The 57,671-nt window shown below is 36.5% G+C and carries 62 protein-coding genes, 1 tRNA gene and 1 pseudogene (2 of these 64 cut by a window edge); 15 read left to right on the top strand and 49 right to left on the bottom strand.

Features of this window, described 5'->3' with window-relative positions; translation table 11 throughout:
- The 15 genes from infB to rpsB all read right to left on the bottom strand — a co-directional run.
- Window positions 1-55: the 5' portion of a translation initiation factor IF-2 gene (gene infB, locus AC6UD4_RS02645; protein ID WP_500693839.1), read on the bottom strand. The gene continues 2,459 nt to the left of window position 1, outside the view; the window shows 55 of its 2,514 coding nt (coding positions 1-55); the start codon lies at window positions 53-55; the stop codon falls past the left edge of the window.
- Window positions 56-78: 23 nt separating this feature from the next.
- Window positions 79-378, bottom strand: coding sequence for a L7Ae/L30e/S12e/Gadd45 family ribosomal protein (locus tag AC6UD4_RS02640; protein ID WP_500693840.1), 300 nt, complete (start codon window positions 376-378; stop codon window positions 79-81).
- Window positions 365-667, bottom strand: coding sequence for an RNase P modulator RnpM (rnpM, locus tag AC6UD4_RS02635; RefSeq protein WP_500693841.1), 303 nt, complete (start codon window positions 665-667; stop codon window positions 365-367). The genes AC6UD4_RS02640 and rnpM overlap by 14 nt, the downstream gene beginning before the upstream one ends.
- A gap of 19 nt (window positions 668-686) precedes the next feature.
- Window positions 687-1,799 (bottom strand): transcription termination factor NusA, encoded by a 1,113-nt coding sequence (gene nusA, locus AC6UD4_RS02630; protein ID WP_500693842.1) that lies wholly within the window; start codon window positions 1,797-1,799, stop codon window positions 687-689.
- A 13-nt stretch (window positions 1,800-1,812) separates the two neighbouring features.
- Window positions 1,813-2,286, bottom strand: coding sequence for a ribosome maturation factor RimP (gene rimP, locus AC6UD4_RS02625; protein WP_500693843.1), 474 nt, complete (start codon window positions 2,284-2,286; stop codon window positions 1,813-1,815).
- 117 nt (window positions 2,287-2,403) lie between these two features.
- Entirely contained in the window at window positions 2,404-6,714 is a 4,311-nt protein-coding gene (locus AC6UD4_RS02620; RefSeq protein ID WP_500693844.1) for a PolC-type DNA polymerase III, read from the bottom strand.
- A 55-nt stretch (window positions 6,715-6,769) separates the two neighbouring features.
- A complete protein-coding gene (locus tag AC6UD4_RS02615; RefSeq protein ID WP_500693845.1) occupies window positions 6,770-8,476 on the bottom strand; it encodes a proline--tRNA ligase in 1,707 nt (568 codons plus the stop codon).
- 18 nt (window positions 8,477-8,494) lie between these two features.
- On the bottom strand, window positions 8,495-9,766 hold the full coding sequence (rseP, locus tag AC6UD4_RS02610) for an RIP metalloprotease RseP (RefSeq protein ID WP_500693846.1): 1,272 nt from the start codon (window positions 9,764-9,766) through the stop codon (window positions 8,495-8,497).
- A gap of 24 nt (window positions 9,767-9,790) precedes the next feature.
- Window positions 9,791-10,579 (bottom strand): phosphatidate cytidylyltransferase, encoded by a 789-nt coding sequence (locus AC6UD4_RS02605; RefSeq protein WP_500693847.1) that lies wholly within the window; start codon window positions 10,577-10,579, stop codon window positions 9,791-9,793.
- A gap of 10 nt (window positions 10,580-10,589) precedes the next feature.
- The gene (gene uppS / locus AC6UD4_RS02600) at window positions 10,590-11,327 is read right to left on the bottom strand and encodes an undecaprenyl pyrophosphate synthase (protein WP_500693848.1); all 738 of its coding nucleotides are present in this window, start codon (window positions 11,325-11,327) and stop codon (window positions 10,590-10,592) included.
- Window positions 11,328-11,380: 53 nt separating this feature from the next.
- Window positions 11,381-11,794 carry a hypothetical protein gene (locus tag AC6UD4_RS02595; protein ID WP_500693849.1) on the bottom strand — a complete coding sequence of 138 codons (414 nt, stop codon included), beginning with the start codon at window positions 11,792-11,794 and terminating at the stop codon, window positions 11,381-11,383.
- 20 nt (window positions 11,795-11,814) lie between these two features.
- Window positions 11,815-12,378 (bottom strand): ribosome recycling factor, encoded by a 564-nt coding sequence (gene frr, locus AC6UD4_RS02590; RefSeq protein ID WP_500693850.1) that lies wholly within the window; start codon window positions 12,376-12,378, stop codon window positions 11,815-11,817.
- Between the two features lies 1 nt (window position 12,379).
- Window positions 12,380-13,102, bottom strand: coding sequence for a UMP kinase (gene pyrH, locus AC6UD4_RS02585; protein WP_500693851.1), 723 nt, complete (start codon window positions 13,100-13,102; stop codon window positions 12,380-12,382).
- Between the two features lie 127 nt (window positions 13,103-13,229).
- Entirely contained in the window at window positions 13,230-14,111 is an 882-nt protein-coding gene (gene tsf, locus AC6UD4_RS02580; protein ID WP_500693962.1) for a translation elongation factor Ts, read from the bottom strand.
- Window positions 14,112-14,191: 80 nt separating this feature from the next.
- Entirely contained in the window at window positions 14,192-14,947 is a 756-nt protein-coding gene (gene rpsB, locus AC6UD4_RS02575; protein WP_500693852.1) for a 30S ribosomal protein S2, read from the bottom strand.
- Window positions 14,948-15,167: 220 nt separating this feature from the next.
- Between rpsB and AC6UD4_RS02570 the strand changes: the two genes are divergently transcribed.
- Window positions 15,168-15,866 carry an HAD family hydrolase gene (locus tag AC6UD4_RS02570; RefSeq protein WP_500693853.1) on the top strand — a complete coding sequence of 233 codons (699 nt, stop codon included), beginning with the start codon at window positions 15,168-15,170 and terminating at the stop codon, window positions 15,864-15,866.
- Between the two features lie 41 nt (window positions 15,867-15,907).
- On the opposite strand, the gene AC6UD4_RS02565 is transcribed toward AC6UD4_RS02570, so the two are convergent.
- From AC6UD4_RS02565 to AC6UD4_RS02555, 3 genes are read right to left on the bottom strand one after another with little or no spacing between them, the layout of a single operon-like run.
- On the bottom strand, window positions 15,908-16,909 hold the full coding sequence (locus tag AC6UD4_RS02565; protein WP_500693854.1) for a D-2-hydroxyacid dehydrogenase: 1,002 nt from the start codon (window positions 16,907-16,909) through the stop codon (window positions 15,908-15,910).
- Between the two features lie 46 nt (window positions 16,910-16,955).
- Window positions 16,956-17,237, bottom strand: coding sequence for a GIY-YIG nuclease family protein (locus tag AC6UD4_RS02560; protein WP_500693855.1), 282 nt, complete (start codon window positions 17,235-17,237; stop codon window positions 16,956-16,958).
- A complete protein-coding gene (locus AC6UD4_RS02555; RefSeq protein ID WP_500693856.1) occupies window positions 17,227-17,967 on the bottom strand; it encodes a tRNA1(Val) (adenine(37)-N6)-methyltransferase in 741 nt (246 codons plus the stop codon). The genes AC6UD4_RS02560 and AC6UD4_RS02555 overlap by 11 nt, the downstream gene beginning before the upstream one ends.
- Before the next feature lie 96 nt (window positions 17,968-18,063).
- Here AC6UD4_RS02555 and AC6UD4_RS02550 point away from each other — a divergent pair, with 96 nt between their 5' ends.
- Complete coding sequence (locus AC6UD4_RS02550; RefSeq protein ID WP_500693857.1) at window positions 18,064-18,708, top strand: lysophospholipid acyltransferase family protein; 645 nt, start codon at window positions 18,064-18,066, stop codon at window positions 18,706-18,708.
- 12 nt (window positions 18,709-18,720) lie between these two features.
- On the opposite strand, the gene AC6UD4_RS02545 is transcribed toward AC6UD4_RS02550, so the two are convergent.
- Both AC6UD4_RS02545 and AC6UD4_RS02540 read right to left on the bottom strand, forming a co-directional pair.
- Window positions 18,721-18,939: a YneF family protein gene (locus AC6UD4_RS02545; RefSeq protein WP_500693858.1), complete on the bottom strand. Its 219-nt coding sequence runs from the start codon at window positions 18,937-18,939 to the stop codon at window positions 18,721-18,723.
- Between the two features lie 69 nt (window positions 18,940-19,008).
- Window positions 19,009-19,260 carry a DUF896 domain-containing protein gene (locus AC6UD4_RS02540; RefSeq protein WP_500693859.1) on the bottom strand — a complete coding sequence of 84 codons (252 nt, stop codon included), beginning with the start codon at window positions 19,258-19,260 and terminating at the stop codon, window positions 19,009-19,011.
- A 147-nt stretch (window positions 19,261-19,407) separates the two neighbouring features.
- Here AC6UD4_RS02540 and lexA point away from each other — a divergent pair, with 147 nt between their 5' ends.
- On the top strand, window positions 19,408-20,043 hold the full coding sequence (gene lexA / locus AC6UD4_RS02535) for a transcriptional repressor LexA (RefSeq protein WP_500693860.1): 636 nt from the start codon (window positions 19,408-19,410) through the stop codon (window positions 20,041-20,043).
- A 12-nt stretch (window positions 20,044-20,055) separates the two neighbouring features.
- Here lexA and AC6UD4_RS02530 read toward each other — a convergent pair whose 3' ends face one another.
- The 10 genes from AC6UD4_RS02530 to AC6UD4_RS02485 all read right to left on the bottom strand — a co-directional run bounded on the left by AC6UD4_RS02530 (window position 20,056) and on the right by AC6UD4_RS02485 (window position 29,692).
- Complete coding sequence (locus AC6UD4_RS02530; RefSeq protein WP_500693861.1) at window positions 20,056-21,240, bottom strand: hydroxymethylglutaryl-CoA synthase; 1,185 nt, start codon at window positions 21,238-21,240, stop codon at window positions 20,056-20,058.
- Window positions 21,241-21,286: 46 nt separating this feature from the next.
- Window positions 21,287-22,174, bottom strand: coding sequence for a triphosphoribosyl-dephospho-CoA synthase CitG (citG, locus tag AC6UD4_RS02525; RefSeq protein WP_500693862.1), 888 nt, complete (start codon window positions 22,172-22,174; stop codon window positions 21,287-21,289).
- A complete protein-coding gene (gene citX, locus AC6UD4_RS02520) occupies window positions 22,167-22,709 on the bottom strand; it encodes a citrate lyase holo-[acyl-carrier protein] synthase (RefSeq protein ID WP_500693863.1) in 543 nt (180 codons plus the stop codon). The genes citG and citX overlap by 8 nt, the downstream gene beginning before the upstream one ends.
- A gap of 60 nt (window positions 22,710-22,769) precedes the next feature.
- Window positions 22,770-24,269 carry a citrate lyase subunit alpha gene (gene citF, locus AC6UD4_RS02515; RefSeq protein ID WP_500693963.1) on the bottom strand — a complete coding sequence of 500 codons (1,500 nt, stop codon included), beginning with the start codon at window positions 24,267-24,269 and terminating at the stop codon, window positions 22,770-22,772.
- Window positions 24,270-24,297: 28 nt separating this feature from the next.
- Entirely contained in the window at window positions 24,298-25,212 is a 915-nt protein-coding gene (gene citE, locus AC6UD4_RS02510) for a citrate (pro-3S)-lyase subunit beta (protein ID WP_500693864.1), read from the bottom strand.
- Complete coding sequence (citD, locus tag AC6UD4_RS02505) at window positions 25,212-25,505, bottom strand: citrate lyase acyl carrier protein (protein ID WP_500693865.1); 294 nt, start codon at window positions 25,503-25,505, stop codon at window positions 25,212-25,214. The genes citE and citD overlap by 1 nt, the downstream gene beginning before the upstream one ends.
- Entirely contained in the window at window positions 25,495-26,547 is a 1,053-nt protein-coding gene (gene citC / locus AC6UD4_RS02500; RefSeq protein ID WP_500693866.1) for a [citrate (pro-3S)-lyase] ligase, read from the bottom strand. The genes citD and citC overlap by 11 nt, the downstream gene beginning before the upstream one ends.
- Window positions 26,548-26,571: 24 nt before the next feature.
- Window positions 26,572-27,540 carry an AEC family transporter gene (locus AC6UD4_RS02495; protein ID WP_500693867.1) on the bottom strand — a complete coding sequence of 323 codons (969 nt, stop codon included), beginning with the start codon at window positions 27,538-27,540 and terminating at the stop codon, window positions 26,572-26,574.
- An 11-nt stretch (window positions 27,541-27,551) separates the two neighbouring features.
- On the bottom strand, window positions 27,552-28,742 hold the full coding sequence (locus AC6UD4_RS02490) for an NAD(P)-dependent malic enzyme (RefSeq protein ID WP_500693868.1): 1,191 nt from the start codon (window positions 28,740-28,742) through the stop codon (window positions 27,552-27,554).
- Between the two features lie 161 nt (window positions 28,743-28,903).
- A complete protein-coding gene (locus AC6UD4_RS02485; RefSeq protein ID WP_500693869.1) occupies window positions 28,904-29,692 on the bottom strand; it encodes an alpha/beta fold hydrolase in 789 nt (262 codons plus the stop codon).
- Between the two features lie 118 nt (window positions 29,693-29,810).
- On the opposite strand from AC6UD4_RS02485, the gene AC6UD4_RS02480 reads away from it, so the two are divergent.
- Complete coding sequence (locus AC6UD4_RS02480; RefSeq protein WP_500693870.1) at window positions 29,811-30,068, top strand: hypothetical protein; 258 nt, start codon at window positions 29,811-29,813, stop codon at window positions 30,066-30,068.
- 40 nt (window positions 30,069-30,108) lie between these two features.
- Here the strand turns inward: AC6UD4_RS02480 and AC6UD4_RS02475 are convergent, their stop codons facing one another.
- Entirely contained in the window at window positions 30,109-31,476 is a 1,368-nt protein-coding gene (locus AC6UD4_RS02475; protein WP_500693871.1) for an FAD-dependent oxidoreductase, read from the bottom strand.
- A 235-nt stretch (window positions 31,477-31,711) separates the two neighbouring features.
- Between AC6UD4_RS02475 and arsC the strand changes: the two are divergent.
- Window positions 31,712-32,140, top strand: a pseudogene (gene arsC / locus AC6UD4_RS02470) (arsenate reductase (thioredoxin)).
- A gap of 148 nt (window positions 32,141-32,288) precedes the next feature.
- Here arsC and AC6UD4_RS02465 read toward each other — a convergent pair.
- Window positions 32,289-32,501, bottom strand: a complete 213-nt coding sequence (locus AC6UD4_RS02465) for a helix-turn-helix domain-containing protein (protein ID WP_500693872.1) — start codon at window positions 32,499-32,501, stop codon at window positions 32,289-32,291.
- Window positions 32,502-32,777: 276 nt separating this feature from the next.
- Between AC6UD4_RS02465 and AC6UD4_RS02460 the strand changes: the two genes are divergently transcribed.
- From AC6UD4_RS02460 to AC6UD4_RS02430, 7 genes are all read left to right on the top strand, one after another.
- Window positions 32,778-33,404 carry a helix-turn-helix domain-containing protein gene (locus tag AC6UD4_RS02460; RefSeq protein ID WP_500693873.1) on the top strand — a complete coding sequence of 209 codons (627 nt, stop codon included), beginning with the start codon at window positions 32,778-32,780 and terminating at the stop codon, window positions 33,402-33,404.
- Between the two features lie 167 nt (window positions 33,405-33,571).
- Window positions 33,572-33,778 (top strand): hypothetical protein, encoded by a 207-nt coding sequence (locus AC6UD4_RS02455; RefSeq protein WP_500693874.1) that lies wholly within the window; start codon window positions 33,572-33,574, stop codon window positions 33,776-33,778.
- Window positions 33,779-33,960: 182 nt separating this feature from the next.
- The gene (locus tag AC6UD4_RS02450; RefSeq protein ID WP_500693875.1) at window positions 33,961-34,281 is read left to right on the top strand and encodes a hypothetical protein; all 321 of its coding nucleotides are present in this window, start codon (window positions 33,961-33,963) and stop codon (window positions 34,279-34,281) included.
- Window positions 34,282-34,410: 129 nt separating this feature from the next.
- Window positions 34,411-35,223 (top strand): PH domain-containing protein, encoded by an 813-nt coding sequence (locus AC6UD4_RS02445; RefSeq protein WP_500693876.1) that lies wholly within the window; start codon window positions 34,411-34,413, stop codon window positions 35,221-35,223.
- A 166-nt stretch (window positions 35,224-35,389) separates the two neighbouring features.
- Window positions 35,390-36,148 (top strand): hypothetical protein, encoded by a 759-nt coding sequence (locus AC6UD4_RS02440; RefSeq protein ID WP_500693877.1) that lies wholly within the window; start codon window positions 35,390-35,392, stop codon window positions 36,146-36,148.
- A 68-nt stretch (window positions 36,149-36,216) separates the two neighbouring features.
- Window positions 36,217-36,927 (top strand): Arm DNA-binding domain-containing protein, encoded by a 711-nt coding sequence (locus tag AC6UD4_RS02435; protein WP_500693878.1) that lies wholly within the window; start codon window positions 36,217-36,219, stop codon window positions 36,925-36,927.
- A 146-nt stretch (window positions 36,928-37,073) separates the two neighbouring features.
- Window positions 37,074-37,316: a tyrosine-type recombinase/integrase gene (locus tag AC6UD4_RS02430; RefSeq protein ID WP_500693879.1), complete on the top strand. Its 243-nt coding sequence runs from the start codon at window positions 37,074-37,076 to the stop codon at window positions 37,314-37,316.
- A 250-nt stretch (window positions 37,317-37,566) separates the two neighbouring features.
- Here AC6UD4_RS02430 and AC6UD4_RS02425 read toward each other — a convergent pair.
- The 5 genes from AC6UD4_RS02425 to rnz form a co-directional block, all read right to left on the bottom strand.
- Window positions 37,567-37,655, bottom strand: a tRNA-Ser gene (locus AC6UD4_RS02425).
- Between the two features lie 72 nt (window positions 37,656-37,727).
- Window positions 37,728-38,249, bottom strand: a complete 522-nt coding sequence (locus AC6UD4_RS02420) for an adenine phosphoribosyltransferase (RefSeq protein ID WP_500693880.1) — start codon at window positions 38,247-38,249, stop codon at window positions 37,728-37,730.
- 23 nt (window positions 38,250-38,272) lie between these two features.
- Window positions 38,273-40,588 (bottom strand): single-stranded-DNA-specific exonuclease RecJ, encoded by a 2,316-nt coding sequence (gene recJ / locus AC6UD4_RS02415; protein ID WP_500693881.1) that lies wholly within the window; start codon window positions 40,586-40,588, stop codon window positions 38,273-38,275.
- Window positions 40,589-40,606: 18 nt separating this feature from the next.
- Window positions 40,607-41,005: a LapA family protein gene (locus tag AC6UD4_RS02410; RefSeq protein ID WP_500693882.1), complete on the bottom strand. Its 399-nt coding sequence runs from the start codon at window positions 41,003-41,005 to the stop codon at window positions 40,607-40,609.
- A complete protein-coding gene (gene rnz, locus AC6UD4_RS02405) occupies window positions 41,002-41,949 on the bottom strand; it encodes a ribonuclease Z (protein WP_500693883.1) in 948 nt (315 codons plus the stop codon). The genes AC6UD4_RS02410 and rnz overlap by 4 nt, the downstream gene beginning before the upstream one ends.
- A 106-nt stretch (window positions 41,950-42,055) precedes the next feature.
- Here rnz and AC6UD4_RS02400 point away from each other — a divergent pair, with 106 nt between their 5' ends.
- Window positions 42,056-42,334, top strand: coding sequence for a hypothetical protein (locus tag AC6UD4_RS02400; protein ID WP_500693884.1), 279 nt, complete (start codon window positions 42,056-42,058; stop codon window positions 42,332-42,334).
- 33 nt (window positions 42,335-42,367) lie between these two features.
- On the opposite strand, the gene obgE is transcribed toward AC6UD4_RS02400, so the two are convergent.
- Window positions 42,368-43,672 carry a GTPase ObgE gene (obgE, locus tag AC6UD4_RS02395; RefSeq protein ID WP_500693885.1) on the bottom strand — a complete coding sequence of 435 codons (1,305 nt, stop codon included), beginning with the start codon at window positions 43,670-43,672 and terminating at the stop codon, window positions 42,368-42,370.
- A gap of 18 nt (window positions 43,673-43,690) precedes the next feature.
- Window positions 43,691-45,499: an excinuclease ABC subunit UvrC gene (uvrC, locus tag AC6UD4_RS02390; RefSeq protein WP_500693886.1), complete on the bottom strand. Its 1,809-nt coding sequence runs from the start codon at window positions 45,497-45,499 to the stop codon at window positions 43,691-43,693.
- A gap of 119 nt (window positions 45,500-45,618) precedes the next feature.
- Between uvrC and AC6UD4_RS02385 the strand changes: the two genes are divergently transcribed.
- A complete protein-coding gene (locus AC6UD4_RS02385; protein WP_500693887.1) occupies window positions 45,619-45,786 on the top strand; it encodes an SPJ_0845 family protein in 168 nt (55 codons plus the stop codon).
- Window positions 45,787-45,821: 35 nt separating this feature from the next.
- On the opposite strand, the gene yihA is transcribed toward AC6UD4_RS02385, so the two are convergent.
- The 7 genes from yihA to rpsO form a co-directional block, all read right to left on the bottom strand.
- Window positions 45,822-46,406 carry a ribosome biogenesis GTP-binding protein YihA/YsxC gene (yihA, locus tag AC6UD4_RS02380; RefSeq protein ID WP_500693888.1) on the bottom strand — a complete coding sequence of 195 codons (585 nt, stop codon included), beginning with the start codon at window positions 46,404-46,406 and terminating at the stop codon, window positions 45,822-45,824.
- A gap of 16 nt (window positions 46,407-46,422) precedes the next feature.
- Complete coding sequence (gene clpX, locus AC6UD4_RS02375; RefSeq protein ID WP_500693889.1) at window positions 46,423-47,709, bottom strand: ATP-dependent Clp protease ATP-binding subunit ClpX; 1,287 nt, start codon at window positions 47,707-47,709, stop codon at window positions 46,423-46,425.
- Window positions 47,710-47,852: 143 nt separating this feature from the next.
- Entirely contained in the window at window positions 47,853-49,190 is a 1,338-nt protein-coding gene (gene tig / locus AC6UD4_RS02370; RefSeq protein ID WP_500693890.1) for a trigger factor, read from the bottom strand.
- A gap of 167 nt (window positions 49,191-49,357) precedes the next feature.
- A complete protein-coding gene (tuf, locus tag AC6UD4_RS02365; protein ID WP_500693891.1) occupies window positions 49,358-50,545 on the bottom strand; it encodes an elongation factor Tu in 1,188 nt (395 codons plus the stop codon).
- Between the two features lie 178 nt (window positions 50,546-50,723).
- Window positions 50,724-51,632 carry a hypothetical protein gene (locus tag AC6UD4_RS02360; RefSeq protein ID WP_500693892.1) on the bottom strand — a complete coding sequence of 303 codons (909 nt, stop codon included), beginning with the start codon at window positions 51,630-51,632 and terminating at the stop codon, window positions 50,724-50,726.
- 52 nt (window positions 51,633-51,684) lie between these two features.
- Window positions 51,685-53,403 (bottom strand): ribonuclease J, encoded by a 1,719-nt coding sequence (locus AC6UD4_RS02355; RefSeq protein ID WP_500693893.1) that lies wholly within the window; start codon window positions 53,401-53,403, stop codon window positions 51,685-51,687.
- 172 nt (window positions 53,404-53,575) lie between these two features.
- The gene (gene rpsO, locus AC6UD4_RS02350; RefSeq protein WP_500693894.1) at window positions 53,576-53,845 is read right to left on the bottom strand and encodes a 30S ribosomal protein S15; all 270 of its coding nucleotides are present in this window, start codon (window positions 53,843-53,845) and stop codon (window positions 53,576-53,578) included.
- Between the two features lie 236 nt (window positions 53,846-54,081).
- Here rpsO and rpsT point away from each other — a divergent pair, with 236 nt between their 5' ends.
- Window positions 54,082-54,345 (top strand): 30S ribosomal protein S20, encoded by a 264-nt coding sequence (rpsT, locus tag AC6UD4_RS02345; RefSeq protein ID WP_500693895.1) that lies wholly within the window; start codon window positions 54,082-54,084, stop codon window positions 54,343-54,345.
- A 12-nt stretch (window positions 54,346-54,357) separates the two neighbouring features.
- Here the strand turns inward: rpsT and holA are convergent, their stop codons facing one another.
- The 3 genes from holA to AC6UD4_RS02330 all read right to left on the bottom strand — a co-directional run.
- Window positions 54,358-55,392 carry a DNA polymerase III subunit delta gene (holA, locus tag AC6UD4_RS02340; protein WP_500693896.1) on the bottom strand — a complete coding sequence of 345 codons (1,035 nt, stop codon included), beginning with the start codon at window positions 55,390-55,392 and terminating at the stop codon, window positions 54,358-54,360.
- Window positions 55,389-57,428 (bottom strand): DNA internalization-related competence protein ComEC/Rec2, encoded by a 2,040-nt coding sequence (locus tag AC6UD4_RS02335; protein WP_500693897.1) that lies wholly within the window; start codon window positions 57,426-57,428, stop codon window positions 55,389-55,391. The genes holA and AC6UD4_RS02335 overlap by 4 nt, the downstream gene beginning before the upstream one ends.
- Window positions 57,429-57,646: 218 nt before the next feature.
- Window positions 57,647-57,671, bottom strand: partial view of a ComE operon protein 2 gene (locus AC6UD4_RS02330; protein WP_500693898.1) — the 3' end only. Its footprint extends 461 nt past the window's final position; the window shows 25 of its 486 coding nt (coding positions 462-486); the start codon falls outside the window, past its right edge; it ends in the stop codon at window positions 57,647-57,649.

Raw genomic sequence — 57,671 nt, 5'->3', positions numbered from 1 at the left:
GTTTACTAGGTATATTAAGCTCTTTGGCTAATTCATAAATTCTTTTTTTGGCCATATAATCACACTCCTTTACTTGTATTATTTTAATTCTTTAAATTTTTTCGAAAATCCTTTATCCTTAATCGCTACGATTGATCGTTTCATCCCAATCGCGTCGCTAAGATCATCTTTAAGCATACCAGTATTAACTGGAACTTCATAGAATTTACTTTTATCGAGAAACTTCTTTTTGGTACTTGCACCACAGTCTGATGCAATAAACAGGTAATTAATCTGTCCCTTTTTAATTGCATTCAAGACAATCCCCTCACCTGAGATTATTTTACCAGCTCGTCTTGCAATTCCCAATAAGTTTAAGACTTTATTATAATTTGTCATTATCAATCAATTCCTGTCGAGCCTGCTTATGGTCGACGTAACTAATAAGTTCATCATAAAAATCATTTGTTAAAGTTACATCAAAAACTTGATCAAGGATTTTATCCTGCTTGGCTTTTTTGGCAATTGTTACGTCAATCTTTACGTAAGCTCCTCGACCAGATTTTTTCCCAGTTGGATCGACTGACACATTACCCTCTTTATCACGAACAATTCTTACTAATTGTCGTTTAGGTGCCATTTCACCCGACACCACATCTTTTCGCATTGGCACTTTTCTTTTTCTCATAACAGTACCTCCTCAAAAATTATTCCTCGTTTTCGTCTTCATTTGATGAAACATCATCAGTAGAATGATTATCTTCACTGTCACTTTCGTCAGTGCCATCCATTTCTGATTCGGATTTAATGTCAATCTTGTATCCAGTCAGTCTAGCGGCTAACCGTGCGTTCTGACCACGTTTCCCAATTGCTAACGACAACTGATCGTCTGGAACAACAACGGTACAAGAACGATCGTCTCCATCTTTAAAAATAACGTCAATAACGTCAGCGGGTTTCAATGCATTGGCAATGTACTCAGCTGGATTCTCATCCCATTGGACAATGTCCATATTTTCTCCACCAAGTTCATTTACAATTGTTTGCACTCTGGTTCCTCTAGGTCCAACACTAGTTCCCACTGGATCAATATCAGAACTATTAGAACGAACAGCCACCTTAGCACGGTCGCCGGCCTCCCTTGCAATCGAGACAATTTCAACTGTTCCATCATAAATTTCGGGAACTTCTTGTTCAAAGAGTCGTTTTAGCATTCCAGGTGCAGTTCGACTTACAAAAATTTGTGGTCCCTTTGAGGAATTTTCAACGTTTGTAACATACACTTTTAACTTGTCCTGTGGACGATAAGTTTCATTTGGCATCTGATCATTTTTAGCCACCACGGCCTCAACTTGACCAAGGTTCATATACACAAAACGACTATCTTGACGTTCTACTTCAGCAGTTACAAGTTCATCTTGATACTTACTGTACTTGTCATAAACGGTCTCACGTTCAGCTTCACGAACCCTTTGAGTAATAACTTGTTTAGCGGTTTGGGCAGCAATTCTTCCGAAGTTCTTTGGTGTAACTTCAAACTTAATTTCGTCACCAAGCTCGTACCCTTTATTAATCTTTAAAGCTTCATCCAAGCTAACTTCTAACCGTTGATCCTCAACCTTATCAACTACTTTTTTAACAGCGTAAACATGAATACTTCCAGTTTTTTCGTCGAAGTTAACTTCAACGTTTTGAGCCTGATCAAAGTTACGTTTGTAAGCCGAAGACAATGCTGCTTCTAAGGCATCGATCACAACCTCTTTTTTTACGCCCTTTTCTTTTTCAAGTTGATCAAGCGCACTTACTAATTCTTTACTCATTTTAATCTCCTAACTAAAATTCAATTGCTAATCTAGCTTTTGAAATTAATTTTCGCGGAATTTCAAGTTCACTAATTCGCGTTTTATCTTTAATTGCTAACGTTAATTTATCATCATCAACACTTTTGAGGGAACCCTCAAAAGACTTTTTCCCATTGAGTTTTTGATATAAAGAAACGTGGATATAATCACCAATTGCATTTTGATAATCAGACTCCCGTTTTAATGGCCGTTCGGCACCTGGCGAAGACACCTCTAAGAAGTATGGTTCGTCAAATGGATCTGGATCCAATTCATCAAGTTTTTCACTTAACTGATCACTAACCAAAACACAGTCATCCAAACTAATTCCTTGGTCTTTATCAATATAAACTCGCAAATACCAGCTTCCACCCTCTTGAACATACTCAATGTCATAAAGGTAAAAATTGTTATCATCTAAAATCGGTTGAACGGTTTTAGTAACTCTATCAATAACTTCGCTCAAATACTTTACCTCCTAAAAAATACCAATAAAAAGAGCGAGCATCCCTGCTCACTCATCAGAAGAGTTTATTATTACTGATATAACTATACCATATAACCCAAATAATATCAAAAAGCCCTAGATATCAAACAGACTTAACTGATTTTCATCGGGTAATTCACTTAAGACTCCATTTTGGGTCATAAATTCAATAATGGTTTTAGAAACTTTACCACGTTTAGCAAGATCTTCCTTTGAAATAAATGGCTTATCTTCTCGAGCCGCCACGATTTGTTTAGCAACGTTTAAACCTAATCCAGGAATTGCTCGAAATGGTGCGATTAATTTTTTACCATCAATTAACCACTCAGAAGCGTCCGAGCGATTAATGTCGACCATCTCAAATTCATAGCCCCGCTCCAACATTTCATTGGCAATTTCCAAAACAGTCAAAAGATTTTTCTCTTTAGTGGATGCTTCGGTCCCTTTATCGTTGATTGCCTTAATGCTTGATTTAACTGCTTCTTTTCCATGACTCATAGCCACAATGTCAAAATCATCAGCCCGAACAGAAAAGTAAGCGGCATAGTAAACGATTGGAAAATAGACTTTAAAGTAAGCCACTCTTAGTGCCATTAACACATAAGCAGCCGCATGAGCTCGCGGAAACATATACTTAATCTTTAAACAAGAATCAATGTACCACTGCGGAACACCAACGTCTGTCATTTTATCCTGCCACTCATTCTTAATTCCACGACCATGTCTAACTTGTTCCATGACCTGAAATGAGGTTTCTGAATCTAACCCCCAGTTAATCAAGTCGGTCATGATATTATCACGACATCCAATCACATTCGCAATGGTAGCCGTCCCATCCTTAATCAGTTCTTCAGCATTTCCTAACCAAACATCGGTCCCGTGTGACAACCCAGAGATTTGCAATAATTCAGAAAAATTACTTGGTTTAGTTTCTTCAAGCATTCCCCGCACAAAACGCGTCCCAAATTCAGGAATTCCAAGTGTCCCTGTCTTTGAAAAAATTTGTTCAGGACTCACACCAAGAATCTTAGGACTAGCAAACAATGACATCACACCCGGATCATCCATTGGAATCGTTGTCGGATCAACTCCTGATAAATCTTGAAGCATTCTGATCATCGTTGGATCATCATGTCCCAAAATATCAATTTTTAAAATATTATCATGGATGGAATGAAAGTCAAAATGAGTCGTTTTCCATGCCGCATTTTGATCTTCGGCCGGATATTGTATTGGAGTGAAATCATAAATATCCATGTAATCTGGAACAACAATGATTCCTGCCGGATGCTGTCCAGTAGTTCTTTTAACACCAGTTGCACCCTTAGAAAGTCGATCAATTTCAGCATTTCGAAAACGTTTGCCGGTGTCCCGTTCATAAGCCTTTACGTATCCGTAAGCTGTTTTATCAGCAACGGTTCCAATTGTTCCGGCCCGATATACATTCTTTTCACCGAACAGAACCTTGGTATAATTATGCGCAATTGGCTGGTAGTCTCCAGAAAAGTTTAAATCAATATCCGGGACCTTATTTCCCTTAAATCCTAAGAAAGTTTCAAAGGGGATGTTGTGCCCATCACCAACCATAACTGTTCCACACTTTGGACACTTTTTATGTGGTAAATCAAATCCAGAACTATATTCACCTTTAGTGAAAAATTGCGAGTACTGACATTTAGGACAACGATAATGGGGAGGAAGTGGATTAACTTCAGTAATTCCAGACATAGTGGCAACTAAACTCGATCCAACTGAGCCCCTAGAACCTACTAAATATCCATCCTTGTTACTTTTAGAAACTAATCTTTGAGCAATTAAATAAATAACAGAGAAGCCGTTTCCAATGATACTTTTCAGTTCCTTATCAAGACGCTTCTGGACAATTTCAGGAAGCGGATTGCCATACAAACGATGCGCTGTATTCATCGTTCGATCTCTAATTTCGTCCTCAGCACCCTCCATTTTTGGTGTATACAACTTGTCTTTTAAGGGTTTTACATCATCAATTTCGGAAGCAATTTTATTAGTATTATCAACTACAATTTCTTCAGCTTTATCTTCACCCAGAAAATTAAAATCTTTCAACATTTCATCAGTGGTCCGAAAATGGAGATCGGGTAATTCTTGGCGATTCAGTGGGTTAGCTCCACCTTGAGAATTAATCAAGATCTTACGATAAATATAATCATGAGGATCAAGATAGTGAGCGTCACCAGTTGCTACTAACGGAATATCTAGCTCATGGGCAATTTCATACATATTACTAATAATTTCTTGTAACTTACCCCGATCACTAATTAATCCCTGATCGATTAGTGGCTGATACGCTGCTTGAGGTTGAACTTCAAGATAATCGTAAAACTTAGCCTTATCAAGCGCCTCTTTTTTACCCTTTTGCATCATCGCCGTAAACACTTCACCGCTTGAACAGGCCGATCCAATCAATAGGCCATCCCGAAACTTCTTAAGCTGACTCCTAGGAATTCGAGGAACCCGATAATAATAATCAACATGAGCAAGTGACACCAGTTTAAACAGATTCTTTAAACCAGCTTGAGTTTTCGCCAGGATAATCGCATGGAATGGACGAGCATGCTTATAAGCATCATGTTCCTCCATATGATCATTAAGCTGATCGTGATACTGAATGTTATATTTATCTTCAGCCTCTTTTAAAAAAAGATAATTTAAATGACCAGTTGATTCTGCATCATAAATCGCACGGTGATGGTGCTCTAATGAAACGTCAAACTTTTTAGCTAACGTGTTTAATCGATAACTCTTAAAATTAGGATACAGAAAACGTGCCAACGTCAAAGTATCAATAATTGGATTACTAATCCGACTCATGTCATGGCGTTCGTAACCAGTATTCATGAACCCAATATCAAAAGTAACGTTATGTCCTACAATGATTGCATCACCACAAAACTCACGGAACAACTTAAAGACTTCTTCTTCAGACTTAGAACCAGCCACCATATCATTGGTAATTGAAGTTAAATTGGTAGTTTGTTCAGACAATGGGAAACCAGGATCAATAAACTCCTCAAACTGTTCAATCACATTGTTATTTTGCATCTTTACAGCCGAAAGTTCGATAACCTTATCGTAAATTGCTGATAAACCAGTGGTTTCAACGTCAAAGACAACGTATGTAGCATCCTTTAAAGCAACATGTTTATCGTTATAAGCAATTGGTTCACCATCATCAACGACATTTGCTTCCATTCCATAAATCATTTTAATATCGTTATCAACTGCAGCATGATAGGCATCCGGAAAGGCTTGCACGTCGTCGTGATCAGTAATGGCAATTGCGGGATGACCCCATTTTTTGGCGCGACTAACATAATCACTAATCGAATTAGTAGCGTCCATCTGGCTCATGTTAGAGTGTAAGTGCAGCTCAACCCTTTTTTTATTTTCAGGGGCAGTATCTTTTCTTTCTTCGTGTTTAATTGGATTAATATCATAAGCATTAAGTGTCAATTCATGAGAGTAGTTATCTTCTTGAATGCTTCCACGGACTTTAACCCAATCTCCTACATTTAATGATGCAAATTCTTGTTCTTCGTCATCATTTTTGGAGAATTTTTTAACAACAATTGACGAAGAATAATCAGTAACCTTTAAAATCATCAATTGGCGGCCAGATCGTAATGATCGAATTTCTTTATCAAAAACATATCCACTAACCACGGCGGAACGTTCCTCTTCGGTTATGTCCACCATCTTAGTAATATCAACATCATCTTTGATTTTCTTTCCAATCATTTTAGAATGCTTACTTGGATGTGATTTGCCTGAGGAATTCTTTAGAGCCTGCATCGCCTTTTGAGCCAACTCAACGTCACGTTGTTGTTTCTTTTTCTTTAAATCATCTATTTTTTCTTGAGATGCTGTAGTATCAATCATGGTATGAATGGAAAATTTAGGAAATCCAACTCTTTGATAAGTTGATTCAATTGGTCCCAAAGCATTACCATTTAAAAAATCTTTGACGATTTCATTTTCAGCAAGAAAGGTAACTCGGTCATCAATCAGTTTTGGTAAATTATTATTACATAATTCATGCGTTAAATTTGAAGTAATTCCAGCGTGATTTACAACCCATTGCCAATAATCACCAAGCTTACGATTATCAAAACCACTATTCTTAGTTTTAATCTCGAAATCTACCTTAGCAATCCCATCGAAGGCCACACCCAAATGATGAACAAATTCTATAAACTTTTCGTAAGGCATAATCTCTGGTAGTACCAAATGAAAATGCCATCGATTTGATTTCTGATGGACATCGATTTTGTCAATTTCAGCATTTTGAAAGTAAGATTGATCAGCTGAATCTTCTAATTTAATTTGCTGAAGTAATTTACTAAATAATTCTTTTTTATTTAAACTCACTTTGATCCTCTCTTTCATTAGTTTAAAAAAGACCAGTTAAAACCTGGTCTTTAATTTAAATCTCTTTAGACAAAATATCAATTGTATTACTTAAATCATCTTGTTTAGTCTCAATCGTTTCGCCAGTTTTACGAATTTTAACTTCTACAATTCCTTCATCCGCCTTTTTGCCGATTGTAACCCGAATTGGAATTCCAATAAGATCAGAATCAGCAAACTTAACCCCGGCACGTTCCTTACGATCATCAACCAAAACAGATAGTCCTTTTGATTCCAATTCTTTTTCAATTGAAGATGTCATCTCTAATTGCTCATCATTTTTAACATTCGTTGGGATAACATGAACATCATATGGAGCAATTTCTTTTGGCCAAACTAATCCATTTTGATCAGCTTGCTGCTCTGAAACTGCCGACAACAAACGACTGACACCAATTCCATATGAGCCCATGACAACCGGGATATTACGACCATTCTGATCGAGAATATCAGCACCCAATGTTTTGGAATATCGTGTTCCCAATTTGAAAATATGACCAATTTCAATTCCCTTGGTAAACTTCAATACTCCGCTACCATCAGGAGAAATGTCTCCTTCTTTAACTAAATGAAAATCCCCAAAGTCTTTTACTTGGTAATCACGGTCGTAATTAACGTTTTTATAATGCTTCCCGTTTTTGTTAGCCCCAGTAACACCATTACTAATACCTTTAACATACTGATCAGCATAAACAGAAACGTCATCTGGAACATTAATTGGTCCAACCGATCCAGGTTTAACGTCTAAGTATTTAGAAACCTCAGTTGGGCTAGCAAGTTCTGCCGAATCAGCATCAAAATAATTCTTAACCTTTGTTGGATTAATTTTTTGGTCTCCCCGAATCAAAATCATTACTGGCTTACCATCAACGATATAAAGTAAACTTTTAATAATCTGATCTTTTTCAACATCAAAGAACTTACTAACTTGATTAATGTTATTAACATCTGGAGTGTCAACTAATTCCAAATCATTTAATTCTTGATGTCCCTTTTGATCAACAAACATATTCGTTGCCATCTCCAGATTAGCAGCATAATCACTATCATCCGAATAGACAATCGTATCTTCACCAACCGCAGCAGGAGCAGAAAATTCTTTTGAATCGGAGCCACCCATTGACCCAGAATCACCAATGATGGTCCGATAATTTAACCCAATCCGGTCAAAAATTCTCTGAAACGCTGCTTCCATTTGTTTATAAATCTTATCCAAATCATCATCATCTTCAGAAAAGGAATAGACATCGAGCATAATAAACTCTCGACTACGCAACAATCCATAACGTGGCCGATCTTCATCACGATACTTAGGTTGAATTTGATATAAAATTAAAGGAAGCTTTTTATATGATTTGATATTATTTTTAATTAGATCTGTAAAAGTTTCTTCATGTGTAGGACCCAAAATAAAATCCGTATCATGTCGATTTTTAAATTTAAATAGTTCGGGACCATAAGTGTCATATCTACCCGAATCTTTCCATAATTTAGCTGGAATAACTGTGGGCATCAACATTTCTGCTGCATCGGTTTTATCTAATTCTTCACGAACAATTTTTTTGATGTTTTCAAGCACGCGATATGCCAGTGGTAAATATGCATACATACCTGCCGAAACCTGCCTAACGAATCCAGATCGAACTAGCATTTTATGACTAAGAGCTTCAGCTCCCGCTGGATCTTGTTTTAAAGTTGGTATCAATAATTTTGACTGTTTCATTTTATAACCCCTAAAGTTTTATCGAATAAAGTATCGCTCAATATCATTCCAAGTTACCAGTACCATCAATACTATCAGAATGGCAAAACCAATGAGCGTAATGATCGTTTCCGTTTTTTCCGAAACTGGTTTTCTTCTAATTGCTTCCACAATATTTAATAATATTTTACCACCATCCAAGGCTGGAATTGGTAACACATTTACAATGGCTAAATTAATGGATAAAAATGCTAAAAAGCTCAACAGTCCTAAAAAACCGCCCTTGGATGCGTTAGACGTCTCCGCAAAAATGGCAACTGGACCACCTAAGTCATTTAAAGAAAAATGGGTAAACATTGAACCCAACACACCAAACAATTCAGTTGTCATATCCCAGGTTCGAGTAAATCCAGAAAACAACTTAGCTGAAAAACTAGTGTCCATCGCCTGCTGAACTCCAATCATACCAACTTTTTGCTTCTGAATGGTTTTGGCTTCAGTCGTCATTGAAATATTTTTAACTTTTCCATCATGCTTAACCGTTAAAGTTACTTTTTTATCTGGGCGCTTCTGAATCAACGTGCCGATATCATTCCACGTGTTGGTTTTGTGACCATCAACAGCCAAAATATTACTATTATTTTGCAGACCAGCTTTTTTCGCAATTGAAACTTGTGGCGACAGGTTAACCTTGTTTGAGTTATTAGGAACTCCACCTTGCATGAAGGACAAAAGCATAAATGCCAAAATTGCCAAGACAACGTTGTTAAAAATTCCCGCGCAATTTACCAAAAGTCGTTTATACAAAGGTGCTGACTGAAATTGAACGTCAACCGGCGCGATTTGAACCTCGATCCCATCTTTTTCAATAATAGTAGCATCGTGATCAACAGAAAACTCTTTTTTCTCAGAATCATCACCATTTTCGTATCCTTCAATCCAGAGACCCCCTTCTAGATCGGATCCCGACACATCTAGTGGTATTCCTTGAAACAGTTGGCTTTTATTACTCAAATCAATTCTAGTAACAACACCTTTGCTATTAGTTTGAAGCCGAACTGGAGTCCCTGGCTGAATTTCTTCATCCTCATCATCACTACTTCCAGCCATTCGAACATATCCACCAATAGGCAGTAATCGTAGTGTATAAGTCGTGTGATTATGTCGATAGTAAAACAACTTGGGACCCATTCCAATTGAAAATTCACGGACCATGATTCCTGACATTTTAGCCACGATAAAATGACCAAATTCATGAACAAAAACTAATATTCCAAAAATGATTATGAAACTAATAATTGTAATTAACAATAAAGACCCAGTCCCTTCCAGATATTACACAATTCCAAATAAATGTAGTAGTGGTAGAACAAATAATAAACTATCGAATCGATCTAATATTCCACCGTGGCCTGGCAAAATCTTGCCGGAATCCTTAACTCCATAATAACGCTTTAAAGCTGACTCAACTAAATCACCAAATTGACCAAAAATGGAAAGAACAATCGTAATAAAGAACATACTTACAGTACCAATCCCATCAATTGGGAAAAAGCAGACAAAGATTGTACACAAAATGGCTGCTAGTGCTGTACCGCCAATCGATCCCTCCCAAGTCTTATTAGGAGAAATATGAGGTGCCAATTTGTGCTTTCCAAATGCCCTTCCAAAAAAGTAGGCACCAGAATCAGTTAACCACACAATAAACAAAGCGTACAACAGGGTTGTTAATCCATCAGTCCGGGCTTCAATAAAGTAATGAAATCCAAACCCAATGTACAAAATTGCCAAGGTAAAGACCCCAGCGTCATCAAAATTGAACTTATTTTTAGAAAATACGGTAAATAACATCAATAACATTATTAAAATGTAAATTGCAAATGGAGGCTTAATCCACAATGGTAAAAATGATAACCAGTTTGTCGGGATAATCATAGCAATTGTCGCAACAAACGCAATTAGTGTCTCTGGAGACACTAAAAGTCGTTTTTTCATAATAAAAATTTCTGCTAGAGCAATCAAACCTAACACGATAGCGGCTAAATCAATCCATATTCCACCAGCAATGATAATCGGTATAAAAATAATCAAAGCAATAACCGCTGTGATAATTCTCTGCTTCATAATAAATCTCCTATTTTGCGTCCAAACCACCAAATCGACGGTGACGCTGTTGAAATTGTATAATTGTTTTTTCTAGATCGGCAGGTGTGAAATCAGGCCAGTACTGATCAACAAACTCTAATTCACTGTACGCAATTTGCCATAACAAAAAATTAGAAATCCGTTCTTCACCACTAGTTCGAATCAATAAATCAGGATCAGAATATTCACCCAAAAAAGCGGTCATCAAATGATCTGAAATTGTCTGATCAGAAATTTCATCAACATTTATATTACCCCTTTTTACATTTTGCGCAATTTCCTTAACGCCACGCACAATCTCGTCACGACTACCGTAATTTAAAGCAAAATTCAAAACCATCCCGGTACAATCCTTAGTATCATCAATTGCGTCATAAACTGCTTTTTGGGTTCTTTTAGGTAATCCAGAAATGTCACCAATTGTCGTAACCTTAACATTATGTTTAATGAGGCTCGGAACAAAATCATCAAAAAATTTAGCTGGCAAACTCATCAAGTAGCCAACTTCCTTTGCGGGTCGCTTCCAGTTTTCAGTAGAGAATGCGTATAACGTTAATACTTTAACCCCAAGATTACTTGCTTTGGTAGTAATATCTTTTACTACTTCCATTCCGCGCTTATGGCCAGCAATTCTAGGTAAGTGTCTTTTTTTTGCCCAGCGCCCGTTTCCATCCATAATTATTGCAATATGATTAGGAATGTTTTTTATATCCAGTTCGTTAGTCATTTGAGTACCTCAATACTTTTACATAAATAAAGGATGAGAGAATCCTCATCCTTTTACTTTACTAATTTCCATTCTCCACGACCTGCGTCAACCAAAGTATTAAAATACTTTAAAATCTTATTAGCGTCTTCTGGGCTCTGTTCCCCGAGTTGATTCAATCCCTCACCCGTTGGGATTGGCTCTGACAGATCTGTAATCTCGTTTCCATTCTCAATCGTCGCTTTTGAGAAAGCAATAATCCAGTCATTTTCGATCAAGGGAGAAACTACAAAAAATAAGTTAAAGTCATCATTAATATAAGCGGGCATCACGTACACATTATCTTGAATTTTCTGTAATTGATTACCATCATAGTCCAGTGCACGCAGGTTTCCTTCGTTAACTGGCTGTTTCAAACGAAATGCCATGTGATCAAACTCAGGTGTGCCCGGTGTTACTTCTTTTTCGTTATCATTATCATCAGCCATTAGAAAAACTCCCCATTTTATTAACCATTAAGAATCTCGTCTTCCTTTTTCGAGATAATGTCTTCCACTTCAGAAATTGACTTATCAGTGATTTTTTGAATTTTGTCCTCCAAATTATGAGACTCGTCATCCGTAAAATCACCATCTTTGTTACCCCGTTTAGCAGCGTCCATGCCATCACGACGAACATTTCTAACTGCTACTTTACTTTCTTCACCAGTTGCTTTAACTTTTTTCGCAATTTCTTTTCGACGATCTTCTGTCAACTGTGGGATCACAATTCGAATATTGTCACCATCATTCATCGGATTAATTCCAAGGTCAGCCTCTAAAATACCATGCTCGATGTCCTTTAACGAACTCTTATCATAAGGTGTAATTAAAATTACACGCGGTTCTGGAATTGAGATTGAAGCGACTTGGTTTAATGGCGTTGATGCCCCATAATAGTTAACTCTAACCGGACTTAATAAACTAGCATTAGCACTACCAGCTCGGATGTTTCCAAGTTCCCGCTGTAAGGCTTCCTCTGCTTTTTTCATTTTTGACTTAGTTGTGTCAATAATTTCATTTGAACTAGGCATATTATTTCCCTTCCACGATTGTTCCAATTTTATTACCTTGAACAACCTTCTTGATATTGCCAGGCTTATTTAAATTGAATACCACTAACGGGATATTATTATCCATCGAAAGTGAGCTTGCAGTAGTATCCATAACATGTAAGCCTTTGTTAATGATATCCATTTGCGTTAATTTCTCATACTTTTTAGCATTGGGATCGGTTTTAGGATCAGCTGAGTAAATTCCGTCAACTCCGTTTTTTGCCATTAAAATGGCATCAGCGTCAATTTCAGCAGCACGGAGGACTGCCGTAGTATCAGTTGAAAAGTACGGATTACCAGTACCTCCGGAAAAAATCACAATTCGTCCCTTCTCTAAGTGGCGAACTGCTTTACGCCGAATGTAGGGTTCTGCAATTTGCTTCATTTCAATCGATGTTTGAAGCCTAGTCGGAACATCCACTGATTCAAGGTTATCCTGTAAGGCTAAACCGTTCATAATGGTCGAAAGCATCCCAATATAATCGGCTTGAGATCTTTCCATTCCCATTTCTTCACCAGCTTCACCACGCCACATGTTTCCACCACCGACAACGATGGCAATTTGAATCCCTAAGTTATAAACATCTCTAATTTCTTCAGCAATCGTCTTGATAACGGGGGGATTAATTCCAAATCCTTTATCACCAGCAAGAGCTTCACCGCTTAACTTTAAAACGATCCGTTTGTACTTTAAATCTGCCATCAGATTTCCTCCAACAATATAAATTAACTACGATAATTTTAGCATATATTAACGTATAACAACAGTGCCCTGAAGTTAGGTATACCAAAAAAGCCAGTGCATTTAACACTGACTTTTTGCTGAAATATTATTGATTCATTTGTTGTTTAACTTCATCAGCAAAACTTTGAGTATCTTGTTCAATACCTTCACCAACTTCATATCGAACAAAGCCTTTTAGTTTACCATTATTTGATTCAACATATTGTTGAACAGACATATCAGGATCCTTAACAAAAGGTTGATCAGCTAAACTAATTTGAGCTAAGAATTTCTTTAAACGCCCATCAACCATCTTTTCAACGATCTTTTCAGGTTTACCCTCACTTAGAGCTTCCTTTTTAAGAACTTCACGTTCATGCTGCAACCGATCTGAAGGAATTTCATCTTGAGTTAAGAATTCTGGGTTTTCAGCAGCAACATGCATGGCAACATCCTTAGCAGTATTGTCATCTCCACCTTGAAGTTCAACCAAAGCACCAATTTCTCCACCATTATGAAGATAAAAGCCAAAACTATCATCATCATTTTTATTAAAGGTCTTGAAACGACGCAATTTGATTTTTTCACCAGTAACTTGGGTGGTATTAATGATGGCATCTTCGACGGTCCCATCGTTTAATTCAAGTTTCATTGCTGCATCTAAATCTTTAGGCTGATTTAAAGCAATTGCATCAGCAACAGCATCAATCAAATCCTTAAAGTCATCATTGCTGGCAACAAAGTCCGTTTGCGAGTTAATTTCAACGATCGCAGCCTTGTTATCATGAACAGCAACTCGAGTGAGGCCACTGGCAGCCACCTTTCCACTCTTCTTTTCAGCCTTTGCAACCCCATTTTCTCTAAGAATATCAATGGCTTTCTTTTCATCACCATCGGCGGCAACTAAAGCCTTCTTAGCATCCATCATACCAGCACTAGTCTTGTCACGTAACTCTTTAACTTGTTTAGCAGTTACTTTTGCCATAATTGTGATCTCCTTTGTTTTAATAAAAAACTGACTTAAATTAGGCCAAAAGGGTCTAAACAAAAGTCAGCCTATCACTTTAATTATTTAGTTTCTTCGGATTTTTCATCTTTTTGGTCAGCATTTTTATCAAAATCTTTTTCGCTAACTTCATCTTCACCCTGTTTACCCTCAATAATAGCATCAGCCATTGTTGAAGTAATCAATCTGATGGCACGAATTGCATCATCATTAGAAGGAATAACATAATCAATTCCATCAGGATCAGTATTAGTATCTACCATTGCTACAACCGGAATATTAAGCTTTTGAGCTTCATGCAAAGCAATTTGTTCCTTATGTGGATCAACGATGAACATTACATCCGGAATCTTAGGCATATCTTCGATACCGCCTAAGAATCTTTCAAGTTTGTCGGTTTGCTTCTTAAGCAAAGCAACTTCCTTCTTTGGTAAACGTTCAAAAGTGCCATCTTGAGCCATCTTTTTAAGTTTCTTCAAGTACTTAATTCGTTTTTGAATCGTGTTCCAGTTGGTAAGAGTACCACCTAACCAACGATGGTTAACGTAGTAAACACCAGCACGTTTTGCTTCTTCTTCAATTGAATCTTGAGCTTGTTTCTTAGTACCAACAAAAAGAATTACAGCATCATTTGCTGCTTCATCCTTCATAAAGTTGTAAGCACGGTCAATGCACTTAACCGTCTTTTGTAAATCGATGATATAAATACCATTACGTTCAGTAAAAATGTATTTCTTCATCTTAGGATTCCAACGACGAGTTTGGTGACCGAAATGAACACCAGCCTCAAGTAATTGTTTCATTGTAACTACAGCCATAATTAGCCTCCATATAAAAGTTTTTTCCTCCCTAGAATTATGCAAGGAACTCAAATGAGCACCGCCTTACAAAACCTTCTAGGTGTGTATTGGTAATTAACACCAAGGATTAGTATACAAAATATCAACGTAAATAACAATAATATTTTGAGATTTAATCAAATCTTGCGTATAATATTAAAAATGTGTTACGGTTCTATGTATCTGAGGAGGAGTTTAAATGATAAAAGCTGTCGTATTTGACGTCGACGACACATTGTATGATCAAAAGCGGGTTTCAGAAGAGGCCTTTTTTAAGACGTTCCCTAATCATCCAATTATTGACTCAGCTACTTCATTTAAAAATTTTCAAATTCAAAGTCCCTTAGTTTATTCCAATATAATGTCTGGAACTTACAAGCAAAATGAACTAGTTTATCAAAACATCAAAAATGGTGTTAACGATCTTGATCCGGATAAAGAAGAAATTAAACATTTTAAGAAAAACTATCTAACTTGTATTAAAGAAATTTCATCTTATCACGATCTTTTAAAGACAATCCAAATGTTGTCAAATGATTTAAAAATTGGAATTATTGCTAACGGATCCAGTCAATTCTTAAATAACGAACTAAAGATCCTTGGATTAGATGATTACATTGATCCTAATTACATCATTGCTTCAGAGTCAGTTGGCATGTTAAAACCGGATCCTAAAATTTTTACCGTTATGAATCATAGATTAGATGTAAGACCATCCGAAGTAGCTTACATTGGCGATTCATTTACTGGTGACATCATTTCAGCCAAGCGAGCTGGTTGGCATGCCTTTTGGTTCAATCACCGCAAAAGGTCTGTTCCAGAAACAAACTTTGTCCCAGATCAAACGGTAACTTCTCAAAATGAGCTTTGTGAACTTTTAAAGGCTCTATCAAAATAAAAAGCGCACTTCATATGAAGTGCGCTTTTTATTTTGATTTCCTATTTAACTTCAACTGAATTATCGGACTTACCGTTTTTAATCAATTGAACGTTTGAATCGAGTGCAATTTGAACCATGTTTTTAACCGCAGGCTTCGTGTAAAATGCAATGTGTGGAGTGATTAAAACATTATCCCGTTTCATCAAGTTCTTCAGTCTGTCATCTGGGATCTTATCAAAACTTCCAAAATCAACATTGAAAATACCCACTTCGTTTTCGTACACATCAAGAGCAGCTCCTGAGATCTTGCCACTGTCAAGGCCACGAATCAAAGCATCAGTATCAATTAAACTTCCACGGGCAGCATTGATAATTTTGATTCCATCTTTCATTTGCGCAATTGAATCATCATTAATCATATGATCATTTTCTTTTAATGCTGGGGCATGAAGCGTTATAATATCAGAATTTGCATACAATTCTTCAGGGGTATCAACGTAAATTCCCTCTTTTTTGAGCTCAGGGTTTGGATAAGGGTCATAAGCAATCACTTTGGCACCAAAACCTTGAAGGATTTTAACAACTTGGCGTCCGATTCTCCCAGTAGCATAGACACCAACGGTTTGCTTGTTCATTTCGTCAGCAATATCTGGAGCCCAGGTCATGTTACCATGGCGTTCCTTATCTTCAAACTTTTTAGTATGACGAAGTAACCGCATCATTTCTGTAACCGCTAATTCAGCAATAGCAGCTGGTGAATAAGCTGGAACGTTAGTGACATTAATGCCATCACGTTTAACAGCATCAGCATCAACATTATCCACCCCAACGTTTCGAAGTGAAAGTGATTTAATGCCAAAACTAGCTAATTTGTCTAAAATATCAGCAGTATAAGGCTTTTGCTGGTATGCAACCACACCATCAAATCCCTTTGCTTCGTCGACAGTGTCATTATCCAATAATTTTGATTCTGCTTTTACTTCAATGTCTGGATGAGCCTTATCCCATTGTTCTAAGTATGGTCGTTCATCGTCTCTAATTCCATATGCAATGATTTTCATAACTTAGTCCCCCTTTTCTTTTCACCATAATTATAACACCCAACCACTAATTACCCCAAAGAGTCGAGTCAATTCCATGGCTAATTAGAAAAAATTCTTTTTTTCTCCGAGTTTGATGCTTAAAAGCGTATTCTGCTTTCATGGCACTCCTTTTATCATTAAATTTTTCGTAGTACAGTAGCTTTAAAGGTCGCCTAGTTTTAGTATATTTGGCCCCTTTCCCAGCTTGATGAACCGCTAATCTACGATAAACGTCATCGGTAAACCCACCGTAAAACGTCCCGTCACAACAAAGTAAGACATACATATAGTAACTTTTACTTTCCATACAACATCTTTTTAACCTCTTTTGAATAACTACCATGGTCATAAACCGTAATAGGGTAATCGACTTTTAAACCAGCATTTTTTCCATCTTTAATTGCAGATACCAAAATCATGTTAGAATTCTTTCCCTCTTTAGGGTAAATAAATTGAATTTGCTTCATTGCTAGTCGAAAGTTAGTCATTAAGTTCATTAATTCATGTAGGCGATCAGGACGATAAACCATGTAAAGTTTCCCACCAGTTTTTAAAAGCTCACTACTAGTTTTAATAACGCTTTTCAAATTAGTTTTTACTTCGTGTCTTGCAATCGCTAAATATTCATTCGGATTTTTTTTACTAGTCGGAAGATTTGAAAAATACGGAGGGTTAACCGTAATAGTATCAACCTCATCTTTGCCAAAAATTGTGGTAGCATTAGCTAAATCATCATTATAAACGGATATCTGATCCTCTAAGCCGTTCAGTTGAACACTCCTAGTTGCCATATCACTTAGACGTGATTGAATCTCGACTTCGGCAATCTTACCATGTGTTTTTTTGCTTAAAAACAAACCAACGGCACCATTACCAGCACATAAATCAACCAAAAGACTATTCTTATTGATCTTAGGCTGAGCAAAATTAGCAAGCATTACGGCATCCAAAGAAAATGAAAACACACTTGGACTTTGAATGACTTTAATGTCCTGACTGTAGAGTTGGTCAATTCGTTCATCACCAATCAAGTTCACCTAGTTCACCACCATTTTTTAAATTTAACTTGTCACTTTTACCGTTAATAATATACTATTAAATTATACATCTTAAAAAAAGGAGCTTAAAATCTTTTGTGGTACTCGTTTTTATTTACAGTTGGCCAATTCATTTTAAGAATTATAAATGGACCAATGAATGTGATGCACAAGAATCGTATCCCAGACGGAAATTACGTGTTAATTGCTCCCCACCGGAGTTGGTTTGATATGATTCTAATTGCAACGGTAATTCGCCCTAAACAGTTGTGTTTCATGGCTAAAAAAGAACTATTCAAAAATCCAATGCTGGGATGGTTTTTGCGGCACGTCAACGTATTTTCGGTTGATCGTTCAAATCCAGGAATTTCAGCAATTAAAATTCCAGTTAGAACACTGAGAAAAACCAATCTATCACTCATGATGTTCCCGTCTGGTACGAGGCATTCCAAAAAACTCAAGGGCGGTGCAGCACTGATTGCCCAACTAGCTGGAGTGCCCCTGGTACCAGTTGTTTATCAGGGGCCATTGACCCTCAAAGAAGTTTTCAAACGCCAGAAAGTTTCAATTAACTTTGGTGATCCAATTTATATCAACAAAAAAGAAAGATTGGATGATAAGAATCAAAAATTAATTGAAAATCAAATGCAAGCCGCCTTTGACAAGCTCGATGATGAAATTAATCCCAACTACGTGTACATTGATGAATCAAAACCGCATAATAAAAAAACGTCGAAGTAATTCGACGTTTTTTTAATTTTGATGATGTTTCATTGCGTTCATCATTTGGTTAAGTTTCTTTTGTGATGGCTTTTGTCCCATCTGAAGCATCATCGCTTTAAGTTGTTCCTGGTTGATTGGTGGATTATCCTTCAAATACTTTTCCATGTACTTACGAGCACCGAAGAAGCCAATTAGTGCACCAGCTAGTAAAGCCAAAATCACTATTAAAATCCAGATCCATGTAGACAAATCATTGACCTCCCTTCAAGCCTTTTATTATTATTTTACACAATTAGCAAGGTTTTGAAAAGATTGGAATCAATCGTCTCGCAAATTTTTCTTTCGCTGAGATTCCTTGACTTTGTCTGAAGTGATTTCGTTCCCTTTTTTATCATAGACCTTAGTCATTTCAATCTGACTTTTAAAATTAGCCTTGAAACGATCTAAGTACTCTTTTCGTAACTTCTTCTGTTCTTCTTTTTCTTCTTCAGATAAACCTTCGTTTTTTGATTTTTTAGATAATTCGTTAATTCTTGGAATGAGTTTTTCTAATTCTTTATCTTCAGCCATGTTAACCTCTCCCTTCATCTGATATCATAATATCACGAAATAAAGCGTGAAAACAAGGATTTGTACACGAACAAACGTTTGCAAAATTCCGTTTTTGTGGTATTCTTATTTTAGCTAAAAACCAATTAGAAAGCACAGAGGTGCCTTATGTCGCAAGCATCACAAACAAAACAACATGATATTCTCGAATACATTTGGAAACAAGTTCGTGATCAAGGATACCCACCAACCGTTCGAGAAATCGGCGAACACGTTGGATTATCGTCAACTTCAACGGTCCATGGTCATCTCGCTCGTTTGGAAAAGAAGGGCTATATCATCAAGGATCCAACTAAGCCGCGCGCCCTTGAAGTTACTTCTGATGGAATGAACTATCTTGGTGTTTCTCAAGAATCAAAGCCGGACGAGATGCCCTTACTTGGAACCGTTGCTGCCGGAGAACCAATTCTTGCGGTTCAAGACGCAACTGATTATTTCCCAATTCCAACCGAACTCCAACGAAGTTCTGATTCACTCTTCATGCTTACCATTAGTGGGACAAGTATGATCAATATCGGAATTTTAGACGGTGATCAGGTAATTGTAAAACGCCAAAATACCGCTGAAAATGGTGATATTGTTATCGCCATGAACGACGAAAACGAAGCCACCTGCAAACGATTCTTTAAAGAAAGTGACCATTTCAGACTCCAACCCGAAAATGATGACATGGCACCAATTATTTTAAAAAACGTAGTCATCTTAGGTAAAGTTGTCGGTTTATATCGAATCGGCATTAAATAAAAACCATTCACTTCAAAGTGAATGGTTTTTTTCTTGATTTAAATACTGACGTTTACCTTCTTTAACACCAGAAAAGACAAATTTAGCAGGATCATTACTTAGATCCAATTCATAATTATCATCCAAAAGACTAGGCAAACCATTGAATATTTGTTCATACTCTTCAATTGATAATTTCTTTCGACTGTCTAACAGCTCATTCATTAACTGTTTTCGCTTTTGATCTCTAAAGTTATCTTGTAATATTCCGGTATAAAACTCGCCCTGAGCCCCAGAACCATAACTAAACACGCCAACTTGGTCTCCTACCTTTAAATCTGAAGAATTATCCAGAAGTGAAAGAAGACTTAAATATAATGATCCAGTATACAAATTACCAACTCGTTTACTGTAAATTCGACTAGCCTCAAATTCTCTTAACAATTTCTCCTGTTCCCTAACTGAAACTTCAGGAAGAACTTGGCGTAATGCTTTTAACCCCATCTTAGTGTAAGGTAAATGAAAAACAATTGCCTTTAAATCATTAAAAGTAAGACCATGTCTTTTTAAATAATCATGAACGGTTTCATTAAAAAATTTTTCATAAATATCATTTGAGTAGTGTCCATCCACAAGGGCCTCAGTCTTTCCAATTGGCCGCCAAAAATCCATAATATCTTGAGAATAAACACTACTATCATCGCTTATAGTCATAATACGTGGGTTACTCGACACCGTCATGGCAACTGCTCCACCGCCTTGTGTAACCTCGCCAGCAGTTTGAACTCCGTATCTAGCAATATCAGATCCAACCACTAAAGCCTGCTTATCGGGATGCAAGTGAACATAGTCTTTAGCCATCTGTAATCCTGCAGTTGCTCCATAGCAGGCTTGTTTAATTTCAAATGCTCGTGCGTGTGAACTCAATTTTAACAGGTTTTGAACATAAATTGCTCCCGACTTAGAGTTATCAATTCCACTTTCTGATCCAAAAATAATTAAATCAATCTTATCTCGATTTTCTTGACTTACAATTTGGTCCGAAGCATTGGCTGCCAACGTAACAGAATCTTGGGTGGAGGGAATGACAGCTTGTTGAGTTTGTCCGATCCCAATTAAATACTTGTTTGGATCTTCATCACGCGCTTTGGCTAAATCCACCATATCAATAAAATAAGTTGGGGTATAAAAGCCAATTTTATCAATTCCAACTTTCACTAATACCACTCCATTTTCAATTTAATTTTCTAAACGTCACTAATGTTTAAAAATGATCAGTTATCTTACCAAAAAAGATGGTTAAAATTAATAAATCAGCTGAACCACCTAAGCTTAAATCTTGATTATCAAAGTTTTCACACATTTTTTCCAGTTGTTCTTTAACTAGAGCGGAATTAAAAGCTTCAGTGTTTAAAATTGAAGTAACCTGCCTGTGTACCTTTTCAACGATTTCAGGCGATCCAGCACGTTTAATCAAATTACTATCTTGACTATGAGCAACAATGTTAAGTAACGCTCGAAGGATCTTTTCATTTTTATTTCCATTAAAAGCGACCAAAGCTGGCAAGCCATGACCTGTCACAGTTTTGAATCCAGCCTCGGCTTCTCCACGAATTCCTGTCATCCCATATTCTAAAAATTGGTGCTCACCAGCGGTTAATTTGCTAGCAGATTTTCTTCTCACCTGCGAAAAGTCTGATTTAACGATTCCAGCAGTCATAGTTTTTTCTACATTAATTATATCTCCAAGTGTAAAGGAAACCTTAGACTGAGAAAGATAGCCTAGTGCTGCAACAATAATTCCCATTACGAAGATTGCACCCTTATGGGTATTGACACCGTTAGTCTCCCTAAACATGTTTTTTTCAGCTTTAATTCCATCAGGTCGAATCAACTTCAATAATTGACTTAAGTCATCACTTAAAAAATTTTGTCCTCGTAAAAAAGCGGTTTCAAAATAAGGACGCATTGTAATAATGCTGTCAATGAACGTAAAGACATCCATATCAGGATGAGATTTATGAGAAACTGGATCAACCAGTCCTGGTTTTGGATTAGAAACAACTTCATCTAACATTGATTCCATCACAGCGTTAACGGTTTTATTTTTTTGACAAATTTTAACTTTCCAATCCATTACCGCATTATTCATATCCGACATTCCTAAAATATATCTCGCTAATTTTTCGTTGCAAATCAGACACGGAATGAGTACGATTCCTAGCGCATTCTTTAGCATTTCGATCACAAATCAGACATCTTCTGGGTCTCATTTTGACATCAGTCCGGGAGTAATGAGAATGATTATGATCCATTACGTCAATATCAAACAAACGTCCTAAACGATCATGATCTTCAAAATGAATTGCTCGTTTCTTCAAAACAAGCCCATCACCATCAACCACCAAAAACCGTTCTTTTCCCGCATCAGTGTTCCACCCCATTTTATCGATAATTTTCATATTGTACAACTGCGTTTTAAAGAATCGCTTATAGCCAACATCAAATAAGTTCATGATTTGTGGGTTGTTCTTGATGGGACCCGGAATATTTAACTTGATTGACACAATCGTATCCCTTGGATACTGCTCCTTTAATTGAGCCTGTATGTGTGCCCGTCTGTCTTTGTTAGCAAGTACAGCTGGGATCCCCTGCACTTTCCCAGTTAAAAAAATATTATCTTCCAACTTATCAAACTCCTTAAAAAAACGGCTCCATCTGCCTTACAGATAGCACCGTCTTTAAAATTAATCTTTTACTTGTCGAATTGAATCAATGATCGTTCCATCCCGATACTCAACCAATCCAACCGTCTTATCAGTATACTTCAGTGGTTCTTCTTTGCCGACGATCTTTTCAGCTTTTTCAGCTAATTCTTGGATGCTGTATACATGCAAACTCGGAACATCCTTAAATTGCTTAATCAGGTCTGGACGATTAGGATTAACGGCGATTCCAAATTCGGTTACTAAGACATCAATCGATTGCCCTGGAGTAACAGCTGTACTAATATGATCTACCACCGTTGGAATGCGACCTCGTACCAGTGGAGCACAGATGATTGTCATCTTAGATGTAGCAGCATCCTGATGTCCACCAACCGCTCCTCTAATTACGCCATCAGAACCAGTTAACACATTAACGTTAAAATCAGTATCAATTTCCAAGGCACTTAAGACCGCAATGTCTAACTGAGCGACCATTGATCCTTTATTATCAGGATCAGCATACCATGACGCATCAATTTCCTGTTGGTTTTTGTTGTTCTTCATTGAATCAGCAGCGGCTTTATCAAAGTCTTGAACATCCATTAACTTATCAACTAATCCCTCTTCAAGCAAATCAACCATTGGTTTAGTAATTCCACCCAAACCAAACGAGGCATGAAGATGATTATCAAGCATTGCTTGTCTTAAGTAACGAGTAACGGCAAGGGCAGCTCCACCAGAGCCAGTCTGAAATGAGAAGCCATCTTTAAAGTACGGTGAATTAACAATTACTTGATTGACCGCTCTAGCGATGGTCAAATCTTTTGGATCCTTAGTGAACCGAGTAGCGCCAGAGCCAATTTTATTAGGATCACCAACTTTATCCACCTTAACGACATAATCGACTTGTGTTTGTCGAATTGAGGCAGGGGTGTTGGGATAGTCCACCACATTATCAGTTAATAAAACCACTTTATTAGCATAAGCTGCGTCCATTAACGCATACCCTAGTGAACCAAATGCGGCTGGACCTTCCATCCCGTTAGCATTACCACAACAGTCAGAATTAGGAACCCCTAAAAAGGCAACATCGATTTTGATATCACCGTTTTCAATGGCACGAGCACGGCCTCCATGGGATCTGAAAATCACTGGATTTTTAAGAATTCCATGAGAAACTTCGTCACCCAATGAACCACGCATTCCGGATGTGGTGATGTTAGTAACGGTTCCATTCTTGATGGCTTTAATTGCCATATCATTCATTACGCCGGTCAGTGAAGAAGGTGCTAAAGTTAGATCTTTAATTCCAAGGTCCATGATCGCCTTCATCACAAGATTAAAGATGTAATCACCATTACGTAAATGGTGATGAAATGAGATGGTCATCCCATCCCTCACGTTATCTTTAACAACCTGCTTTAAATCATCCTTTAATTTATCATGTCCATCTTGAACCTGGACTTTAGGAGCCGTTCTTTGAAAGACCGGGTTACCAATCCTAGTGGTTTCAAATGGTTTAAAGTGCAGTTCATTCATTAATTTATCGGGTAAATTACGACCTATTTTATTTTCCAATGTAATGACCCTCCTTATCAATCAAGCCAGAAGCTTTAGCTAGTTTCATAACTCTTTCAGCTCTGAGTGCAACTGGTCTATCAACCATCTGTCCGTTCATTGAGATGACTCCTGAGCCAGCTTTTCTTGCTTTTTCAATCGCAGCAAGTACATTCTCGGCGTTCTTAATTTCTTCTTCACTTGGAGCATATACTTGGTTAACTAAAGGAATTTGGCGTGGATTAATAACTGATTTTCCGTCGTAGCCCAATTCATGAATATACTCGGTTTCTGCCAAGAATCCCTTCACATTATCCACATCGGTGTAAACCGTATCAAAAGCGGCGATGCCAGCGGCTCTAGCTGCATTTAAAATCATATTTCTAGCAAACTGTAGTTCTAAACCATTTGGATAACGGTGTGTTTTTAAATCCGTTGTGTAATCTTCCGCCGATAAAGCAATCCCAATCATACGATCAGAGGCTTTAGCAATCTCAAGTACATTCATGACACCTTCAGCGCTCTCAATTGCGGCCATTAAATGAGTGGTTCCAACTGGAATGTTGAACTCCTTTTCAGCGTCAACAACTAGACTCTCCATCTCTTCAACCATTGCCGCACTTTCAGTTTTAGGAATTCTAATGACATCGATGCCAGCCTTAACCATCATTTTGACGTCAGCTTCAAAGAAGTCAGTGTCAAGTCCATTAGTTCTAACAACTAATTCTGCATCACCATAATCAACCGTTTTTAAAGCCTCATAAACTAAGTTTCTTGCAGAATCTTTTTCCGCTAACGAAACTGAGTCTTCAAGATCAAACATAATTGAATCGGCGCCATAGATCCCAGCATCTTTGATCATCCCTGGATTGTTACCTGGAACAAACATCATCGTTCTTCTGAGTCGTTCACCATTTTCAGCCATTATAGTGCCTCCCATGCTGGTTGTTCGCTGTCGCCCATGGCCCGTTGAATTGCGGTAATCGTTCGAGCTTTAATTACACAATCTAAAGCTCCCTGGTCAACTGCCTTAATATTGACATTATCTAATTCAAACTTGTTAACAACTTCCTTAATGGTAGCAATAATATCATCACCAAACCGTTTCTTAACATCAGATTCAAGATTAATTTGGATTCCGTTAGTACCCTTACTGACTGTGATCTGAATGTCAGAAGATTCCAGCGTTCCATCCATTGCCGTTTTATTAATTCCCATTGATCTTCATTCCCTTCTTAATTCTTTCCTGTAACGAATCCATATGTTTGGTAATAAACTCGTAAGTTGTTTTTGGAACAATCCCTTTAATTGATGTTAACTCACCATTCTTAATGGCCATCCGAACCGTTCTGGCCGAAATCACTTTTCCGGCTTCATCCTGATCTCGTTTAATAACTTTAACTTTGACTTCAGGCGGGAGAACCTTTTCTAAAATTTGATTATAGATTGAGGTCGTTTTGGAATTTGGCTCCGTTCCAAGAAACCGAACGTTAATGCCAAGATCTTTGGCAATCCAATCTTTAAAGATTAATGCATCAATAGTTGTCTGATACCGCACCTTGTCTGCTTGTGCCCCCAAAAAATACGAAGGAAAAGTGGCATAACTTACTAAGTAATCGCCACCCGGAACAACCATCACATTCTTTAAGTCAGAAACGCCCTCTTGAACAAGTTTTAATCGTTCTTGTGACGTAAACAGTGATTTATCAGTACTTACAACAAATACGTAAACGTTATCACTAACTTCTGACGCTTTTTCAACCAAATATCGATGACCATCGGTAAAAGGATTAGCATTCATGACAATCCCGGCATTATTATCAGCTTTATTAACCTTAGGCAGACTTTTAAGATAATCAGTAATACTATAATCACCGGTCTCTAAAAAGGCCGCATCATCACTTTGAACGAGTTCCTTAAACCCAACGTGTTCGAAACTTTCCGCATACATTGGTTTTGTAAAGACAAAGACATGAAAGACTCCACGTTGTCCCAAACTTGTTAAAAGATTCGAAATTACCTTGTTAAAATAAACCCCATTTTCAGTGTACTTATGACAAACACCAATGTACTTCAAAATGTTTCCAGAATATGAACCAGTACCAACTAATTTATTCCCATCAAAAAGTCCAACGGTATAATCTAAGGGATCAACCTCATCACCAGAAAAATTGGCGATGCCAAGTGATTTCAAAAAATCTCTCCACTGATTAAATTGGTCAGGAACCTCTAAATTAATTTCTCTAGTCTCAATATTCATATCCTCAATAATCTCCCGTTTCTACTAACCCATGATTAACATAATAATCGGAATTACGATGATAAAGAGGACTGAGGTAGATACAACCACGTTTGTAGCAAACTTAACGTCACCATGATAAGTTTGTGCCAAAATTGGCAGAACTGCAAGTGAAGGCGTAGCAGCTTGAACAATCAAAGTCTTGGAGAAGGTTGGAACCATTGATGCTCCGAGTTTGAACCCAACAAAAATAATTGCAGCCATGACTAATGGTGAAATCACGAAACGGCCTGCTAAAGTCAAAATGACATCTTTATCAAAATGCATGTTTCTAAGACCAAATGATCTCAACATAATTCCAATATAGATTAATGCAAGTGGAGTAACCAGTGCCCCCAAATCAGTTAAGGTTGTTTGGACAAAATTAACCAATAAATGTTCCTGAAGCCATGGAATATACAAAAATGGAATGGCAACAATGAATCCCCATAATGGAGCCGGAATCAAATGGTGCCAATCAAATTTAGCTTTGGAACCATCTTTAGCGGTTGGATCGTCTGCAGCAATTACCCAAACACCTAACGTCCAAATAATGATCGTATTTACAATATAGTAAACAAGTAAATAAGGGACTGATATCTCACCAAATAAAGCAACGTTTAAGGGCATTCCAATAAAAACGGTATTAGCACCGTTAATACCGGTCATCATCAGTCCTCTTCGACCCTTTTTAACCCTAAATAACTTAACTTCAATCCATGAAATAACGTAGCCTAAAAGAATAGCAAGCACAACATAGATTAATCCAGTTGACAAATTAGCTAGTTGTTCTGGATGAAAATATTTAAGCATTGCCACAAAAATAGAACATGGCAAAGCAACTTTCATAATAATCTTTGAGATTGAACCGGAAAATGATTCTTTAAACCATCCGAGTCCTTGTGTTACATAACCAACTGCAATCATAATTACAATCGCTAGCACACTCTGGATTGATGTAATAAATATTGCCATAATTGCACCTCTTATCCTTTTTCACTATATTTTATAATTGAATTTGTGACTGTTTTAACAACATTTTCATCAAAGACCCCAGGGACAATTTTATCTGGAGTAGGATCAGGAATCATGCTGGCTAACGCGTCAGCAACGACTTCCTCAATTTGGTATGTAACCTTTTTGATTCCACTCTTTAAAAGTCCTTTGAACAGACCTGGGAAAACCAAAATATTATTAACTTGGTTTGGATACTTACTAGATCCAGTCGCAATCACTTTAGCACCACCAGCTTTAGCGTCTTGTGGAAGAATTTCCGGAACTGGATTAGCAAGCGCAAAGACAATCGGATCCTTTGCCATTCTTTTAACTTGACTAGTGCTTAAAACATTAGCATCTGACAGACCGATAAAAACATCCTGATCATCAATTACATCATCCAGAGTTTGTCTTTCTTTTCCGTTCAAGGATTGGGCAAGTCCAGTTTGATATGAATTATAGTTCTCACTATCTGGCTTAACCACGCCATCGATATCAACCAACGTAATATTTTTAATGCCAACATGCTCCAACAACGAGGCAGTAGCGACACCAGATGCTCCAACCCCATTGACGACGATCTTTAAATCTTTCAACTCTTTACCAACTACTTTACTAGCGTTGATTAATCCGGCCAAAACTACAATAGCAGTTCCCTCTTGGTCGTCATGATAGACCGGAATATCTAATGTTTTACTCAAGATATCCTCTAACTCAAAGCATTTTGGTGCCGCAATGTCCTCCAAATGGATCCCAGCAAAGGTATCTTGAATACTTTTAATGTGAGTGGCCATTTTCTTGGCATCTTCCTGATCAATGGCAACTGGTAACGCATTAACATTGGCCAAGTCTTTATATAACAAAGCCTTCCCTTCAACAACCGGAAGCCCTGCAGCTGGTCCGATGTTACCTAATCCTAGAACTGCTGAACCATCAGTAACAACAGCAAGCAACTTTCCACTCATTGTGTACTTGTCCTTTAAACTAGGGTCTTTTTCAATGGCCTTGGAAATCTTAGCAACACCAGGTGTGTAAGCTTCACTAAGTTCTTCACGGTTTTTTACAGGAAATTCTGATTCCATTTCTAGCATTCCCGTGTGCTTTTCATGAATGGAATAAATATTATCAGCCACGTAAACCCCTCCAATTGTTTTTATTTTCACGCAGACACGATTGCTCATATCCGCTTACATTGTGATTATATTAACCAAAGTGCGTAAAGTCAACCAAGTTAACACTCTTTAACAAACCCAAATAAAAAACGACCTCATTAAAGTGAGACCGCTATTAAAGGGTTAAGTCTAATAATTCACACGATGATATTTCTTACCATTGTGATTTATTATATTCTTTTCACAAACTTCAACAAAATATCGTTAAACACATCTGGCTGTTCAGCCATAATAATATGCCCCGCATCTTCAACAATCTGATAATGACCATTATGAGCCATCCCAGCTGCAACTTTTGCAAAGTGATAATCAAAAAATGGTGATTTTCTTCCCGCTATAATCATCAATGGAACCTTCAAATCACTCAAAATGTCACGCCAATCTTGAAAAGCATGATCCACTAACAACGAATAGTTTAAGTCGGCGTCATATGGATACTTCTGTTTTAACGATTGAATCTTACTATATAAAAGATCATTAATTTTACTATAAGTCGAACGTCCAAATGGCTGCTTCAAAAATTCAGGAAAATTACTCCAGTCTAAAGCCTTAAATCCGTATGGCCATGACCGATCCGCAATCATCTTAGGACTCTGATCAACGTCTACAATGGCCTTAATTCCCTTATCAGTAAACAAAGAAACGTACGCAAACATGGTTGCTGCTCCCATTGAATTCCCAAGCAAGATTGGTTCTTTTAATTTTAGTTCATTCTGAATCTCATATAAATCCATCGCATGGCGCGACATTCGTTCATCCTTACTAGTACGCTCAGACATCCCCTGATTTCTAGCATCCACGTTAATAACCCTAAAACCGCTTTCGACTAATTTTTGGACAGTAAGGGTCCAAATCTCTTTATAGCCCCCAATTCCGGTAAGAATCATTACGGGTTGATTGCTTTTATTTCCCTCATCATCATAGTCTAATTCCACATTATCAGAAGTATAAAATTTCATTATTGCTTCACCATTTTCTTTAAGATTTATTTTATATGTTAGCACTTCTCTTACTACTAGATTCATACCAATACCAAAAATTAATTGGTAGTATAATAACTACGAAAGAAGGGATGATATGAAACGGATTACTTTAACATTTCCAGCACCTGGAAATTCAGATACTAAAACCATTAAAGTTAACGATGACAATCAGTACGTCATGAAATTAACTACCTTAGATAATCTGGCTCCAGATGGCCATTCACTTGAAATTGAATTTCTTCCTAAGACCAGTGAAGATTTTCCAGAACGAGGTACTACCATTTATCTAAATGGTTTTGATAAAACGTTCAAATTGTCAAATGGTGATATTCTAGTAGCAAAAAGTATGTAATAAAAAGGGTCTGTTGATTAAGTCAACGGACCCTTTGGTTTTATTTGTGATCTAACTTATCTTGTGCTTTTTGAGCTGCGACGTTCATGATATTCCATGGACGGTCAAAACCTGGTTGGAAGAAGAAGTCAGCATATGCCAAGTCATCAACGGTCATGTGTTGTTGAATTGCTAATGAAATGGTATTGATATTAGCAGTTACATCCCGTTTTGACATGATTTGAGCACCCTCAACTTCACGAGTTTTGGGATCAAAAGTTAACTTGAAGTATACTTCTGCATTCAACTTGTCATCATGAACAAACGGAGGAACTGCAGTGTCAACAACAAAGACAGATTCAACGTCAACGCCAGCTTTTTCAGCAGTAACGTCCTTAAATCCAGTTGAAGCAAACTTGTAGTCAAAAACATGAAGTGCTGATGAACCAGAAACTTCAGTAGTCTTACGCTTCTCATCGTTCAGGTTCATGGCAGCTGAGCGACCTTGACGTCTAGCGTTAGAAGCTAAAGCAATGATTTGCTTCTTGCCAGTAGGTGCAAAGGTAACCTCGGTAGAATCACCAACGGCAAAAATATCAGGTTGATTGGTTCTTTGATATTCATCGGTCTTGATCATGCCCTTTTCGTCGAGATCAACTTTACCTTTAAGCCAATCGGTAGCAGGACGAATTCCGGCAGTTTCAATCACTAGATCAGCATCCCATTGGTCACCATTAGTTGAAATAACTGAAGAAACGTTTTCATCATCGTCACCAACGTATTCCTTAACACTTTGGTTCAATGACAATTTTACGCCGTTCTTTTTAAGCTCAGCTTCAAGAATCTTAGTAAACTCTGGATCCAAGTAAGTAGGAAGAATGGTTTTACCAGTATCAACTAAGGTAACGTGCTTGCCAGCCTTAGCGAATGATTCAGCTGCTTCAATTCCAATGTATCCACAACCAACGACCGTGACGTTGTTGATACCTGGAGTAACTTCAGCTTCCTTCAATTTAATGGCCCAATCACGTCCACGCATTGCGTAGATATTACCTAATTCCTTCCCTGGAACTGGAAGTTGGAATGGATTAGCACCAACACTTAAAATTAATTTATCATATTTTTCAGTGCTCTCTTTGCCATCGTTAACGTTTAAAGCGGTTAGCGTGTGAGCTTCAGGATCAATATCAGTGATTTCAGTATTAATGTGAACATTTACACCTAATTTTTCCATGCCTTCTGGAGTTGCATAACTTACAGAGTTAACATCTTTTACGACGTTTTGAAGATATAATTCAATTCCACAAGATAGAAAAGATACAAAGTCTCCCTTTTCGTACCATTCGATGTCAGCATCAGGGAAATCTTTTAAAACTCCTCTGACAGCTTCGAATCCACCATGAGATGATCCAATTACAGCTACTTTCATATCTGCTTCCTCCTTCAATTTTTAAATTGTCGTTCTCTATGAACATTTTTATAGTACCACGCAATTACCTAATGAGACTACAAAATGTTCAATATTTAATAAATTATTTGCACACAATTTGATTGAACTACCCATAAGTTAAGCAATTGATAACCTATAAGATAAATTATTAATTGTATCCATAGTCATCATCTTTTGGTATCATGACTTATAAATTACTAAGGGATGAATCAAAATGAAAAAAATCTATTTTTTGTGTACGGGAAACTCGTGTCGAAGTCAAATGGCGGAAGGATTTGCCAAAAAATATTTCCCACGAAACTGGCAAATAAAAAGTGCAGGATTAAAAAAGCATGGTGTAAATCAAATTGCGGTTAAGGTAATGAAAGAACGCAGAATTGATATTTCTCACAATACATCAAAGTTAATTGACAAAAATTATTTAGTTAAGTGTGATTTAGTCGTTACGCTTTGCGGAGATGCTAAGGACAAGTTTCCGGTTACTCCAGAATCGGTTACGAAAATTCACTGACCACTTAAGGATCCAGCACAAGCGAAGGGATCCAAACCGGAAGTAATCGAAACTTTTAGAATCGTCCGCAATCAGATTGACCAATTAGTAAAACAATTGTCAGTTGATGAAACTAAACAAACTAATTATTAGACGACAAAGGCCTAGATCAACTACTGCAACTGATCTAGGCCTTATTATCACTACACATACTAATACTAATTACAAACGTGAAAACAAGTAGTATTAATACATTTAGTTTATCTCATTGCTCTTTTATCACACGGATAACAAATGAAGATTACGAAACTTTGATATCTAGGTACTTAAAAATTTGCTTCCTAATTCTTTGAGATTTAGGACTCATCTCACCATGAATTGCCCGATTTAATTCAACTGGTGAGACATCAACAATTTTTGACATATCAACTTGAGTCAAGTCCTTGTTAATTAAAGCTACTTTGATCTTTTTAAATACTCTTTGAGCATTACGTTCCAATTCAACGTTAGCCATCATTGATCCCTCCTTTCACAATTTATTAATTAAGTTATTGACTATGTCTATCCTTTGGAATAAAATGTAAATATGATGAAAATAATGGACTGTACTTAAACTATTTTCTTCGTGGGAACTAGTTTAAATACTTTTAACCATTGATATTATTCTGGACTGACTGATCAATTACTTAACTAAATTAATTATCAATCATATAAAATAAAATGTCAATGATTTTCTCTATTATTTGAAATAACTTTTTTAACCACCAATTTCAGAAAAGGAGAAACAATTTTGACAACAATTGAACGAATTAAGAGACTTTCAAGAATGCGTGGATGGTCACTTCAGTTAGTGGCCCAGAAGGCTGGGATTGGGATTAACAATATTTATACTTGGAACAAGAAAACTCCTAGTACAAAAAGCCTTGGAAAAGTCGCCAAAGTACTTGGAGTGTCGATCGATTACCTATTAGGAAATACTGATCAACTTAACTATCACAATGATAGTACAAGCGCTAAATCAAAAACTAATGAGGCAATTGATCTTCCTCTTATTGGCAGCATTGCTTGCGGAAAACCAATCTTTGCTGAACAAAACGTTACCGCGTACTTTCCAACCTTAAAAGAAGGACTGCCAAGTGGTGAGAATTTCTGGCTAAAATGTGACGGAGATTCAATGGCTCCTACCATTCAAAACGGATCGTACGTTTTGATTCATTATCAACCAGAGGTGGAAAATGGTGAAATTGCTGCTGTCCTATTAAACGATAACGAGGAAGCTACCCTTAAAAGGATTAGTACTCAAAAAGACCAAACCGTCTTAGTTCCTGATAACAAGGAATACCCACCGATTATCTTGAATAAAGATAATCCAGGTAAAATCATTGGAAAAGCAATCCGGATGCAATCCGAATTATAAGAGCTCAATACAACAAAAGGGCTATCAAAACTTGTGATTTTGATAGCCCTTTTGTTTTGTAACACATATTAAATATTAAAGGAGAGAAGGCATTAGTAGATTACGTAAAAAAGTAAACTACGTCCAATCAATTCTAACTGTAGTAATAAAATAAGGAGTTTCAGTTTATGAATGAGTATATAAATACTGTGTATATAACAAAAAAAGACGATCCTCTTCCAATTATGATAAAAAGATATAATAACAATGGCATTTATGTAACTATCAATATCCAGCTTATTGGATTAGAACAAGGAAAACATAACCTTAAAATCGATGCAAAAAATAAAAATGATAAAAGCATAATGGATAATCATGAGCCCGACATTTTTTAATTTGATCTAAAAGATATTAAAGCAAAGCAGATGTCAAACAACTATATTGCAATGTTTGGAATAGCATTCTCGGCGACTCTAAAAGATGTTCAAAATACACCATATATTAATTTTGAAATCCAATTAGATGAAAATGAGAAAAAAAGTAAATTGACTTTATTTCTTAAAAGGGAGAATTCGTAATGGCTGAAAGTAAAAATAATATTATCTATCGGCCTTTTGAAGGAGAAAAAACGAACAATGATATAATTAATTCAAAGCCAAATGATAATGGAGGTAACGGAAATATGAAAAATTATGTAATACATGATGAATTAAATAGTGCCGTTGATAAACTCAGTAGTAAAATTGATTTACTTGGAAAAGACATTGATATTAAATTTGAAAAAGTAAATACTAAGTTTGCTGAACAAAAAACATGGTTAATTACTACTTTTATAGGAGTAGTTGGAACAATTATAGGAATTATTGGAACAATACTATCAATTTATAAATTCTTTTAAAGAGCCACAAGAAACGTGGCTTTTGTTTTACAAAAACGTCTTAAGAAATAATTAGACTATTTTAAACAAACTTAATATGTCCAATTCCTGATTGACTTAAAAAGCTGTTAATTTTTGGAGGATAATACTATGCGTACTTGCCCAATATGTAATAACAAAATCACTTTATTGCAATTTAATATGCTGGTTAAAGACGGCGATATTTATGATAAATGTTGTAAAAAAATAGGAATAAATGCTAAAAAAGTTGGAATTGTAACGAGCATGGCCGCTCAAAACTTTGTAACTGTGGATATGGTAAAAGATGCCATCGCAAACGGAACTACAATAGACCCACTGAAATTAAAAGATGACTACAAACAAAAGAAACGCGAAGAAAAAGAAAGTAAACAACCAAATGGATCATCGCAAAATTCAGAAAGATTCGAACAAATTAAGCAACAATTAGATGAAGCTGGATTAACTGATACGTTTGGTACTAAACGTGAACTCAAAATGTTACCCGAAATTTTAAATGATGATGAAACCATTAAATATGCTACTTCTGGTTTTACTGAAAAAGATTCTCAAACGGTACTGATGGTTCTAACTGATCAACGTATTATTTTTATAAATAAGAATTTGCTTATTGGAAGTCAGACTTCAGATATTCCTATCTCACAAATAAATGGTGTGTCCAAGCATAAAGGAATGGCACTTGGAAGAATTGTTTTAATGAATGGAGTAACAGAAGTTGGAATAAAAAATATCTACAATAACAACGTAGAGATTATGGCTAAAAAGATTAACGAAGAAATTAATAATTCTAAAACTCCAACTGGTAATGTTGTTCAGTCTATTTCTAACGCAGATGAATTACGAAAATTCAAATCCCTTTTAGATGATGGAATTATTACTCAAGAAGAGTTCGACCAAAAGAAAAAACAACTACTAGGTCTTTAATTTTAATAATAGTAATAAAGGAGATATGAATGATGGATATTGGTCTGTTTAATTATTCTTGTAATCATATACGCAGTAAAAAGTTTTAAAAACACCTTACTGATATAAATGTAAACAACTTACGTCCAATTTCTGATCGACGTAAAAAGCTGTTTGTGGAGGACTTATGTATTTTGTAATAGGTTGGATTTTATTTATTTTTTTAGTTGGTCTCACTATCGGAGGAATCAAGCAATCTCTTGATGAAGCAAATAAAGACAACAAAGGTATGTTTTATGCTTCGTTAGTATTTGGATTAGTTGCAACGATGCTTTTAATCTTTTTATTATCAGTTGAAAAATCACTCGAAATTGTTTTACTTATTCTTCTAATAATTGCTTTAATTGTATCGGTATTAGAAATATTTGCCTCAAAATCAAAAAAGATGTGGATAACTTTAAGTGTTGTTTTTGCTGTGTTTGCTTTGATTTCAATGGGACAAATTAGTGCTTACGATCAACAACAGGCTGCTAAAGAACACGAAACAAAAATGGCCAATAAAAAAGCAGTCAAAGAAGATAAGCAAATTGATAAAGAAGTTAAAAGCAAACCAAATAATAGTGATAAAAATATCAATGGCTACAAACAAGCATTAGCTGATCTACCTAGTCAAACTAACGGAGATATCACTAACGCTAAAGTTGATTCAGCTGGAGAAACGGTTGTAACCTTAAGTGATGCAACAGCTAACTTTAATAGTCAACAATTAGAAAATGTCTCACATTCTGCTTATGATGCAATTGAACGAATTATGCAGCAATACAACATTCAAGATTCATACAGTTCAAAGGTAACTAGTTCAATTAGTATTCAAGATGGTTCTGGTAATCAGATTGCTAAAACATCCCTAACAAATAAATATAAATTTACTGGTCAAAAGCAGTAATATTACCCTACTTGGTAGCATGAAGTCAGTTCAATTCTGACTTTAGGGCTTTAATGGAGGTACATAACATGGCTAATTTTCAAAAGCGTGGCAAAGTCTGGCAAGCCCAGTTTAGATATAAAGGTCCAGATAAAAAATGGCATGCAAAATCTAAATCTGGTTTTTCAATTAAACAAGAAGCACAACTATATGCTTCTAAAATGGAATTGAGTAAAAATGATTTCTCTCTACAAAACAGTAAACCTAACTTATTTTATGAATACTTTTGGAATTGGTTTCAAACTTATAAAGAAACATCAGTAACTGAAAGAACTAAAAAGACTTATTTAAGAACATACGGTATTTTAAAGCGATACATCCCTAATGTTCAGGTCGATGCTATCGACCGTAATATTTATCAAAAATTATTAAATGATTATGGTAAAGACCACGCTAAAGAAACCGTTAGTAAATTAAATACAATGGTTCACTCTTGTGTTAAAGATGGTATCTACGATGGTGACTTTGAAAAAGATTTCGTCCAGCGAACCACAATGGTGTACGACCGAAGTAAGACCAGAAGGATTGAATATTTAAATGTCGACGAAATGGAAAGATTGACTAATTATCTGTTAGAGACTAAGAACAAAAACTTTACTTCTAAATATATGATTCTGTTAGCAATTTTCTCTGGGATGCGACTGGGAGAAATTCAAGCACGAATTTGGAAAGATGTTAATTTTAACTTTCGAACTATCAATATTAATAAGTCTTGGAATTCCGTATTAGAAAGTGAATAACCTACTAAAAACGAAAGCTCCAATAGAATTATTCGAATAAATGCTGATATTCTTGAAGTTTTAAAAGAGTTAAAGGAAAATGGCAACAACCATGTTTTTACGAATCAATATAAGACTATACGACTTCCTCAGCCGTCAACAAAACATTGAGGGAATTTTTAAACGAGTTAGGTATAAATTTCTACTCTCTCAGACACACTCACGTAGCTTATTTGCTTGCTAATGGAATTGATAACTACGTCATCAGTAAACGACTTGGTCACTCAGATATATCAACCACAACCCGAGTATATTCATACATGATTGATGAATATCGTCAACAAACTAATGATCAAATCGAAACATCACTAAATAAAATTATCAATAAAAAAAGAGCTACCAGAATTTAATCTGATAGCTCTTTCTATATATCGACCATAAATATTTAGCAGGAGACATCACACCCGGCTTAAATATAAATTTAGTATGGCACACTACTAAAAATTGGTATACCTCCGCTTTTAACCGGTTAACATTTTTTGTTAACAGATTGTTAACGGATTTTTATTTCTCTATAGTTTTCTAACTATCCACAGCTGCTTCTTTTGTTGATATAAAAACGTTTGATAACTATAGGAAACTATCCAAATTGCCCCTAAAAGGCGAGTACAGGATTTGAACCTGCGCGCCGGCTATAAACCGGTTCGCCGGATTTCGAGTCCGGTGCATTACCACTCTGCCAACTCGCCAAAATTAACACCACTTAAGTATAATCATAAAAGAACCGATAATCAACTTGAGAAGTGTTTTTAATTTAAAACTTAATCATATTTAATCAGACTGAGAATATCATAGTCTTTAATCTTATCGCGACCCTTTAAGTCCATTAATTCGACAATAAAAGCCGTTCCAACTACTACTCCACCAAGATCTTTGACTAACTCAATGGTAGCGTCAATGGTACCACCTGTAGCTAGCAAATCATCAGTCACAAGAACTCTCTGACCTGGTTTAATCGCATCATCATGCAAATAAAGCGATGACTGACCGTATTCCAAGCCATATGTAGCTTTGACAGTCTTGCCAGGTAACTTCCCTTTTTTTCTTGCAGGAGCAAAACCAATTCCAAGTTCATAGGCAACGGGACATCCCACAATAAAACCACGCGCTTCGGGACCAACAATCATATCAATGTTCTTGCCCTTAGCATAGTTGACAATTTCGTCAGTAGCTTGACGATATGCTTCGCCACTTTCTAGTAATGGAGAAATATCTCGAAAAGTTACACCTGGCTCTGGAAAATTAGGATAACTTGCTACATAATCCTTTAAATTAAGGACCATAAAAAATACTTCCTTTCTTATTATCAGTTCCCAATCTTATTAATTATTTTCACCAAATCACTTGGGGAAACGTTAAAAAGAGCATCTTCTACCTTTAATTGCTCTTCTCGCAATTGGTATGTGGGAGAAGTTGACAAGCTTTGCTTGTTTGGATTACTGATACCATTCAAAATTCCATCCCGAATGGTGATAAATCCCAGTTCATTAAATACCTGCAACATGAAAACCAGAATATTGGTTGGGACCTGCAAATGGTTTGCAACCTCACCAACATTCTTTGAAATTTGCACATTTTTATTAGTTTCAACGAACTTAAATAGTTTAGCATACTGTGAACGTTCTGGCATCCCTAAATTTAAAATATGATTCTTTTTATATAAATACAATATAATTTCAGGATTTTGGAAATGATTAACAACGCTTTTTAATTCACCAAGTGTTTCAGGACAATCAACAAGATAAACTACCCCATTCGTAATATCTTTTTTAACATCCGAAGCAAGCATAGCTTTAGAATTTTTACCAACATATGATTTTAATTGTTGATACAAGTTACGATGAAAGAAAATATACGTTCCCTCATTTACAAACATTGACTTAGTTAAGGTAGTGGTCCGTTTGTCAATAACAACGGTTCCGTCAACTTTAAGATCATCAACCATCAACTGAAGATTAGTACGACCCTTCCACTCATTTTCATTCAAGGTCGCTGCTACGTTAATATTAGCTGACAATTTAGAAACTTCAGTAGCAACATCACCCATCCCAAAGTCAATTGCAGAAATCCGTGAATGATTGCCAACAGCTTGAAATTTAAGGTGATCATGGGCTTTCCCAATTGCCTGAACATTAGTTAAAGCAATCGGATCAACATCAAATCGGGGGCATTCATTATCAGTCCCAAATGGACTCAAAGTTTGAATTTGTTGAAATAACTTTTGATCAATTTCATCTGGAGTAACTTTAAAATCAATTTTTAAAGTTGGCTTTTGTGATAAATCAACCTGCTGTTTTGCTGCTGACCGTTCAAACCGCTCAGCTAGTGTTTTTAAATTATCAGCTGGAACCGTTAATCCAACTGCCATCGCATGTCCACCAAATGCATCCATCAGATCGCGTTCACTATCTAAGGCTTTAAAAAGATCAAATCCTTTGACACTTCTTCCGGATCCCTTGGCGATCTTATTTTGGTCATCAACACTGACAACAACCGTCGGCTTATGAAATTTATCTTTAACTCGACTAGCTGCAATACCTAAAACTCCAGTATGCCAATCCTTTCCCACAATTAAAAGGGTTTCTCTCTTCTTATTCTCAGGTGAATCAGCTTGAGCGATTGCCTCGTCCGTAATTGAACTAACCAGTAACTTCCTCTGATCATTTTTTTGCTCAGTCTTCTTAGCTAGTTCATTAGCTTGCTCGTCGTCAACCGTAGTAAGCAGATCAACGCCCATATTGGCGTCACCCATCCGTCCAAGTGCATTTAATCTAGGAGCAATGTTAAACCCAATATCTTGTTCATCAACTTTTTCCAAATCAATTCCAGATCGTTTAATAAGGGCTTTTAATCCAGGTCGCACCGTCAAGTGAATGACATTTAATCCAAACTGAACGAGTGCCCGATTCTCTCCAGTTAACGATACTAAGTCAGCAACCGTTCCGATTGCGGCTAAATCTAGTTTATCTTGAGGAATTTCATCCATTAATGCCGTCGACAACTTAAAAGATACTCCAGCTCCAGAAAGATACTGAAACGGATATTTAGGATCGCCCAACTGAGCGTGAACGATTGCATAGGCGTTTGGCAACTTTTCTGGTAATTCGTGATGATCGGTAATAATCACATCACAACTCAATTTATTAGCTTCCTCAATTGCATCAAAGCCGGCAACTCCATTATCAACAGTAACAATTAACGAAGTTCCACTATCAATAATTTTTTGAAAGGCCTTCACATTTGGACCGTATCCATCTTTAAACCGATTAGGAATATAATAACGAACTTCCGCTCCCATCTCGACTAGCGTTTCATATAAAATGGCGGTACTAGTAAGTCCGTCAGCATCATAATCCCCATAAACGGTAATTTGTTCACCGTTTTCAACTGCCAATTCAATCCGTTCAACCGCTTTTTGCATATCATGCATTAAAAAGGGATCGTTTAAGTCACTAGTATCCGGGTTTAAGTAATGTTGAATCTTATCGACATTATCATAACCACGTTCAAACAGTAAGCTAACAACTAACGGTTCAAGTCCCAAATCATTAGCTAGTTGATTAACAGCATCTTGGTTAAGATTATTTTGTTTTAGCTCCCAATTATACTTTGAAGAAAGCAAATATGGATCCTCTTTTCACTATTTTTCGTTGTCCTTTTGCTGTTTATTAATTACATCTTCAACATTTCGATTATCTTGATTAACCTTTTGTTTACTAATTGAATTCTTTAACTGCATCTTTAGAGAATCAATTTGTTTATTTAAATCATTAATTTGTCCCTTTAATCCATCAATGGTTTTCTGTGAATCACGATTTTCTTTTTTCCGTTTGGAACCATTTTTAAATGAACTGATCATTGATAATAAGAACATGATTAAAGCCCCAATTAGTAATGTCAATAATAAGACTAAGATTAACGGCATTTTAACCGTCGTAAAACCAAAATTAATCTCCGCACTTCCCATATTTAACAAAACAAAAATAGCGACAATCACAATCAAGACCATGCTTAAAATCATTGAAACTTGCTTTTTCATTGGGCATTCTCCTCTCCCTTATTAAAGGGAATATCAATAAAATCAAAATCTTTAACTACCTTGGTATTTGGAAAAACTTGTTGAGCCTGCCTCTGTAACTCATGAGCCATTTTAGCAGTATACCTTGCAGAAATGTGCGTTAATAGCAATCGTTTTACGTTGGCATCCCTGGCGGTATTAGCAGCCTGAATGTTCGTAGAATGATAGTAATTGTGAGCTAATTTTGCTTCGCCCTTTCCAAAAGTACTTTCATGAACTAAAATGTCAGCATTTTGCGCTAACTTATTGATGGTACCAACTTTTCTCGTATCCCCTAAAATGGTAACAATTCTCCCCTTTTGGGAATTACCAATGTAGTCCTTGCCATTAATGACTCTCCCGTCACTAAGCTTAACCGTCTTACCTTCCTTAAGCTTTCCGTACAGTGGACCAGACGGAATATTATCCTCCTGCAATTTATCAACAAGCAGTTCACCCGGATGATCATGTTCAACAATTCGAAAACCCCAACTTTGAACTTGATGATCAAGCTTTTCCGCATAAACTGTAAACTTTTTACCGTCAAAAATCTTACCAGGCTGGTCCAGCTCTACGTATTTTATTTTATACCCTAACTTAGTCTGCGTCACTTGCAAACTAGTCTGAACGTAATTTTTGATTCCAAAGGGGCCATAAATGGTAACCGGATCATCTCCGCCTTGAAACGAACGACTTGATAATAATCCCGGAAGACCATAGATATGATCACCATGAAGGTGGGTAATAAAAATCTTATTAATTTTTCGCGGTTTTAACGTTGATCGCAAGATTTGTTGTTGAGTACCTTCCCCCGCATCAAACAACCACACGGAATTAATCTCATCCAACAATCTTAAAGCGACACTAGAAACGTTTCGAAACTTACCAGGAACTCCCGCACCAGTTCCAAAAAACTCTAATTGCATATCCTATCGTTCCTTTTTGACACTCAAATTTTTACACTCGTGAAGAATTACTATACAATTGTAGCATACCACATTAGCAATAATAAGCTGAATCTAGGTGATAACTTTGAGATTAAACGAATTTTATGTCTCATCCGAAGATTTAAATAATTCATATAAAATATACGTTGAAATTAATAAGGTTATTTTACCAGTTTTTGACATTGAATTTTCGCAAAATAAAATTTTATTAGTACCAAGCAAAAACAAACGGTCACTAACCTTGAATCAATTTAATACCCGGACAAGAGAACTTGATGATCATCTATCACTTTTTTGTAAAACAATTGAAACTCCAAAACTATTCGGTTATCGTTTAAAAAATGATGAGCTTATTTTTGGATAATAAAAGACGATACCACAAGTATCGTCTTTTATATTATTCAACATATGAAAAGGTAAAGTCCAAAATTGATACCAGATCGCCATTCTTAGCGCCGGCATCCCGTAGTGCTTGATCAACACCCATTCCACGTAATTTTCGAGCTAATCTTAACACACCTTGTTCATGTTCAGTATTAGCCATTTGAATTACTCGTTCAATCTGATGTCCAGACAGAACCCAAGTTCCATCTTCATCTTTTGTCAAAGTAAACGGCTTTTCATCCTCATCAGGACGGTAAATGACTTCCTTAGAATCATTAAGCTCGTTAGCACCCACAATTGGAAACTTTGGTGCCTTATCAAGTTCACTACTCGTTTCTCGAATGAGATCATTAAGCCCTGAATGAGTAATGGAAGAAATGGGAATAATTTTGCCATTAACGTGGTCATTATGTTCAGCTAATTCACGTTTAAACAACTTAAGATTTTCAGCCGAATCCGGCATATCCATTTTAGAAGCAACGATGATTTGGGGACGTTTCAAAAGACTTTCATCAAAATTAGCCAGTTCATGATTGATTTTTTCATAGTCATCATACGGATCACGTCCCTCAACTCCACTCATATCAACAACATGGAGGATAACTCGAGTTCTTTGAATGTGTCTTAAAAATTCAAAACCTAATCCCACACCTTTGGAAGCTCCCTCAATCAGTCCAGGCAAATCAGCAATCACAAAGTCACTTCCATCATGATTTCGTACAATCCCCAGATTAGGAACAATGGTCGTAAAGTGATATTGAGCTACTTTTGGTTTTGACGAAGTAATTGCACTTAATAACGTGGATTTACCAGCCGATGGAAAACCGACTAAACCAACATCAGCTAATAATCTTAACTGAAGTTCGATCTCCATTTCTTGACCTGGTGCCCCATTTTCAGCAATTTCTGGCGCAGAATTTTTAGGGGTAGCAAAGTGAACGTTTCCTCTTCCTCCACGACCACCCTTTACAACTACAACTTCATCGTTTGCTTTAGTCAAATCCGCAATTGGCTCGCCGGTCTCTGAGTTATAAATCGTGGTGCCATCGGGGACATGTACTACCAAATCCGGTGCACTTGCACCCGTCATCTTTTTGTTAGCACCATTCCCACCGTTTTTGGCTTTAAATTGTTTTTTATACTTAAAATCCATTAAAGTTGACATTCCAGTATCAACTTTGAAAACAACATTACCACCATGGCCACCATCACCACCAGAAGGTCCACCATTTGGTACATATTTTTCCCGACGAAATCCGACCATTCCGTCTCCACCTTTACCGGCCTTAACTTTAAATTTTACTTGATCTACAAACATAATTTCTCCATTTTCATATTAGTTTTTCATCATCTTGGCCACTGGTGCAACGTTCTCAAAGGTCAATTTTACCGTCTGAGCAACCTTCTTTGAAATGCCAACTGCTTGAATGTCTTCGACACTAGCATCCGCAATGTTTTTGGTGGAACCAAATTTTCGCAAAAGTTTATTTCTAGTTTTGGGTCCCACTCCCTTAATACTATCTAATCTAGAAGTCATCGAATTCTTATTATGGAGTTGATGATGATAGTTAATTGCAAAGCGATGCACTTCGTCTTGAACCCTTTGAACTAGATAAAAAGCTTGGCTTTTCGGATTTAAATTAACGTGATGATCATTACTTCCGTAAAGCAAATCAGCCGTCTTATGTTTCTCATTTTTCACCATTCCAGCTACTGGAATGTGCAGATTAAGTTCATTTTCCAAAACATCGGTAACGGCATTCATCTGAATCTCGCCTCCGTCCATTAGGATCAAATCTGGCATTTCAGCGTGTTCCTTTAATAAACGTGTGTAGCGCCTTCTAATCACTTCGCGCGTGCTGGCTGCCTCATCGGCATGATCAACGGTTCTTAACTTATATTTTCGGTACTTCTTCTTATTCGGTTTCCCATCTTCAAATACTACCATAGCAGAAACCAAATCAGCACCCGAAATATGGGAATGATCAAAAGCTTCGATTCGTTCGAGATGACCAATTCCTAAAGCGTCGCCCAATTCATCCATTGCTCCGGTAGTCTTTTTGCGATCCATTTCCATTAACTTAAACTGTTCGTTTAAAACCAATCGCGCATTATGCTCTGCCATGTCCAAAAGGGCTTTCTTCTGACCACGTTGAGGGGTTCTAACTGGCACTCCGATCATCTTCGAAAGAACATCATGGTCGATTGAGTTAGGTACCAAAATTTCTTTGGGTGGAATCCGATCAGAATCGTTATAAAATTGAACAATATAGCTAGTCATCTCTTCATTGGCGGTACTGATAATCGGAAACAATTTTTTCTCACGTTTCATTAAACGTGCCTGCCGAATAAAGAAAACTTGTACAGAAAGCCATCCCTTATCAGCATAAAAATTAAACACATCTCGTGGGGTATTGTCATGTGAAATGATTTTTTGTTTCTCAACGGTCGCATCAATGTAATGCAGTTGATCGCGCAATTCAGCTGCCCGCTCATACTCCATGTTATTTGATGCCGTATTCATTCGTTTAGTCAGTAGTTGTCTAGCAGGTCCCACACTACCGTTTAAAAATGACTTGATTTTCTTGATTTGAGCATCGTACTCTGACTTAGGTACTTTCTTAAAGCAAGCTCCCAAGCACTGTCCCATGTGGTAGTACAAACAAGCTCGTTTTTGATACCCATTACAACGTCTGAGTGGATACATCTTTTGTAAAAAATTCAAGGTTTCATCTGCAGCATAGACGTTTGGATATGGTCCAAAATAATATCCACCATCATTTTTAACGGTATTAGTAATCAACATTCGGGGATCACGTTCATTAGTAATTTTAATGTAAGGATACCCACTGTGTCCTTGCTTTAAACGAACGTTATAATAAGGCCGATGCTTCTGAATCAAAGTGATTTCAAGTAAAAATGCTTCTTTGTCATTTGAAGTAATGATTGTCTCAAAATCAGCAATATTTCGCACTAATTTGGCTCGTCTCCCATACTGAGTACTCTTGAAATAAGAGCGAACTCGATTCTTTAGGTTTTTTGCCTTACCAATATAAATAATTTTGCCATCTTTATCTTTCATAATGTAACAACCGGGTTGATCCGGAAGTAACGTTAACTTTCGTTCAATTAAATCAGATGCCATAAACTCCCTCCTTTCCGATAAATACTACTGTTACAATTATAATGAATTAGTTACAGTTTGTATAACAAACTGACATGAAATGATTTTTTTGCTATGATGAGTTTAAAGGAGCGATCAATATGGGAATAAAAATTAGAAGAAATGAAGATCTTGATGCCATGTTCAGTAAATTCGCTAAAGAGAATCCGAAAGATCCTAACCGTACCAAGTTTTTGAATCATAAAAACAAAGAAGACCAGCGCGAATCAAAAAAGAATAAAATATTAGATCAAGACAAAACCAAATAAACACAAAATCAGCTGTTCTCACAGCTGATTTTTTATTACTTAATTTGTTGCTCAATCCAGTTCCAAATTTGATCTGCTCCGACCTTGGTTTTAGCAGAGAACATTATCAGCGGTTCATCTGCTTCAAGCTCCAGCCCTTTTCGCAACGTCTGTTCTTGTTTCTTGATCTTACTTTTAGGAATTTTATCAACCTTAGTCGCTACATAAAGCACGGGAATTCCATAATACTCTAACCAATCACGCATCTGAATATCGTACTCACTCGGGGCGTGTCTACCATCAATTAAATTGATCACTCCCCGGAGCTGTTCACGTTGCGTTAGATAAGTCTCAATCATTTGAGCCCATTTTTCCCGTTCTGTTTTAGAAACCTTCGCATAGCCATATCCTGGAACGTCAACAAAATAGAGTTCATCGTTAACGCGATAAAAATTCAAAGTTTGAGTTTTTCCCGGTTGGCCAGACGTATGAGCGTAATCCTTCCGGTTAATCAACACATTCGTTAGTGAAGACTTGCCAACGTTAGATCGACCCAAAAAGCCAATTTCTGGATATCCAGTAGTGGGATACTGTTTGGGATCAACTGCACTCATTACAAGTTCAACATCATTTACGTCCATTATTATCTCCGTTTAATTACTTTGTTTCGCTTTTTAAGACCATCTTTGGTTCTTTACCACTATTTACTGAATCTGGGGTAACAATCACTTCTTTAACGTCATCACGACTTGGAAGTGAATACATAATATCTCTCATCACACTTTCAATCATAGAACGAAGACCACGAGCACCCGTATTTCTAGCAATGGCTTTTTTTGCCATGGCCTTAAGTGCAGCGTCTTCAAATTTAAGTTGGACACCCTCGAGTGATAAAAGCTTTTGGTATTGTTTTACTAACGCATTTTTAGGTTGAGTCAGAATTTTGACCAGATCATTTTCACTTAACTTATTCAAAGCGGTCAAAATTGGAAGACGACCGATAAACTCTGGAATTAATCCAAAATTCATCAGGTCTTCAGGAATTACTTTTTGCATAATATCTTCATCAGCAACGTCTTGGGTCTCATGATTATCAACCCCAAAACCAATTGTCTTATCACCTAAGCGTCGTCTAACAATATCTTGAATTCCATCAAAAGCCCCACCAACAATAAACAGAATATTATTCGTATTAATCTTAATAAACTCTTGGCTCGGGTTCTTTCTACCACCCTTTGGTGGAACATTAGCGGTAGTTCCCTCTAAAATCTTTAACAGAGCTTGTTGGACACCTTCACCAGATACATCTCTTGTGATTGAAACATTTTCGGCTTTTTTAGCAATTTTATCAATCTCGTCAATATAAATGATTCCCTTTTCAGCCCGATCAACGTCATAGTCAGCGTTCTGTAAGAGTTTCAAAAGAATATTTTCAACATCTTCTCCAACATATCCAGCTTCAGTCAACGTCGTAGCGTCAGCAATTGCAAAGGGAACGTTTAAAATTTTAGCAAGTGTTTGGGCCAGATAAGTCTTCCCCGATCCAGTTGGTCCAATCATCGCAATATTACTTTTCTGAATCTGAGCATCATCATAAGCATGTCGTTCTTGGTTACCATCTTCACTTTCATCATTATCTTCAGAATCATTCAAAGCCTTAATTCTCATATAATGATTAAAGACAGCCACCGCTAGCGTTTTTTTGGCTTCATCTTGACCAATCACATACTCATCAAGTTTTTTAACAATTTCACTTGGGGTAAGCACATTGATGTCTTCAGCATTGGTCTTGTTTAATTCATCACTCATGATCTGTTCACACAAATCGATACATTCATTACAAATATATACACCGGGTCCAGCAACAATTTTTTTTACTTGGTCCTGTGACTTTCCACAAAAGGAGCAAGTAATGGTCTCATTTTGATTTGAATCATCATACATGGTATCTCTCCTTTTTGTTAATTCGTTGTTAATTCGTCTCGTTGCCTGCAATTTGAAACTATACCATACTAATAGAACCTTTTAAAATAATTTGCTCTACAAAAAAAGACCCGCTCTAACAAGCGGATCCCATCTTGTATAAATTATTTCTTATTTTCTTTACTGGAATCCTTTTTTTCAGAAGCCTTCTTGGCAGTTGATTTTGGTTCTTCTTTAGCACTGTCAACCACAATGTCAACGGCTTTTTGAATACCAATATCATGTTTTAACATGTCATCAGATAATGCATTACGAACGGCTGTTTCTTCCATTCCGTATTGTTTAGCGAGGTTGCTAACTTCTTTTTGAATGTCTTCTTCACTAGGATCAATCTTTTCAGCTTTAACAATTGCTTCTAAGACCAAATTAGTTTTAACTCGACGATCTGCACCATCAGCAAATTGCTTCTTTAAGTCCTCTGGCTTAGTACCAGTGAGTTTGTAGTACATTTCAGCGTTAATACCCTGCTGCTGCATTCCAGCTAAGTACTGGTCCATCTGACGTTGAACGTCATCATTAATCATAACTTCTGGAATATCTTTAACACTAGCATTATCTACTGCTTCACTAATAGCCGTATTTTCCTTGGCATCGTGAGCGGCTGATTCTTTTTGTTCCTTAAGTTCTTTTTTAACTTTGTCTTCCAATTCAGAAAGAGTATCAACATCTTCATCAACATCTTTAGCAAAGTCATCATCAAGCTTAGGAAGTTGTTTCTCTTTAACTTCATGGAGTTTAACCTTAAAGGTAGCTTCTTTGCCAGCTAATGACTTTTCTTGATAATCCTTAGGGAAGGTAACTTTTACTTCGACATCATCGCCAGCCTTTTTTCCAATCAATTGATCTTCAAATCCTGGAATGAATGATCCTGAACCAAGTTCAAGAGAATAGTTATTTGCTTTTCCACCTTCAAAAGGCTTGCCATCAACAAATCCCTCAAAATCAATGGTAACAGTGTCACCTTTTTTGGCAGGACGATCAACTAGAACAAGTTCAGCTTGAGATTGACGCATTTTATCAATCTTAGCATCAACGTCTTTCTTGTAAACTCGAGTACTTTCCTTTGGAACGCTTAGTCCTTTGTATTGACCAAGTTTAACATCAGGTTTGACACTAACAGTAGCCTTTAAGACCCAAGGCTTCCCTTTTTCAATTGAATCAACACTAACGTCAGGTTGACCAACGGGTTCAATGCCAGCGTCTTTAATTGCTTCACTGTAAGCATCTGGTAATAACAAATTCAAAGCATCTTGGTATAAAGCTTCTTCACCATACATTTGGTTAAATACTTGTCTTGAAACTTTACCCTTACGGAATCCAGGAACTTTAATATTTTTCTTATTCTTTTTGAAAGCTCGATCTAATCCTTCTTTAATCTTATCAAGACCAATTTCAAAAGTTAATTCCCCATCATTGGTACCTTTTTTCTTCCAATCTGCCATAACATTTCCTCCAACATGAAAAATATTTACACACTTTTCCAAGTAATAGTATTCAAATAATATTCTAACTTAAGCGTCCTCAAAAGTAAACAGCGACGCTAAAACGGCCATAGCAATAAAAAAAGAGATTGAAGACATTGTCTTCAATCTCTAAATAAAAATACTAATTAATCATCGATTTCGGTAACAACACCGGCACCAACGGTATGTCCACCTTCACGAATAGTGAACTTAGTACCCTTTTCAATGGCAACTGGCTTAGTTAAGTCAACGTGGAAAGTAACGTTGTCTCCAGGCATTACCATTTCAGTTCCCTTGTCTAATTCGATAACACCAGTAACATCAGTGGTGTGGAAGTAGAATTGAGGACGATAGTTTGAGAAGAATGGAGTATGACGTCCACCTTCTTCTTTGGTTAAGATATAAACTTGACCAGTGAACTTCTTGTGGGTTTGAATTGAACCAGGTGCTGCAAGAACTTGTCCACGAACAACTTGGTCACGATCAATACCACGAAGTAATGCACCGATGTTGTCACCGGCTTCACCTTTGTCAAGAGTCTTTCTGAACATTTCAAGACCAGTAACAGTGGTCTTCAATGTGTCAGGAACTAAACCAACAATTTCAACTTCGTCGCCGACTTTGATGCTACCACGGTCAATACGGCCAGAAGCAACAGTTCCACGACCAGTGATGGTAAATACATCTTCAACAGGCATTAAGAATGGCTTGTCGTCATCACGTTCTGGAGTTGGGATGTATTCATCAACAACATCCATTAATTTCATGATGTTTTCTTCTTGTTCTTTGTCACCTTGAAGTGCTTTCAAAGCTGAACCACGAACAACCGGAACATCGTCACCATTGTAACCATATTCTGAAAGCAACTCACGAATTTCCATTTCAACTAAGTCGATCAATTCGTCGTCATCAACCATGTCAGTCTTGTTCAAGAAGACAACAATGTGGTCAACACCAACTTGTCTAGCAAGCAAAATGTGTTCACGAGTTTGTGGCATAGGACCATCAGTTGCGGCAACAACAAGAATGGCACCATCCATTTGGGCAGCACCAGTGATCATGTTCTTAACGTAGTCAGCATGTCCTGGGGCGTCAATATGTGCATAATGACGCTTTTCAGTTTCGTATTCAACGTGGGCAGTATTAATAGTAATACCACGTTCCTTTTCTTCTGGTGCAGCATCGATATCAGCAAAGTCTTCAGCCTTAGCCAAGCCCTTTTCTGATAATACTTTAGTGATTGCTGCAGTTAAAGTAGTCTTCCCGTGGTCAATATGGCCTATAGTACCAATATTAACGTGGGGCTTTGTTCTTTCATAATGTTCTTTTGCCATTTATGAAACCCTCCTGTCATTTTCGTAAGACAAACATCAGCAAAACGCCAATGTCTCTTTATCATTAATTATACTACATTTCCCCTAAAAGGCAAAATTATCACCCTTTTGGGAATTCACTTTCATATTATATCCACTGACAAATTATTTGTAAACCAGATATAGACAATTTCTTAAATTACTTTAGTAATAAATTCATGATTTTATCAATTTTCACTAACCAATGATCAATTGATCCCATTTTTTCATCATCCACTACCATATTCGGATTAATGATATGCCGATGAATAGCGGTTACCCATTCATCAGGTTCCTTAATCACATCATCAATAAACGGATACAAAATTTGAGCATCATATTCGGCCGCGTTAGAAATTTGCTGATAACGAATTGGATCATTTTGTCCGTAGCGTTCCCTAATTTCCTTTTGCATTGCTTGATACGCACTAGAATCCAATTCATCAACAAGCTGTGATGGTGTTAAAGTATACGTTTTTCCATCCATCCAAATATATTTAACTGGTTTATCATACTTTAACTTAGCTAAATTATTAAGTAACTGATTTCTCCATACCGGATTGACGTCTGGATCTACTAGGTTAAACTGTGCACCCTTCAAATATTGCTTATACGGGAGTTCTTCAGCCTTTTCCATTATGTCGCGCTGCTTGATTCCCGTTTGTCCACCCATGTGCATAAAATGCTTCAAGTTAGCCCGGTTAGATTCAGCTTGCTCAGAGTCATTGATTCTCTCTAAAGATTCGATTTTGCTTTTGACATCATCCTTATCTAATACATCAATTGAATCAACAATTATTCGTAATGGGATAAACTTCCGGTTTTTTAAGTAAATATTTATTAATAATTTAACGTCATTTTCAACAAAATAATTAAAGTTATCTTCTAATAATCGATATGATTCAACGTACTTTTTTTCATTAAAGAGCGAGTGTCCCAACAAATCAATCACATTGTAATCGTCAACTTCATCATACAAAGCCAACAATTCCTGTGAACTTTTCTGATAATGTTTTTGCCTAAAGTCTGTTTGTGCTTTTTTTAATCTTGCCTTTTGATGATCATTCAATCTATTATCCTCACATAAGAAAACAAAAAAATTGAGCCGGGGCTCAACTTCTTTAGTCTTCTTGATCGTTTTTATTGTTAGCTTTTTTTCTTCTATGGTGTTGATTGACTTCCATAATAACTGGAAGAATCACTGGTCTTCTCCCAGTCTTTTTGTATAGAAATTGTCCAAGGTCTTCTCTAACATCCTGTTTTAAATGACCCCAGTCAAACTCCTTGTTATTAAGGTTATTCTGGACTGCTTCAGATACAATATCAGCTGCTTCTTTAAGCAAGGATTTATCAGAATTAACGTAAACAAATCCCCGAGCCATGATTTTGGGCTCTGAAATAATTTTTTTCTTCTTACGGTCGATAGTAACAACTGCCACGAAGACACCATCTTCCGATAACACTTTTCGATCTCGTAATACAATGTTTCCAATGTCTCCGACACCAATCCCATCAATCATGGTGTCAGAAGCTGGGACAGCTTCTGACAAAAACATGTTTTCACCATCAAACTCAATTACATCACCTTTAGCGGGTAAAATAACGTGTGATGGTTTCATCCCAACTTCCTCAGCTAGCTCTTTTTGTGCTTCCATTAATCGATACTCACCTTGGATTGGAATTAAGTAATCAGGATGAATTAAATTAAGGAGCAGTTGAAGATCATGCTTGCTGGCATCCCCTGAAATATTCTTTTCATCAGCAATGCTCATGACCTCTCCACCAGCTTTATAGATCATATCGCGAGTCTTAGCCCATGGAGTGTCCATTGCACGGGATGGACTGGTAGCAATCAAGACCAGGTCACCTGGCTGAATATCAACGTCTCTGTCTCGGTTATCAGCCATTCTTTGAAGTGATTCCATTGGTTCACCGTTCTTACCGGTTTGTAGAATCAAAACTTCATGCGGATTCATTTGCTCTAACTCTTTTGCAGATTCAATAAACAAATCGTCAGAAGGTAACGTTAACTTGCCAAGTTTCAATGCAGTATCAATAACCTCTTCTAGACCCTTGCTGGTTAGATAAACTCTCCTACCTGACTTAGACGCAGCGTTTAATACTTCTTGAATTCTTAAAATATTATTAGCAAGACAAGCAACGATCACACGACCCTTCTGATAGTGAAAAGTTTCATAGAGATAGTCTCTGATCTCTTTCTCGTCAGTACTCTCTTCCGGATTGTCAGCATTTCTTGAGTCACTTAAAAGTGCCAACACGTGTTCTTTACCAATATCAGTAAGAGCTGAATAATCCGTTTTGTACCCGTCAGCAGCAGTCTGATCAAATTTAAAATCACCAGTATAAACAATGTTTCCGAGTTCAGTACTAATCACGATCCCAACTGAGTCAGGAATTGAATGAGTGGTATCAAAGAAACTAACCGTGCCATCCTCAAATACAATTTCGCTTTTACTATTAATGACGTGGAAATCATTAAATTTCTTAGTCTTCTTATTATCGGCAACCGCCAACTTTGCCAAACCAATCGTTAACTCCGTTCCAAACACGGGAACGTTAAATTCACTTAAAAAATATGGAAGTGCACCAATTGCATCTGCGTGACCGTGGGTAAGAAAAACCCCGACAATTTTATCGGCGTTATCCCTTAAATACGAAAAATCTGGGATTACAAAATCAATTCCTAACATTTCGTTTTGAGGGTATTTTAGTCCACAATCCAAAATAAAAATACTATTATCATTAATTTCAATGGCATAAAGATCCTTGCCATTTTCTCTCACTCCACCCAGTGGAATGATTTTGATGTTCTTTTTCATAATTACTTGTTCCTCTCAAAAAATTACTTACGATTAAAATTAACTATTTTATGCGAAGCTTGGCCTCTAAGCGCTCATGATATCTGTTAACAGTGTAACATATTTATATTAAGCACTAAATTATTTATGTATAAAAAAAGAGCGGAAAAAATCCGCCCTATTAAAATCAAGATTAACGACGTAATCCTAATTCCTTGATTAATTTACGATAACTTTGTACATCATTGTTACGTAAGTAAGCAAGAAGATTTCTTCTGTGACCGATCTTCTTCATAAGTCCACGTTGTGAATGAAAATCCTTTTTGTGGGTCTTCATGTGTCCATTAATTTCATTAATATCAGCAGTCAGTACAGCAATTTGTACTTCTGTCGAGCCCGTGTCACCATCGTGTTGAGCAAACTTTTTAATAATATCGTTCTTTTGTTCTTTAGTTAAAGCCATTATTACATTCCACCTTTCTAATCTAATCCCTCAATCTGAGTAATACGTCAGTGACTCGCAAAACTAAGATTAAGTTACTTATTTAATATAACCTAAAAGAAAGCGTTATTCAAGTTATCATTAAAAAATTAGTCTTGTTTTTAGTGCTATTGCAATTAATCAATGGATTTTGTATAATTAGGAACGTCAAAAGATGTGAATAATTGAATTTATTTCACAAGGTGGAGGTGAACTTAATGCCAGTAATTAAATCTGCTATCGAACGTATGCGAACTAACGAAGAAGCTAGAAAGAAAAACGCATCTCAAAAGAACGAAATGAGAAGTGCAATCAAAAAATTCGAAAAAGCTGAAGCTTCTGGTGCCGATGATTTAGATAGTGTATACCGCAGTGCTGTTGCAGCAATTGACCATGCAAAATCTAAGGGTCTTATCAAAGCTAATAACGCTAACCGTAAGAAGTCTCATTTAGCAAATAAACTTGCTAAAAACGGCAACTAAAAAAGAATCCGATTAATCGGATTCTTTTTTTATACTCTGATTTAGTTTAACGGCAAACATTTCAAACAACAATTCTGGATCAATACTCGTACTTTTCAGTTGCTCTTCAATTTCTACCAAACTAATATATGCATCTCGTAGATATTCTCTAGGATACTTGCGATTGTTCCTGATTGCTAACTTTACTCGATACGGATGGACCCGTAAAGAACTTGCTAAATTCCCCTGACTATAGCCAAAATAATCTAAAATTTTAACTTGCAGTAATAATCTGAACTGACTAACTAAAATTGCATTGATTTGAATTGGCTCATGCTTCTGAGAAATTAAATCATGATAAAACTCGATTGCTTGCGTTGTTTTACCACTCATTAAATAATTAATTAAATCAAAAACGTTTTGATCCATCGATTTTGATACTAACGAATCGACCGCATCAAGCGTTATTTTTTTATCATTGATTTTGTATAAAAAGAGTTTATCTAATTCATTCATAACACTAGCCAAATTACCCGAAGTTCGAGAAAGAAGTTCTTCAAGTGCATTTCGATCGATCGAATATCCACTGTTCTTAATCTTACTTTGCACTAACTGCTTAATTTCCCTTTCAGAAAACCGATTTAAGTCGATTACTTCCGCACGTTTTAAAAGCTCCTTACTAACCTTTTTTCTAGCATCTAACTTTTGGTATGGAGCAAAAAAAGCTAAAGTTGTTTCATCAGGAGCATTCTTCAAATAATTTATGAGTTCTTCTGAATGATGAACGGTTTTGCTTTTATTTTTTTCACCGGTTAAAAAATACGGATTCTTAATGAAGACTAGTCGTTTTTTCCCAAAAAAAGGAATTGACATCGCATCATTTAGTGCAACGGAAAGCGATGTTTCTTCCATATCGTAAGTAGCAAAATTCATTGTCCGTTCATCATTTGGGATCAGAGACTTTAGTTTCTTTTGAATTATATCGATCCAATAATCATCATTTCCAAGGATTAAATAAATTGATTTAGGATCACTATCAATCTGATTAACTTGTTCTACGACACTCAACGACGTGCCACCTTCCACTTTGTTTCAAATTTTCCAACTTTGTTATTATTTTTGAATTTATATCTAATCATACCATTCTTTTTGGTACTGATAATTGCAACATGTTGTTGGTTCATTGTATCAATAGTTTCCTGATTTGGATGATTATAACGATTATGACGACCCGCAGATATCAGAGCAACTTTAGGATTAATTGCCCTGATAAATCTAGGATCGGATGAAGTCCTACTTCCGTGATGACCTAGCTTGATCACATCAACTCGCAAATCAGGATATTTTTGGATAATCTTAAGTTCTTCCTCTCGGTTCAAATCACCCATAAAAATCCACTTCAAACCGCCAATTTTACCAAAAAGTACCATGGAATCTTGATTTTCACCAGACCCACTTTTCATCGGATGAACAACTTGAAATGGGGAATTTTTAATTCGATTTCCATCCTTGGCATCAAGCAACTGAAACTGTCCTTGATACGGTCTAATTCGCCTTAAAAAGCTTTGATTATTAGTCATCCCCCACGGAACATAAACCCGATCAACCTTCATTTTACTTAAGAAGGCCAGCAAATCACCAACATGATCAGCATCTTGATGACTTAAACAAACATTATCAAGTTTTGAAATCCCAATGCTTTTTAAATATTGGATTGAAGTATCATTGGCTTGATAAATTTTGGCCCGCTTCTGTTTGCCAAAGAAATTAGGCTTTCCGCCAGTGTCAATCAACGTAATCGAACGATTAAATGGCTCTCTAACAAGAAAACTATCCCCTTGACCAACATCAAATGCATCAACTTCTCCATTCATTGGAAAATGAATCATCACAAAACCAATGCTGAAAAATAACACCAAAAGAATCATTCGCTTCATAGTTACTTTTTCAATGAGTAGTAAAGAAATTATTACCATTAATAAAACGATCCATACGTTTAGTTTCCCGATCACCAAATTTCCTGGAAGCCTTGAAAGAAAATTTAAAAGCTGGTCAAATGTCTTTGAGGTTGTATCAATTAATGAAACAATCAAATCAAATTTTAAAAATGACAGCAAATATCCAATTAACACAATCGGAAATATAAAGGTTGAAAAGAAAGGGACAAATAACAGATTGGCAAACAAAGATAATACATGCCATTCATACATATGATACAAAATAATCGGTAAACTAATTAAGTTAAGTAGGATAGTTTGTTTTAAAAACCCACAGTTTTTCGTCAGGATTAACCCAAGTGATAATAAATATGAAAGCTGACACCCAAACTGAAAAATAAACAATGGATTAATCAGCAAGTTGATCATCACCGCACTGGACCAGATATCTAAGGGAGATATGTCAAGATACACTTTATCTAGACCCAAGCGTTCTTCGGCCATTATAATTGCCCGAAGTAAACTAGCTCCTGCACCAGCAATTACAAAGTAAAATGGAAGAAAAATGATTAAGAATGAATTAACCTGCTCCCTTTTCAATCGCAAAGTCGTCATAATCCACGTAATCAGACCAATTAAATAATAAACGTGCATCCCCGAAATTGTGAATAAGTGGATGATCCCCAAGCGTTGGACCCCGGTCAGTTCTTCTCTAAAATCACTACTCCGACTTCCATAAATGATACCCAAAACGTACATCCGTAGATGTTTAGGTAATTGATCACACGTTTTAATCATTTGAAACCTTAAGTCGTGAACCCGATCACCTAAACCTTGATTGCTACAAATCTGACGGTATTTAATTTGATCACATTTAATTTCACTCACAATTCCCTTAGCGCGATTAAAACTCTTGGAGTCAAATTGAGCAAAATTGGGTGGTGAATCAATCAAACTAAGTTGGCCATCAATAATAAATTCGCTGGTGTGATTAAGATGAAGCAAAGCATCTTTTTCACTCTTATTTTTTACAAACCCATAAATTAATACCCGCTGTTTTAGCCGGGGAATTTCTACAACTCCACTATACGTATCTCCATGAAGCTGTAATTCATCTGGATGGACCTTAGCTATCCAAGTCGAAGTCGTTTCTGTCTTAGGTATCACCCTAACTTGTCGGTTAATGTGATTTTGCCAAATTCCAAAAAATATCAGTGGGATTAGCAGTGAGATGACATTTTTTGAAAAGAAACGGGAAATTCTTAAAAGAAAGATACGAATCAACCATAAAATTAATAAAACAATTCCAATTACGTGATTTCCAAAAAATGCGAATGCACCAAGCACCCACAAAATGGATGTAAAAACCAAAAAATTCTTTTTAATTATTTATCGACGGATAAGAATGAT

It is taken from the genome of Fructilactobacillus sp. X3R5C2 (assembly GCF_059901175.1).
Note: the sequence above shows the minus strand (reverse complement) of the source record. Positions and strands in the feature narration are given on the sequence as shown.

What these genes read in the sequence shown, in the direction of transcription:
- AC6UD4_RS02640 (WP_500693840.1), bottom strand. Translation starts at nt 378, where the DNA reads ATGACAAATTATAATAAAGTCTTAAACTTATTGGGAATTGCAAGACGA.
- rnpM (WP_500693841.1), bottom strand. Translation starts at nt 667, where the DNA reads ATGAGAAAAAGAAAAGTGCCAATGCGAAAAGATGTGGTGTCGGGTGAA.
- nusA (WP_500693842.1), bottom strand. Translation starts at nt 1,799, where the DNA reads ATGAGTAAAGAATTAGTAAGTGCGCTTGATCAACTTGAAAAAGAAAAG.
- AC6UD4_RS02615 (WP_500693845.1), bottom strand. Translation starts at nt 8,476, where the DNA reads ATGAAACAGTCAAAATTATTGATACCAACTTTAAAACAAGATCCAGCG.
- AC6UD4_RS02605 (WP_500693847.1), bottom strand. Translation starts at nt 10,579, where the DNA reads ATGAAGCAGAGAATTATCACAGCGGTTATTGCTTTGATTATTTTTATA.
- uppS (WP_500693848.1), bottom strand. Translation starts at nt 11,327, where the DNA reads ATGACTAACGAACTGGATATAAAAAACATTCCTAATCATATTGCAATA.
- AC6UD4_RS02595 (WP_500693849.1), bottom strand. Translation starts at nt 11,794, where the DNA reads ATGGCTGATGATAATGATAACGAAAAAGAAGTAACACCGGGCACACCT.
- frr (WP_500693850.1), bottom strand. Translation starts at nt 12,378, where the DNA reads ATGCCTAGTTCAAATGAAATTATTGACACAACTAAGTCAAAAATGAAA.
- pyrH (WP_500693851.1), bottom strand. Translation starts at nt 13,102, where the DNA reads ATGGCAGATTTAAAGTACAAACGGATCGTTTTAAAGTTAAGCGGTGAA.
- rpsB (WP_500693852.1), bottom strand. Translation starts at nt 14,947, where the DNA reads ATGGCTGTAGTTACAATGAAACAATTACTTGAGGCTGGTGTTCATTTC.
- AC6UD4_RS02570 (WP_500693853.1), top strand. Translation starts at nt 15,168, where the DNA reads ATGATAAAAGCTGTCGTATTTGACGTCGACGACACATTGTATGATCAA.
- AC6UD4_RS02565 (WP_500693854.1), bottom strand. Translation starts at nt 16,909, where the DNA reads ATGAAAATCATTGCATATGGAATTAGAGACGATGAACGACCATACTTA.
- AC6UD4_RS02560 (WP_500693855.1), bottom strand. Translation starts at nt 17,237, where the DNA reads ATGGAAAGTAAAAGTTACTATATGTATGTCTTACTTTGTTGTGACGGG.
- AC6UD4_RS02540 (WP_500693859.1), bottom strand. Translation starts at nt 19,260, where the DNA reads ATGGCTGAAGATAAAGAATTAGAAAAACTCATTCCAAGAATTAACGAA.
- lexA (WP_500693860.1), top strand. Translation starts at nt 19,408, where the DNA reads ATGTCGCAAGCATCACAAACAAAACAACATGATATTCTCGAATACATT.
- citG (WP_500693862.1), bottom strand. Translation starts at nt 22,174, where the DNA reads ATGAATAATGCGGTAATGGATTGGAAAGTTAAAATTTGTCAAAAAAAT.
- citF (WP_500693963.1), bottom strand. Translation starts at nt 24,269, where the DNA reads ATGAATGAACTGCACTTTAAACCATTTGAAACCACTAGGATTGGTAAC.
- citE (WP_500693864.1), bottom strand. Translation starts at nt 25,212, where the DNA reads ATGGCTGAAAATGGTGAACGACTCAGAAGAACGATGATGTTTGTTCCA.
- citD (WP_500693865.1), bottom strand. Translation starts at nt 25,505, where the DNA reads ATGGGAATTAATAAAACGGCAATGGATGGAACGCTGGAATCTTCTGAC.
- citC (WP_500693866.1), bottom strand. Translation starts at nt 26,547, where the DNA reads ATGAATATTGAGACTAGAGAAATTAATTTAGAGGTTCCTGACCAATTT.
- AC6UD4_RS02495 (WP_500693867.1), bottom strand. Translation starts at nt 27,540, where the DNA reads ATGGCAATATTTATTACATCAATCCAGAGTGTGCTAGCGATTGTAATT.
- AC6UD4_RS02490 (WP_500693868.1), bottom strand. Translation starts at nt 28,742, where the DNA reads ATGAGCAATCGTGTCTGCGTGAAAATAAAAACAATTGGAGGGGTTTAC.
- AC6UD4_RS02485 (WP_500693869.1), bottom strand. Translation starts at nt 29,692, where the DNA reads ATGAAATTTTATACTTCTGATAATGTGGAATTAGACTATGATGATGAG.
- AC6UD4_RS02480 (WP_500693870.1), top strand. Translation starts at nt 29,811, where the DNA reads ATGAAACGGATTACTTTAACATTTCCAGCACCTGGAAATTCAGATACT.
- AC6UD4_RS02475 (WP_500693871.1), bottom strand. Translation starts at nt 31,476, where the DNA reads ATGAAAGTAGCTGTAATTGGATCATCTCATGGTGGATTCGAAGCTGTC.
- AC6UD4_RS02465 (WP_500693872.1), bottom strand. Translation starts at nt 32,501, where the DNA reads ATGGCTAACGTTGAATTGGAACGTAATGCTCAAAGAGTATTTAAAAAG.
- AC6UD4_RS02455 (WP_500693874.1), top strand. Translation starts at nt 33,572, where the DNA reads ATGAATGAGTATATAAATACTGTGTATATAACAAAAAAAGACGATCCT.
- AC6UD4_RS02450 (WP_500693875.1), top strand. Translation starts at nt 33,961, where the DNA reads ATGGCTGAAAGTAAAAATAATATTATCTATCGGCCTTTTGAAGGAGAA.
- AC6UD4_RS02445 (WP_500693876.1), top strand. Translation starts at nt 34,411, where the DNA reads ATGCGTACTTGCCCAATATGTAATAACAAAATCACTTTATTGCAATTT.
- AC6UD4_RS02440 (WP_500693877.1), top strand. Translation starts at nt 35,390, where the DNA reads ATGTATTTTGTAATAGGTTGGATTTTATTTATTTTTTTAGTTGGTCTC.
- AC6UD4_RS02435 (WP_500693878.1), top strand. Translation starts at nt 36,217, where the DNA reads ATGGCTAATTTTCAAAAGCGTGGCAAAGTCTGGCAAGCCCAGTTTAGA.
- AC6UD4_RS02420 (WP_500693880.1), bottom strand. Translation starts at nt 38,249, where the DNA reads ATGGTCCTTAATTTAAAGGATTATGTAGCAAGTTATCCTAATTTTCCA.
- AC6UD4_RS02410 (WP_500693882.1), bottom strand. Translation starts at nt 41,005, where the DNA reads ATGAAAAAGCAAGTTTCAATGATTTTAAGCATGGTCTTGATTGTGATT.
- rnz (WP_500693883.1), bottom strand. Translation starts at nt 41,949, where the DNA reads ATGCAATTAGAGTTTTTTGGAACTGGTGCGGGAGTTCCTGGTAAGTTT.
- obgE (WP_500693885.1), bottom strand. Translation starts at nt 43,672, where the DNA reads ATGTTTGTAGATCAAGTAAAATTTAAAGTTAAGGCCGGTAAAGGTGGA.
- uvrC (WP_500693886.1), bottom strand. Translation starts at nt 45,499, where the DNA reads ATGGCATCTGATTTAATTGAACGAAAGTTAACGTTACTTCCGGATCAA.
- AC6UD4_RS02385 (WP_500693887.1), top strand. Translation starts at nt 45,619, where the DNA reads ATGGGAATAAAAATTAGAAGAAATGAAGATCTTGATGCCATGTTCAGT.
- yihA (WP_500693888.1), bottom strand. Translation starts at nt 46,406, where the DNA reads ATGGACGTAAATGATGTTGAACTTGTAATGAGTGCAGTTGATCCCAAA.
- clpX (WP_500693889.1), bottom strand. Translation starts at nt 47,709, where the DNA reads ATGTATGATGATTCAAATCAAAATGAGACCATTACTTGCTCCTTTTGT.
- tig (WP_500693890.1), bottom strand. Translation starts at nt 49,190, where the DNA reads ATGGCAGATTGGAAGAAAAAAGGTACCAATGATGGGGAATTAACTTTT.
- tuf (WP_500693891.1), bottom strand. Translation starts at nt 50,545, where the DNA reads ATGGCAAAAGAACATTATGAAAGAACAAAGCCCCACGTTAATATTGGT.
- AC6UD4_RS02355 (WP_500693893.1), bottom strand. Translation starts at nt 53,403, where the DNA reads ATGAAAAAGAACATCAAAATCATTCCACTGGGTGGAGTGAGAGAAAAT.
- rpsO (WP_500693894.1), bottom strand. Translation starts at nt 53,845, where the DNA reads ATGGCTTTAACTAAAGAACAAAAGAACGATATTATTAAAAAGTTTGCT.
- rpsT (WP_500693895.1), top strand. Translation starts at nt 54,082, where the DNA reads ATGCCAGTAATTAAATCTGCTATCGAACGTATGCGAACTAACGAAGAA.